Here is a 55145-nt window from a genome sequence, read left to right as displayed (position 1 = left end):
GGTACGGGCAACGCCGAAGGCCAAACGAGCAGCCCGCGAACAGGGCCGGTCGCTCGAGGACATCCCGGGCACCGGTCCGAAAGGCGCCGTGACGGCCGACGACGTCGACCGAGCGGTGTCGGGAGCCTCGCCAGCGGCTCGAGCCGCCCCACGTGTCGACGCCGCTCCCACCGGTGAGCCGGACCTCGTGACGCCGCGGGCGAGAAAACGGGCGGCGGAACTCGACGTGGCGCTCGGCTCGGTTTCCGGAAGCGGTCCGCACGGCTCCGTTAGAGAAGCGGACGTCGAGACGGCTGCCGAGCGCGAAACCGAACCGACGACCGCCTCGAGTGAACCCGCGGCATCACCCGATACCCTGACGGTACACGAGGAGCGCCCGCTCTCCGGCATGCGATCGACCATCGCTCGCCGTCTGAGCGGCAGCTGGGAGGCACCCCACGTCACCGTCGACCGCTGGGTCGACGCCGAGTCAATGCTCGAAGCCGCGGCGGACGCCGGTGACGTGGTTTCGCTCACCGACGTCCTTCTGACGGCCGTGAGCGAGACGCTCGCAGTCCACCCCGAATTCAACGGCACGTTCGACGGTGAAACCCATACGCTGTACGAGGAACACAACATCGGATTCGCCGTCGACATCGAGGATGGGCTGGTGACCCCCGTCTTACGCGATGTCGAGCCGATGTCCGTGACCGAACTCGCCCACCAGCGCGGGGCGCTGACCGACCGGGTACTGAACCAGCGCTATACCTCGAGCGATCTCCAGGAAGGGACGTTTACGGTCTCTAACCTCGGTGTCTTCGGCGTCGACTCGTTCACGCCGATCATCAATCCGCCACAGGTCGCTATCCTCGGCGTCAACCGGATCAAAGAGGAATCGAAGCGGACCGAGACCGGTATCGAGTTCCGCAAGCAGATGGGGTTCAGTCTCTCGTTCGACCATCGAGTGATCGACGGTGCAGACGCCGCACGATTCCTCCAGACGCTCGCGGAGACGCTCGAGGACGCGCCGGCCTTGCTCGAGAACTGATCGATTCGTAGAGTCCACTCGAGTCGTCTCGACTGATCTCCGTGATGTTGTCTCTGCGGAGAACGAAACCCTCCCCATCCAGAACGAATATGTATCCGTAGCTGCTCTGTCCGAACAGTCGCGAATGACTTTCCTGAACATCGATAGCCCAGAGGGGAGGACGGAGGCACTCGAGAAGATGCTGCTCGCACGCGCCTTCGAAGATACCGTACAGGACCAGTTCGCAGACGGTGAGATACCCGGCTTTGTTCACCTTTCGCAGGGACAGGAGGCGGTCGCCGTCGGCGCGTGCGGGGCGTTGCACGACGGCGATTACATCACGAGCACCCACCGCGCACACGGCCACAGTATCGCGAAGGGGCTCGAGCCGGATCGCTTGCTCGCCGAACTGTACGGCAAGGAGCCGGGACAGTGTCGGGGGAAGGGCGGTTCGATGCACGTCGCCGACCTCGACCGCGGGATGCTCGGCGCCCAGCCGATCGTCGGTGCCAGCGCACCGCTGGCGATGGGCGCTGCGATCACCGCGCAATACGGCGACGAAGATTGGATCTCGCTCGCGTTCGTCGGCGACGGCGCCGTCGCCGAGGGGCAGGTCCACGAATCGTTCAACCTCGCGGCGACGTGGGGGCTTCCGGTCGTCTTCGTCATCGAGAACAATCTCTACTCGGAGGGAATGACCTACGACGAGCAACACAACATCGACGACCTCGCGGACATGGCCGCGGCGTACGGCGTTCCGGGTGTCATCGTCGACGGTCAGGACGTCGAGGCCGTCCACGAGGCCGTCTCCGAGGCTCGAGACCGCGCGCTCGAGGGCGACGGCCCGACGATCATCGAAGCAAAAACGTACCGCTACAGAGGCCACTTCGAGGGCGACCAGCAGCCCTACCGGACGAAAGACGAAATCGAGAAGTGGCGCAGCGAGCGCGATCCGATCTCGAACTTCGCCGAGCGGCTGATCGAAGCTGAGGAGCTAACCGAAGAAGAGTTCGAGAGCCTCCGAGAGGCGGCCGACGGGGAGATGGCCGACGCCCTCGCGTTCGCCCGCGAGGCGGATGAGGCGGGCGACGAAGCCGCCTACGAGGACGTCTTCGTCGAATCCGTCCCCGAGATCGAAACCCACCGTGAGCGACTGGCGCGAGAGGAACCAAACTGGGGTGTATACTGATGTCACAGACAGAGTCCGAATCCACCGACAGCACCGAGACGACGACTATCCGGGAGGCTATTCGCGAGGGCCTTCGCGAGGAGATGCAGCGAGACGAGATGGTCATGCTGTACGGCCAGGACGAGGAGGACGGGGAGTCCTTCGAGGTCACGTCCGGGCTTTACGACGAGTTCGGCGGGCGGCGCGTGCGAAACACGCCGATCAGCGAAGCCGCCCAGGTCGGTGGCGCCGTCGGTGCGGCCGCGACGGGCCTTCGGCCGGTCGTCGAGTTGAGCTTCTCCGACTTCATCGGCGTCTGTTTCGACCAGATCATGAACCAGGCTGGCAAGACTCGCTACATGTTCGGTGGCGCCAGTGAGGTTCCGCTGGTGTTGCGGGCGACCGAAGGCGGCGGCGTGAGCGCGGCGGCACAGCACTCCGGAACGGTCCACACGCTCGTTGCCCACCTCCCCGGTATCAAGACCGTCGCTCCATCGACGCCAGCGGCTGCGAAGGGGTTGATCAAATCGAGCATCCGATCGCCGGATCCCGTCATGTTCTTCGAGAACAAGACGATCTACGATCGCCGGGGAGAGGTCCCGACCGGCGATCACACGGTTCCGATCGGGGAGGCCGCCGTCGAGCGGCCCGGCGAGGACGTCACCGTCGTCGCGACCCAGCGACTGTTCGGCGAGGCGATGTCGGTCGCACAGGACCTCGAGGGCGACCTCAGCGTCGAGGTGATCGATCCGCGGACGCTGTATCCACTGGACACCGAGACGATCCTCGAGAGCGTTGCCAAGACGGGTCGACTCGTCATCGCCGACGAGAGTCCGATGTCGTACGGGTTCCACGCCGAAGTCGCCTCGAGAGTCGTCGAAGACGGCTTTTTCACCCTCGACGCGCCGCCACAGCGCGTCGGCGTTCCGGACACGCCGATTCCGTTCGCCCCGGGACTCGAGGGTGAGGTCCTCCCCGACGCGGGGGACATCGAGCGCGCGATCCGGAGAGTTGAGTGAGATGGCGACGAGCGAATCGATGGTACTGCGAGAGCCAGGCCGACTCGAGGCCGTCGAATTCGACGTCCCCGACGTCAGCGAGCGCGGCGCGATCCTCGAGGTCGAGACGACGTCGGTCTGTGGCTCTGATATCGGGCTCTACAAGGGCAAGTCACCGTTCGGATCGTATCCAGTACTGCTCGGCCACGAGGTGGCCGGTCGCATCGTTGACGGGGCCGCGGACACGCTCGAGCGCTGGGGGTTCGAGGTCGGCGACCGCGTCATGCCCGAACCGTACATCCCGTGTTACGCCTGCCTCGACTGCCAGCGCGGCCACTACCACATGTGCGACGAGAACCGCAGTTACGGGGTCACGATTTCGGCCGACGAACCGCCCCACCTCTGGGGTGGCTACGGCGAATACATGTACCTCGATCCGAATTCGCGGCTCCATCCCATCGCCGACGACGTCTCGAGTCGCGCAGCCTGTCTGGGCAGCGTTATCGGTAACGGCGTGCGCTGGGTGCTACGAAAGGGCGAGGTCTCGCCCGGCGACAGCGTCGCGATCGTCGGCCCGGGCGCACAGGGGCTGGCTTCGACCATCGTGGCCGCCGACGCGGGGGCCGATCCGATCGTCGTCCTCGGCCTCGAGAACGACGACCCGAAACTCGCACTCAGCGAGGAGTTCGGGGCGACCGAGACGCTGTATTCGGATCGTGACGATACCGCCCAGCGTGCGCTCGCGGAAACCGACGGGAGCGGGTTCGACGTCGTCGTCATCACCGCACCCGCGCCACCGGCGATCCGGCTCGGCATCGATCTGGTTCGGCCCCGCGGAACGGCGGTCCTCGTCGGTCTCACTGGCGGCGAAACCTCGCTGGACCTGGATCGCATCGTCGTCGACGAGATCGACGTGCGGGGAGGCCGTGGACAGGCCCTCGACGTCGAGCGTGCGATGACGATCCTCGAGCGAAACGCCGACGCGGTCGAGCGGATCAACTCCCACGTATTTCCGGTTTCGGAGGCCGAAACGGCGATCGAGCGCCAGCTTCCCGGTGACGACTTCGACCCGGATATCGTACACGCGGCGCTGACACCGGAGTCGTCCTAAAGAAAATCAGACGTAGACCACGACCGTTTCCGATTCGACTTCGACGTCGTACGTTTCGACCGGCGGCTCGTCGCCGCTCAGCTTCGTTCCGTAGCGCTGACACTCCGAGGAAACCGCGGAATCGGTTTCGACGACTGCGTTCGATTCGACGTCACCCTCCGTATCCTCAACCGCCGTCTCGAACGTTCGGGTTCGCACGCCGTGAGGGTTGAACACCGACTCGCCGGTCGGAATCTCGAACTCCCAGCCGTGCCACGGACACCGGATGATCTCGCCGTCGCACTCCCACTCGTACTCGCCGACGGCCGGTGCGCTCGTCGTCCCCGTCACTTCTCCCTCACACAGCGGTGCGAGCTGGTGCGGACAGACGTTTTGCATCGCGTAGTACTCGCCGTCGATGTTGAAGACGCCGACGGGGATGTTGCCGAGCTGGACGAGTGCTCGCTCGCCAGGGGGTAACTCATCAGTCGGACAGATTTCGAATCGTTCTACCATTGTCTCGGTTTCAGGCCTCCAGTCCGTACAGCTCTTCTGCGGTTTCGTGGAAGATTCGTCTTTCGAGGTCATCCGGGAGGTTCGGTAGCGCGTGTTCGGGCGAGTCCGAGTCCCAGTGTGGGTAGTCGCTCGCGAACATGAGCGTCTCCTCGGCGTGCATCATCTCGAGTATCTGCCGGAACTGCTGGGGCTTTTCCGGTGCGTGGACTGGCTGGGTGGTAAAGCGAACGTTCTCTCGAATGTACTCGCTCGGAGCCTTCTCTAGCCACGGCACCTGCGCTCGCGTCGCCCGCCATTCTTCGTCCATCCGCCACATGAAAAACGGCACCCAGGTGTAGCCACACTCGGTGAACACGAACTTCAGGTCGGGGAACTCCTCGAATACTCCCTCGGCGATGATGCTGCAGAGTTGGCCCATGAACACCGCCGGAAACGTCGTATGCCACTCGAGATAGTAGTTCGGAAACCCGGCACCGGTGGGCGGCCCCGTGTTCGACTCGCCCTCCGAAGAAACGTGCAGTGCAACCGGCAAACCGAGGTCGGCGGCCGCCTCGTAGACGGGCCAGTACTGCGGATCTCCCAGCGGGACCTGCGTGCTCCCTCCCTGGATGAGGATCTGGAGGATATCGGGGTGGGTACCTTGATCGCGGATCATCTCCGCCGTTGCCTCTGGATCCTGCATCGCGACGTGGAGCGACCCTCGGAACCGGTCATCTTTCGGAAGCCAGTCGTTGATCAGCCACTCGTTGTGTGCTCGAGCGAGTTCGACCGCGTAGTCCCTGTTCGGCAGGGCATTGATGTTGAAGTGTGCGTGACCGGTGAGAAGCGCGTAATCGATGCCGTACCTGTCGAGGTGGTTTTCCTTGAACTTCGAGTACTCCGACCCGGCGTACTCGAAATCATCGGTGTCGTCGGGGAGTGCGTCCTCTCGACCGAAACCCGCCGGATTCCCGTAGGTTAGTGTGGGAATGCGAACGCCTCGGTACTCGTATCGCTGTGGTAGGTACTTGGCGATCTCATTGGGGTCGCGGTAACTCTGGTGAAGATCGCAGTCGATGATCTTCAGATCGTCGTCTGCCTGTTCCTGCGTCTGCTCCTGTGACATACGTCGCCTTGTTATCTGTTACCATTGAACTTAACAGTTCGCTCTTTCATCTATGAGATTATGTGATGAATTTCACACCATGTGGGTGAAGAGACCTGGAGCAACTGTGCCACTCCACGACCTGCCGGTATCGGTACGCTCTTTCGTCTTCCATGAAGAGTCAGCAGACACCGACCAGTTATCAGAGATGCAGTGGCAGTACCGACATACGGTCCTCACGCTGTGTACGTTCGCTTTCTTCGCCACGATGGTGGCACGGCTAGCCATCAGCCCGGTCGTCCCGGAGATCGTCGACGATTTCGGTGTCTCGAACGCGGTGCTCGGACTCTCGCTGACGCTGCTGTGGTTGTCCTACTCGCTCGCGCAGTTTCCGAGCGGCCTCCTCGCCGACCGCTTCGGGGAGCGTCCGATCATCCTGATCGCCGTCGGCGGTACGGGAGTCGCGACGCTCCTGATCGCTCTCTCACCCGTGTTCGGCCTCTTCGTTCTCAGCACGCTCCTCCTCGGACTCGTCGCCGGGTTACACTACAGCGTCGCGACCACGCTGTTGACCAGAACCTACGACGACATCGGAACCGCGGTCGGGTTGCACAACACCGGGAGTCCTGTTGCGGGGTTGCTCACGCCAATCGTAGTTGCGTGGGTGGCCGTTCACTACGGCTGGCGACCCGCGGTCGCTCTCGGGGCGCTCGTCGCGTTCCCGATTTTCGTGCTGTTTGCCTGGCGGATTCGACCGACCGAACCGCGGCGCCCCCGCCAGCGGATTCGAGATCGTATCGACCTCGAGTCGATCGCCGATCTTCTCTCGCGTCCATCGATCGCGTTCACTGTCTGTGTCGCCGTCGTCTGTGAGTTCGTCTGGCAGGCGACGGCCTCGTTTCTCCCTGCGTTCCTCGTTGCTCACCACGGGTTGTCGACGACGCTCGCGGGCGTGGCCTTCGGCGCGTACTTCGTGATACAGGGGGTCGTCCAGATCATCGTCGGTAACGTCTCGGACCGGGTCGGGCGGGATCCGACGATTATCGGCTGTCTCGTGGCTGCTATCGCCGGCTACGCCGTCCTCGTCGTCGGATCACACCCCGTAGCCGTCGCGACGGGGGTGGTCCTCGTCGGAATCGGAATGAGCTTCATGTCCGCCCTGCTTCCTCGGTTTCTGGATCACCTTTCTCACGACGAACAGGGGATGGGATTCGGGCTCGTTCGCACGGTGTACGGCGTTCTCGGATCGAGCGGATCGGTAGCCGTCGGCCTCTTCGCCGACGCCTTCGGTTGGGGTGTAGCGTTCGGTGTGCTGGTCGTCCCACTCTCGCTCGCGCTCTGTGCACTCGCGGGCAACGCGATCAGAAACTGGGGATACTGAGCGATCGTGCGACGTCGCCAGCTACGCCGTGTGAATTGCCTCGCCCAGGGCGGCGGCACAGGCTTCCATCACGCTCTCGGACAACGTCGGGTGGGCGTGGACGGTTTCTGCAACCGTCTCGGCGGTGAGTTCGGTACTGACCGCGAGCGTCAGTTCACCCACGAGTTCGGACGCGTGTTCACCGACGACCTGGGCGCCGAGTAGCGTCCCAGACGGCTCGTCGACGACGACCCGAACGAACCCCTCCGGGCTCGACGTCGTGAGTGCTCGGCCGCTCGCACTGAACGGCATTTTTCCGACTATCGGCTCGAAACCGGCTTCAGTGGCCTCCGTTTCCGAGAGACCGACCGTTGCTACTTCAGGGTCAGTAAAGACGACTGCCGGAACGACCATGTCGTCGACGCTCACGTCGTGTCCAGCGATGGTTTCTGCAGCAACGACTCCCTCGGCGCTCGCCTTGTGTGCGAGCATCGGCTCGCCAGCGACGTCACCGACCGCGAACACGTGGTCCAGATTCGTCCGACAGGCTCCGTCGGTCGAAACGAAGCCGGATTCGTTCACCTCGAGGTCGACGGTCTCCGGATCGACTGTCTCACTGACCGGTCGACGGCCGACGGCGACGATCACTCGATCCGCCTCGTGGTGATGCTCGGTGTCGTTCTCGGCTTCGGTCGTCACCGTCACGCGCTCACCCTCGACCGTACAACCCGCTGCGAGTTCGCCGAAGGCGAACGTGACGCCGAGGGATTCGACGTGCGAGCGAATCGTCTCCCGGAGGTCGTCGTCCCAGCCGGGCAGGGCATCGTCTTCGAACTCGAGGACGGTGACGTCGACGCCGAGTTTCTGAAACAGCGTCGCCAACTCCAACCCGATGTAGCCGGCCCCGACGATGAGCAACTCCCGCGGCAGTTCCTCGAGCGAGAAGACGTCTCGAGACGTCATTACGCGATCGTGGTCGAACGGAAACCCGGGAAGTTCGATCGCTCGGCTGCCAGTCGCGACGATGGCGTTTTCGAACGACAGCGACTGTTGATCACCGTTTCTCGTCTCGATCCTGAGTTCGTTGTCGCCCACGAACGAGGCGTGTCCCTCGAGCAACTCGACTCCGGCGGACTCACAGAGGTGCTCGACGCCACCGGTGAGCTGCCCGACGACACCTGATTTCCAGTCGAGAAGTTCGCTCCATTCGACGTACGGGTCCGCGTAGATTCCGGCGTCCTCCCGATGGGCGACGTCGTGAACCGATCCGGCGGCAGACAACAGCGCTTTCGAGGGGATACAGCCGTAGTTGAGACAGGTTCCACCGAGCGCGTCTGCGTCGACGAGCGTCACGTCCGTCTCGAGTTGTGCGGCCCGGATCGCCGCAACGTAGCCACCGGGGCCCCCGCCGATTACGACAAGATCCGTTTGACTGGATGAAGTCATCTCTCACCCTGAGTTCGAAAGTCGTCGGAATAATCGTGACCGTACCGGCGAATTACGCCGAGAGAAAGTAATCTATCCCTTACACGAAGCCCCACTCTTATTACCCAGACACGCAAAATAGAGCTATGTATTCGATACTGATGCCCGTCGGCACGGCCGACGCCGGCGTTTCCAGGGCTGTCGAGACAGTCGCGTCGTTTCCTGGACAGGACGAACTCTCCGTCGTCGTCGTCCACGTGAGTTCTGACATCGATTTCGTCGGCTCGGATGGGGGTTACGTTTCGATCGATCACGAGGAGTTGACAGTTCCCGGCACCGTCGAGGACGCGGTGTCGGCGCTCGCTGGTCGAGGGATTCCGACGGAGTTGATCGTCCGCGAAGGCGAGCCAGTCGATACGATTCTCGACGTTATCGGCGACGAAGAGATCGATCACGTCATCATACCGGACAAACGGCGCTCACCCGTTGGAAAGGTGTTCTTCGGGAGTACGACGCTCTCGTTGATCCGGGACTCTCCCGCCCCCGTTACAGTCGTCCCGGCCATAGATACGGAGTGAAATCGAGACCGATGACGCGAGAAACCCCACAGGTCGATCCGAGCGATGGCTAGACGCCGTATGAGTGATTCTCGACCGATTCTCCGGACAGAGAAACCCTCGAACACTGCTCCTCGACGGCTCCCCGTACCAAGATGAGCAGTCGAGCAGACTTCCTCGACGGAATGCGGGCGTGTGCGCCGCTGATGGTTGGGATGATTCCCTTTTCGATCATCACGGGGGTGGCCGCAGTGAACGTCGGGATCTCTCCCCTGTTAGCGATCGCGATGTCGCTGATCATGTTCGCGGGAGCCGCACAGCTGGCGGCGATCGATCTGATCGGACAGTCCGCACCGATCGCAGTTGTCGTGTTCACTGCAATCGTCGTCAACCTTCGCTTTATGATGTACAGTGCCTCTCTCGCCCCCTATCTCGACCGCTATTCACAACTTTCGAAGTGGTTCAGTGCGTACGTGCTCACCGATCTCGCCTACGCCCTCTCAGTGGCCGAATTCTCCGAAACGTCTCCCGAGGAGCGAAGCCGAAAGTGGTTCTATCTCGGTACCGCGATGATGCTCTGGATCACCTGGCAACTCGGCACCATCGTCGGCGTTCTCCTCGGAGCAAATGTCCCCGACGGGCTTTCGCTCGAGTTCGCAATCCCACTCACGTTCATCGCGCTGCTGTTCCCGGTACTGAAAGGACGTCCGACGGCAACAGCCGCTCTCGTCGCTGGCTTTTTCGCAGTTATCACTGATCCGTTTCCGTTCAACCTTGGACTCGTGACCGCGGCCGTTCTCGGTATCGCCGCCGGGGTCATCGTCGAACAGCGCCTCGGTCGTTTCCCGTCCGGGGGGTCCGAAGACGCCAATAGCGGCGGTGATTCGACGTGACGACCGGCTATGGACCGCAGACGATCCTGTTGATAATTCTGGCCGCAGGCGCCGGCACGCTCGCGCTTCGACTCTCATTTATCCTCCTGTTCGGCCGCCTCGATACGGTGCCGCCGCGAGTAATCGGAGTTCTCCGGTTCGTCCCGGCAGCAGTGCTCGCCGCGCTGATCGTTCCTGCGATCATCGTTCTCTCGGTCGAGCCGTCGATTAGCCTCGATTTCGAGTGGCCGATGGTGTTTGCTGGCGTCCTGGCAGCGCTGATCGCATGGCGAACGGAGAACGTTCTGGCGACGATCAGCGTGGGGATGCTTGCACTCTGGGCGTTCCAGTTCGTGCTCTGAAGATCTCGCTTCACCTACCGCTCGATTCCATCTTCCGAATCGTCCCTCGTTCCGTCTTCGCCCGCCGTGTGGCTCACCTCTTCCGTTGTTTGAAGGTCGATGAATCGGTCGCGACGGGGCCAAGACCGCCCGAACGGTACTTGGTGCGTTTTTCGCCGGGTCACGGGGATTTTTCACAGGTGTACTCGAATGATGGCCATGGAGTATACGACACTTGGTAACACGGGAATGACGGTCAGTCGTCTCTGCCTCGGCTGTATGAGCTTCGGCTCGAGCGACTGGCGCGAGTGGGTCCTTGAGGAGGAGGAAAGCCACGAAATACTCGAACGCGCAATCGATCTCGGAATCAACTTCTTCGATACGGCAAACATGTACTCCCACGGGGAGTCCGAACGGATACTCGGCGACGCGCTCGAGGGACACCGCGAGGAATCCGTCGTCGCGACGAAGGCGTATTTCCAGATGCGCGACGACGACCCTAACTCGGGCGGCCTTTCACGAAAGGCGATTGAACAGGAACTCGAGGCGTCCCGCGACCGGCTGGGGATGGACACGATCGACCTCTATCAGATCCACCGGTGGGACGAGGAGACGCCGATCGACGTGACGCTCTCCGCACTCAGCGATGCGGTCCGTCGCGGAAACGTCCGCTACATCGGGGCGTCTTCGATGTGGGCCCACCAGTTTGCCGAGGCGTTACACACGAGCGATCGACTCGGCCTCGACCGATTCGTCACGATGCAGAACCACTACAACCTCGCCTACCGCGAGGAAGAGCGGGAGATGCTGCCGCTCTGTCAGCGTGAGGGGGTCGGTGTCCTTCCGTGGTCGCCACTGGCTCGAGGCTATCTCACACGCCCGCACGACGAGACCGACGCCACGAAACGCGGGTCGACCGAGCAGTACCTCTACGAACACCCGTACCGAGAGGGCGGCGGTCCATCGGTCAACGCACGAGTCGAGGAACTTGCAGCCGATAAGGGTGTTACCATGGCACAGATCGCACTCGCATGGTTGCTGCACAAGGAGTGGGTCGATGCGCCGATCATCGGTACTACGAGCGTCGATCATCTCGAAGACGCCGTCGAGGCCCTCGAGATCTCGCTCTCCTCGTCGGACCTCGAGTACCTCGAGGAACCGTACGAACCCGTTCGCGTCTCGAGCCACGAGTAGACTACGGTCTGGCCGATACCTCAAATATTATTTCTTTCGTGCTCGAGTACAGCCTCCGTCTCGATGCATTTCCGAATTATTACTACGGACTGACTAATACTATATCTGTGTGCCGAGTAATGCTGATGATTGGAAATATTATTACTGGTCTCGCAGTATCATGTGTAATTAATCGGAGTCCATCCTGGGCCAACGGGATCACAATTCGACCGATTTCGACTACCATATGCGAATCAGGGAGAAATCGTGATTGAGGTGCGTTTCCGGACCAATATCTCAGACATGCGATTATCAGATACACAAATGACGGAATTCATTTTACAGTCTAGAAAACTCATTCAAACAGGCACACAATGGAATATCACAATGTTATTTGCGAGTTTCGAACACACTTCTCTTGCATAATATATACAATTCTAGGTGCTAATAGAGCTAACGTATAATTGTCATATTAGTACACATTTCTGTGATACTGGAACATTTCTCGTACCTCCGTTCACCGTCTTATCGAAAATTTTATGGGTAGTAGCGGGTTTTCGAACTGCCTGTCTGCCCTGGCAATCGACCTGTGCTGTCCTCACCGTGAAAGAAACAGAACGCATTTCAGGCCGCTAGGTGACCCTCGAATATGCGCATCCTCGTTACAGGCGGTGCTGGCTTTATCGGTGGCCACCTCGCCGAATCATTTGCACGCACGGGACACGACGTCACCGTTCTCGACAATCTGGAGCCATTCTACGATCTCGGGATTAAAGAACACAACATCCAGGCCGGCCGTGACGCCGCAGAGGGAGGCGAGGGCAGCTACGAGTTCGTCGACGGTAGTACGACCAACGCCGCGCTCGTCGACGAACTCGTCGAGGGTACCGACGTTATCTACCATCAGGCTGCCCAGGCGGGCGTCCGCACCAGCGTCGAGGAGCCACAGAAGGTCAACCGCTACAACGTCGACGGGACGATGAACGTTCTCGAGGCTGCCCGTGACGCCGACGTCAGCCGCGTCGTCAACGCTTCCTCCTCGTCGGTGTACGGCAAACCCGAGTACCTGCCCTACGATGAGGACCACCCGAACGAGCCGGTATCGCCCTATGGCGTCTCCAAACTCGCCGGCGAACACTACGTCCGCGTCTACAACGAGATCTACGGCCTCCCGACCGTCTCGTTGCGTTACTTCACCGTTTACGGGCCGCGGATGCGCCCGAACATGGCGATCTCGAACTTCGTCTCGCGGTGTCTCCGCGGCGAACCGCCAGTCGTCTACGGTGACGGTAAACAGACGCGCGATTTCACCTATATCGACGACGCCGTCCGCGCGAACGAGACGCTGCTAACCGACGACAGCGCCGACGGCGAGATCATGAACATCGGTTCGACCGACAATATCGACATCCTCACGCTCGCCGAAACCGTCCGCGACGCGACCGATCCCGACCTCGAGGTCGAGTTCGCCGACCGTCACGACAGCGACGCCCAGCACACCCACGCCGATATCTCGAAGGCAAACCACCTGATCGACTACGAGCCGACTCGAGACATCCGCGAGGGCGTCGCGGAGTTCATCGACTGGTACCGCGCGAACCGCGACTGGTACGAACCGCTCGTCGTGAAGTCCTGAACTACAAGCCAAATGGGTTCTGTTGAACCCCCTAGATGAACATCCCTCGGAGGCTCCCTTCGTGCCGGCAAGACTGAACCCGTCAGGTACTCTCCGTCTTAGATGGCGCGTCTTGTGCGAAAACATCAACAGCGGTGCATTCGAACCGGGCGCCACCGGAATCGCTTTCCGTGATAGCGAACTCCCAATCGTACGCATTAGCGATTTGGACGACGAACGAGAGGCCGAATCCGATTCCATCGTCAGCGGTAGTATAGCCAGTATCGACGACCGAATCACGCTCTTCGACCGGAATTCCTGAGCCGTCGTCTGCGACGAAAAACCCGGTTTCGAGATCGCCGACACGAACGGTCACATCACTCCCGCCGTGTTCGATGGCGTTTTTGAGCAGGTTCTCGAGTAAATGGTGGAAATGAACCGGATCGGCGCGAATCGACTGCTCCGTCTCGAGTACGAGCGTTGCCGAGGCCGAGTCTATATCCTTCCAGACGTCCGTCGCCACATCTGCAATTGCTACCTCCTCTCCCTCGATAGTTGCGTCACTCGTCTGTGCGGTTAGCAAGAGAACGCTGATGATCTCGTCGATCCGCTCGTGAGCCCGCTCAACCTGATCACGTGCCTCGTCATCACCCTCTGCAGCAGGGTCGAGGCGTAGTTGCGCAATTGATAATGGATTTCGCAGTTCGTGTGCGAGCATTTTCGAGAACGCCTCCAGGCGGCCGTTCTGTTGTTCGAGCTGGTGTTTGTGCTGTTCCGCCTCGCGAGCGCGGGTGATGGCTTGCGCTTCGCTGACGCCGATCGCGAGGCCGATGAGGCCACCGAGCGCCGTTGCAAGTGCGACCGACCAGAGTGGCCCCTCGATGGTCGCACCCGGGTCGACGATCCGCAGAGAGATGGCGAGAGCCATCACGACGACTGCCCCGAGACACCAACCGACGACTCGTGGGTACGTCGCTGGATCGAGTCCAATCCGGGGGAGTCGATACCCACCGTACAGGAGTGCAAGCCCGAGGAGACCGATCTGGAAGAAGTCGATTAGGGCTGTCGTGATCGTGGTTCCTGCAAGAACGCTAAAGATCACCCGCCACGCCGCAATCGCGACGAACAGCCCTCCAATAGCGGAGATGAGACGCGACCACTGAACCATGATCCTTGCTCACCCCCTTATCTTACCGGGTAATAAATCTATATTTGAAGAGGAAGTTACTTGGTGCGGATGAGTAGCCTGTTTCCGCTGATTTGCACGTGATACGCATCAACCTCGAACGAAATTGTCGACCCATCTAGATTTTATAATCACTGCGGACTCTAGGGGGTTCAACAGAGCCAGCGAAAGTGTAAACTACCTCACTCGTTCGCTGCAGCGGCTGCTTCCGCGTCACCCTCGTTACGCAGTCGTCTTTCAGCTTCGTCTCGGTCTTCGGGGTAGCCGACGTCGATGCGCCAGCCGTCGAGGCCGATCGCGTCGATCGTTCGACCGGAACGGATCAGCAGGTCGATCGCCTCGCTGATCTCGTATTCGCCGCGATTGGAGGGCTGGACGAGATGGCAGGCGTGGAAGATGGCGGGCGTGAACGTGTAGAAGCCGGTCATCACCAGGTTCGACGGCGGCTCTTCGGGTTTCTCGACGACGTCGGTGATCTCGCCGTACTGGTTCGTATCACAGACGCCGTAGCGCGAGGCTTCCTCCCACGGGACTTCCTCGACGAGGAACGCAGCATCTGCGCGGTCTTCCTGCTGACGGCGCACGACGTCGGTGAGATTGGCCTGGAAGATGTTGTCGCCCAGGATGAGCATGAAGTCGTCGTCGATGTGCTCTTCGACACAGAGCAGCGCGTGTGCCAGTCCCTTCTGTTCGCGCTGGTGGCAGTACGTGATCGGCACCCCCTTGTACTCGTCGCCGTAGTGGTCGATGATCCGCTCTTTCAGGTAGCCGACGACCACAACGAACTCCTCGGCACCGAGTTCGAGCAACTGATCGAAACAGTGGGTCAGAATCGGTTTGCCGTCGACCTCGACCATCCCCTTTGGTTTGTCCTCAGTGAGTGGTCGAAGTCGCGTTCCCTCCCCGCCAGCAAGCACGACAGCGTTCATAACCACACTGTGCCACTCCTATTGGCATATATATGTTGGTTGTCACAGCGGGTGCGTACCGTTCACATTCGAACGCCGCCCACGGATCACGACAGTTTTCCCCCTCGGCTGAAACAGGTCCAAACGAATGCTCGAGTCACCGTCCAGTCGCGCCCTCGCGATCGGTGTCTGTCTCGTTCTCCTGGGGGGATTGTTCGTCTGGTTCGGCGCGCTCGAGCCCGCACCGGACCGTCACCACTACCCGGGAGGAGACGAGCTCGCCGCGGATGGGGAGCGGTACGTCGGCCAGGCCGTCGACGTTAGCGGCGAGGTGATCTCGACCGACCCGGTACGCATCGAGGCTGGCCCCGACCAGGAGCCGATCGAGTTACGAATCACCGACGCTCCGCCCGTCGAGGAGGGACAAAACCTCAGAGTGTTCGGCACGCTCACCGACGAATCGACCGTCGAGGTCGAGGAGTCACTCGTCAGAGACAGCTGGGAACTCGAGTACATGTACGTCGTGTCGGTGATCGCTGGGCTGTGGGTTCTCTATCGAGCGGTCCGTCACTGGCGAATCGAGCCGACTGCGGGGGTCGTTCCTCGCGACCGACCGCTGTGGAAACGCGCACCGACTCCGGGGCGAAACGACTCGAACGGCGGTGAGAGCGATGGCTGAACTGCTCACCCACGTCCTCGCAGCCTACGCCTGTGCGACTGCCCTCTCGTGGCAGTACGAGTGGCTCACGCCACGGTATGTCACAGTTGTGATGGCTGGTGCGATGATTCCCGATCTCAGTCGAATCGAACTCATCGTCCCCGCTGTGCTGATCGAGACGACCCTCGGGATTCCGTTCGACTGGGGAGCGTTTCACACTCTCGGTGGATCGATCGTCGTCGTCTGCATCGGTGCTCTCCTGGTTCCTGTCCGGTACCGCAGGCAGGTGTTCCTGGCCGCACTGCTGGGAACGCTCTCTCATCACGCCCTCGATCTGTTCCTCGTTGGGTTATCGGGACACTCCTACCCCGTGTTCTTTCCCCTCACGCAGTACAACCCGCCGACGCCAAGTCTGTATCTGAGCAGCGATCGTTGGCCGGCAGCCGTCTCTCTTCTCGTCGCCGGCGGCGTCTGGCTGGTCGACCGACGAGTCGCCGGTTCCTCCCGGCAGTAGGGAGCCACCGAGCGCGTTCGACGGTTGTGACTCGTCAACCAGAGCAGTTATCGGCCTTGATACAAGTCTCGAGCTATGAACGTCGAGCAGCGGGTCCACATCGTACCGCTGGGCCACGAGTACGACCGGGTTCTCAAACCACTCGAGAACCAGCACGCGGATGTCGTCTATCTGCTCGTTCCGGAACGGAACGAGAATCCACCGGAGTTTCGCGACGAGTTGATCGACGAAATCGAGAGTCTCGTTCGCGACCTCTCGCTCGTCACGTGCGATCTATCGGACGTGTACGCGGTCCTCGGCGAGGTAACCTCGCTCGCTGCGACCCATCGCGAGGACAACGTCTACGTCAACGTCTCCGGTAGCGGCACTATCGCCGCGATCGGGGCGACGATCGCCTGTATGGACGTCGAGACGAACGCCACGGCCTACTACGTCGAACCTGAGGAGTACACCCACGACGGGACGGTCGAACCGCTCTCGAGCGGCCTCGAGACGACCTCTCGACTTCCAACGTATCCGATCGACTCGCCGACGCGCGATCAGATCGCGATCATGGCCTTTCTCGCAGACCCGACTGAGTACGACTCCCGATTCGAGACGACCGATCCGAAGAAGAAAGACCTCATCGAGTACGCCCGGGATCACGAACTCTCGTTCATCGCCGACCGTGAACCCGCTCACGATAAGGGGGCGTTCCGGCTGTTGGATACACACGTCGTGACGCCGCTCGAGCGCGACGAGTACGTCACGGTGACGAAGGTCGGTCGCCGACGCATCGTCGAGTTAACCGAACAGGGCGAGAACGCCTACCGGGCGTTCAAACACAAACTCGAGGAGCCGGCCGACTGAGCCCCTTTCGATCAGAAGGGGCCGATTGCGTCGCGGGAATAGAGGGGAGAGTCGATTGCGTCAGAGGACCGATTGGGATGCCAATTCTCAGCTACCCCCGCGGGACGAATTGCGGAAGCGTTGGACACCGGGGGGCCGTAGCAGGGCGAGTTGAGACACGGACGAACGCGATTCCTCCCCGTGGTAAAGCACGGGGTTTCCTCGCTACCGCAAGATGACGGAGAGTTCGACGCCCAGCTGCGCCATCTCGAGGTCGGCTTCCAGCCGCCGAAGGTGCGTTCGCAGTTCTGCCTCGTTCAGGCGGTCCGGGTGCCGTTCGGCCAGCGCCATGACCGACGGGTCGACGGTATCGCGCGCTGCCCGCGACAACCGGGGCGCATTCGAGCGGCCGGCTTCGAGGCACGCCAGGAGTTCGTGAAGCGCGACGATACTCCGGCGCAGCGCCCGGATCTCATCCGGCGCCGCTGGCGGAGTCAGCTCCCGCTCGAGCGTCTCCATCGCGTCCGTAACGGCGGCCGGATCGACACCGGCGCGTGCCGCCAGCGTCTCCGGATTGACCGTCTGTCGGTCGCGCCGTTCACTGGCGACACACAGCGCGGCGACACTCGTCGCCTCGCTGCCGTAGCGACTGACGGCTAGTTCCACTGCCTCGAGGTCCACACTGGCAACACCGGTCGTTTCGGACAGTTCGAGGTGGGCGGCTAGCTGCTCGATCGTCACGTCACCGGTCGTCGCCGAGTGTGAACCTCGAGACATACTCGAAGGATTCTCGCCCACCGACTTATTGTATTCTCAGAAAGTATGGATACAGGTGATACTATCGACAGTATCGATACTACTGATCGTACTGGTAGTACGTCCGTAGCGCACGGTACCGAGAAAGGGGCGAGCCACACCAGCCCAGGCCGAAGTGGGGCGGATTCAGAGTCAGGCGGAAGTCTGTCGTCGTACTGGTACAGTCCGAGCGAAACGGCGACGCTTCGGGTGACGGCGTATCCGACGAGCGCGTGATCACTGCAGGCGTTCTGAGGCGAGTGCCGCACCCTCGGCTAGCGCCTCGAGTTTCTTCCAGACGAAGTCGGGATAGACGAGGTTCGCGGTCATCACAGTCTCGAACCCGCAGTCACAGCCGGCGATGATTCGCGACGGATCGCCGACGGCGTTGGCGAAGCGCTCGAGGCGGTCCGCGACGACTTCGGGGTGCTCGACGATGTTGGTTTTCACGTCGATGACGCCGGGGATGAGCGTCCACTCTTCGGGAAGCGGGTGGTCGGTGATCGTCAGGTGTTCGTGGTTGTGTCGCGGGTTCGCCCCTTCGACGACCAGCCCGCCAACGTCCGCCTCGTAGAACTCCTCGATGACGTCGCCGAGTTCGACGTCGTGGTGGTGCGGACCCGGATAGTTCCCCCAGCAGGCGTGCAGGCGGACGCGGTCGCTCTGGACGGACTCGAGGGCGACGTTTATCGCCTCGACGTAGGTCCGGACGTGTTCGCGGAACTCCTCGACGGAGGCGTCCCTGTAGGTGATCGTGAACGCGGCCAGCAGTTCCGGGGCGTCGATCTGAAGCATCGCACCGCTGTCGACGATCGTTTCGTACTCGGTTTGCAGCGCCGCGGCGAGGTCGAAGAGGTATGCCTCGTTCGAGTCGTGGTACTCGGATTCGGTAAACCTGAGAACGGCTCCCGGCGAGGGTGCGGTGTGAAAGCGATCCGTGAACGTGACGCCCTCCACGCCGGCTGCCTCCTCGAAGCGCGCCAGATCCCGCCTGAGTTCGTTCGCGCCGGTGTACTCGAGCGGGCCGGTCGCGATCGGGCCGCCGATGTTTTCGATATCGCCCAACGCCTGCTCTGCGAACTCGGGATACTCCGCCAGGTCAGCGGGGAGGTCGCGCTCGGCGAACCGGTCCGAATAACCCGACAGGCGGTTCGTGACGTCGACGGAGTACGCGAGACGGCTCTGCTCGCCGTCGTTTGCGATATCGATGCCGGCCGCGGCCTGCTTTCGAACGACGTCCCGAACGGCTTCGGAGACGGCTTCGTCGAACGCTGTCGACCGCGGGTCGGCGTCGCCTCGCAGCAGATCCCGTACCGTCTCGGAGCGGGGGAGGCTTCCGACATGCGTGGTCTTGATGAGAGGGTCACTGGTCATGTGGGGTTTCGTCGTTTCCGTTCGTATCCTCGCTATGGTAATAGAGTTACTCCCGTCGAGATCATCGGTGAGTACTACACCCGGAAATTTGATACCATTTGTACTGGCGTGAAAGCCGGTGTTGATCGTTGTATGCGATTAATCAGTCAACTCATTGCCGGAATCAGTAATCGCGCCCCGGTGTCACTCGCAGAGATCGCCCTCGACGCCTGGGAGGACCTCGACACTCGGAACGCGACACTCCGGGCAGACCTCGAACTCGTGATTCGGTCCGATGACACAATACTAGCGGAAGCCCACGACTTTAGTCGTGGGTCCAAGCGGTAGGCACGACGACACAATCCACGTAACCCACTAAACCCGTGATTCCCACGGGATTTGAACCATGAACAACACTCAGTGTACCATTCTTGATTCAACACTCCGCGGAATATTCATAACGAGTCACAACATACGTGGAACTAATGACGCGTTGCGATACGTTCGAGGTGAGACCACGCTCACACCGCGACGAGCTACTTCTCCTCGAACTCCTCGACGCGTCAGCCGCCTGCAACAACCAAGTCAACTACGACCGCAGACAAACCCTCTTCGAGACCATCGACAACGCGGACACTCGAATCTCAGTCAGCGAGTTGAAATCCACGGTGAAACAAGCGGTCACCCAAGAAGAATACCGGCAACAGTATATCCAGACCCTCAGTTCCAGCACACCCCAACAACTCGTGCAGAAGAACTGGGAGCCGTGGAAATCATACTTTGGTCTCCTCTCGAAATACCGAAACCCAAACAACTCGAAAGTCACTGACAGGCCATCCCCACCCGGATACTGGAAGGAAGACGGAAAGCGTACACCACGCACCATCATCCGCAACGAGCAATACACCCTCGAACTCGGTGAGCGAAGCCGACTCGAAATCCCCGTCGGAATGGACCTCAAAGAGAAGTACGGACTCGGATACCACGAGCGGTTACGGTTAGAAGTTGCAGGCGATCCCCGTTGGATAGGCAAGCAAGGTCGCTTGGAAGTCAAGTACGACAGAGACACCGAAACGTTCACTGCACATCGAACCGTCGGCGACGAGGACAATCCCCCCAGTCGACGCGACTCTTATCAACCACCACTGGCCACTACCGTAGCGGCGAAGAGGTAGTGGCAGCGGTGGACATCGGTGCGAACAATCTCGCCGCCGTCACGACAACCCAAGGAGACCACCGCCTGTACCACGGGAGACCCGCATTCCATACATTCCACACTCACACGAAGCGAATCGCCGAGTTGCAATCCATGCTCGGCGACGACGAGTGGTCGAGCAAGCAAATCCGAGTCGCCTACCACACGCGTGGTGAGCAACGCAACCACGCGATGGACGCGTTGGTTCGCGACCTTGGAGAGTGGCTCGCCGAGAGAGGCGTTACGGAACTCCTCGTCGGCGCGTTGGGCGACGTGCGGAGGAAACACTGGTCCGCTACGGTGAACGAGAAGACGCACCTGTTCTGGGCACACGGACGCTTCCGACGACGACTCCGAGACGTGTTGGAGTTCGAGTATGGAATAACCGTCACTGAAAAATCAGAGGCTGGAACGTCGTCTGAGTGTCCTGCGTGTGAGAGCGAGGACGTGCATCGGAATGGTGATTTGCTTCAGTGTCATGCGTGTGAACGCGAGGGGCACGCTGATGTAGCAGGATCGGCGAATTTCCTGCGTAAGCAAGCTGTGGATAGTATAGAGTTTCGAACAAGTGGGTCGATGGCGCGACCTGCGGCCGCCCGAGAGAACACGACGGCGGATGGACGCCAAATTCAGGTGCCATGCTTCGAGTGGGACGACCATGCGTGGACGATTCAACACTCTGGTCACCCGGTAGAGACCAAAGAAGCACCCGTAAACCAGAGTACCAGTCACGAGACTGGGAACGTTGCCCCCGGTGTTTCAGACGACTGAATCACGCGTCAGCGGAGGGGAAGCCCACGAGTTCACTCGTGGGAGGACGTCACCGAAGGCGTCGACGGCGGTGCACGTTTCGAGTTCTCGAACGTCGACGTCGTCGACAGGCAGCCGTGATCAGTCGGCCCGCGGGTCCTTGACGAACTCGTAGCAGCCGTCCGCAATTTCCCGAACCCAGCCAGCACGCTGGAGGTTCTCGAGTGCTGCCTGGGCGTCTCGCTTCCCCAGACCGGTTTCCTCGCACAACAACTGCCTGTTCGCTCGGCCCCAGGGGGCCCCGGTCTCGCGTCCGTTCTGGATGGCCTCGAGCACGGCCTCGTCGTGGTCGGTCGGTTCGTAGTCGGCGTCGATCTCCGACATTGCGCCCGATTCGGAGCCGTAGTAGACCATCATGTCCCGTTCCCACCACCGGATTACGGGGTAGCCGACGCCGATGAACACGCTGTAGAGCATGACGCCTGTCAGACTCCCGTAGTGGAGGTATGGGAAGGGGCGCTGCTGGCCGCTCACGCTCTCGATGACGATCGGGGCGCCGAGTGCAACGACGAACAGCCAGAGCACCGCGCCGAAGGACATCCCGATGAGCATCCCCGCGAGAGGATTGTACACCAGATCCCTCGTGCGTCCCGTTCGCACGACGAGTTCCGAGACGAGATTGAGACCAACGATGAAGATGGCCCCGGCGACGGTGCCGAGAAAGAGCACGACCAGCCAGCCGTTGATGGGATCGTTCGAACCGAGAAACGTCGCTATCGACAGGATCGAATTGTTGAGATAGAGAACCACACCGAGAGCCGCACTGGCGGTTCCCAGGAGGGCGAGCGTCGCTACCGCTATCCAGAGTTCTTTCAGTACCGCAGACCGCGACGTCTCGTATGCCACGTTCAGATGTTCCGTGGCGGCCGGGCAAATACTTAATTGGCGTCTGCTGTAGAGTTTGCCCGAACAACAGGACGAATCCGCAGTGACCGAACAACCGTCGATTCGAGCCAGACACACTCGGTTGCCGCTCGAGCCGTGGGCTCGGAACTACGTCGAGTCCGTGTTTCGATCCGAACTGGCGGCCTCGTACACCGTCTGTCGATCCGGGAAGTACGCCGGTGCCTCGTGTTCGGCCTCGAAACGAACGACCCGATCCATCGCCTCACGTCCGTCCGCTGCTTCCGACGGCAGTGACTCCGCTAACTCGGTGTACTCTGCAGCCAGTTCCTGATAGGTGCGCATCCGCGCCTGCTTGGCCTCGACGAGCGCCTGTTTCGTTTCGATCGCCGCTTCGAGCTCTTCGATCGTCTCCACATCTACCGCTTCGGTATCGGGACCGACCCCGGCTACCGGCGTTGCCGGCCCCGAAGGTTCCTCCGACCGTTCATCGAGCAGCGAACGGATCGCCGCCGTCTCCTCGTCGAGTTCGTCGAGCAGGTCGGCGACCTCCGTCCCCATCCGTTCGACCGAACCCGAGAGAAGTCCCGCCTGTGTCCGGCAGTACTCGACGAACTCGTCGATCGACAGTGAGTCATCGCCGTCCGGGGTCATACGAGTGTGTTAGAGCGATCAGTCAAGATAGTTCGGACTCGAGGGCGCCGGCCACGATCGTCCGCGGCCACCGATCAGAACAGTTCGACACGGATCCCGTCATCCTCGAGTTCCGCCGCGAACGCCTCGGCGTCGGTTTCGATCGCCTCGAACGTGTCGTAGTGGATCGGCAACACGAGATTCGGTTCGATGCTCCGGGCGAAGTCGGCGGCCTCGTGGCGGTCCATCGTGTAGTGGCCGCCGATCGGCGGCAGGAAGACATCGGCCGAGATTCCCTCGTGGTGTGCGAGGAAGTCCGTATCCGAGGGGACGAACACGTCCGTTCCGTCGATCGAGAGCACGAGTCCGATCACCTCGCCGTCGGCGTGGAACGGGTCGCCCTCGTCGGTGACGTGGTCGCCAGCGGGATCGTTGTAGGCGGGGATGGTTCGCACGTCGATGCCGTCGACGGTTTCCTCGCCGTCGTACGCCAGCGCGATCGTCTCCCGCTCGAGGTCACCCGTTTCGACCCCTTCGTACACCGCGATCGTTGCGTCCGGTCCGGCTACGTCGTCGATCCCCTCGGGATCGTAGTGATCGAAGTCGTCGTGGGTGACGAAGACGACGTCGCCGTCTCTGGGCTTGTCCTCGAGAACGTCGCTCCAGGGATCGACGTAGACGACCGTTCCGTCCGTGGTCTCGAGTCGGACGCTCGCGTGACCCAGCCGTTCGAACGTGATTCCCGCGTAGTCGACGGACATTGGCGGCTCTTCGCTCTCCAGAAGGATAACTACCGGTGCCACGAGAGTGGTCTCGCTCGATCGGGCGACCGGGACGCAAAATGCCGAAAGATTAGGAGCCGGGTTTTCGACCTTCGATCGTCGCCGAAACGATGAACTCGCTCAGATCGTGCTCGTCGTCCCACTCCCGGATGAACTCGTCACTGTCCTCTTTCGGCTCGAGTGAGACGTCGACGAACCCAGCGTCGGCAAGCATCGTCTCGAGATCCGGAATCGACGACGCACCTCCGACGCAACCGGCTATCGACCCCAGGTCCGTACGCAGTTCCGGGGGTAACGGAGCCGTCAGCACCACGTCCGAAATCGCGAGCCTGCCGCCGGGTCGAAGGACCCGATAGGCCTCGCGAAACACCTGCGGTTTGTCCGGTGAGAGGTTGATCACGCAGTTCGAGATGATCACGTCGATTGGTCCGTCGGCGACGGGAAGGTGTTCGATCTCGCCGAGGCGAAACTCGACGGTTTCGGCGTCGTTCTTCGCGACGTTCTCGCGTGCGGTCTCGATCATTTCTGGGGTCATATCGACACCGATGACCCGTCCGGCATCGCCCACCTCTTGGGCCGCGAGGAAGCAGTCGAAGCCGCCCCCGGAGCCCAGATCGAGGACGGTGTCGCCTGGTTCGAGGCTCGCGATCGCGGTCGGATTCCCACAGCCAAGCCCCAGGTTCGCGCCGTCGGCAACCGCCTCGAGGTCCGCTGTCGAGTACCCCATCCGGTTCGACAGTTCTGCACTGTCTACGTCGTCTGCTGCGGATTCATCACAGGACGGCGTCGGTTCCGAGTCGTCACAACAGGCCGTAGAATCCGTTGCGATATCCGCATATCGGTCGCGAACCGCAGCCCGGCGGCTCGCCGCGTCGGGTTTTGTGTCGCCCGTGGCCGACGTGTCGTTCGGGGCCGATGGTGTGATGTCGTCGCTCCCTGTCGGTGTGTCTGATCTATCGTCAGTCATGGTCGGTCTGTCTGATTTCGTCGAGGCTCTCGAGTAACCGTTCGGCCCGCGGTGTCGCGGCGTAGTACCGCCATCGCCCCTCCTTCCGGCGCGTCACCAACTCTGCGGCGTACAGCCGCGAGAGCGCTTGACTGACCGCGCTCTGGCTCACGCCGAGTGCTGGCTCGAGTTCGCAGACGCAGGCCCCGTTCTCGGTCGCCGCAATGAGCCGGAGCGCCTCGTACCGGGTGTCGTTGCTGATCGCCTCGAGGGTGCGAACGTCGGCCGCCAACTCCGCCTCCGTTAGCGAGTGGGACGCTCCACAGCAGCTTCCCGCCGTGGTCATCGCGTTCGATCGTGAGCCACTGGTTTCCTCCTCTCCGTACATCTTAGTGATTGCTAATATTAGCGTAAACTAATATAGCTGTTGCGGTCGGTGTGACTGCGGAACCTGTCTCGGCGGTCGATCTCGAGGCGATGAGCGCACGCCCGGCCGACGACGGGGTGGATCGGGTGGACCGACGTTCGAACCGGACCACCGGGACGAGTACTCGAGAGAGTGAAACGACGATCATGGTTGCAACGTGGCAATCGATGTAGCAGTGACTTTGTACTGCGGTCCCGTAGTGGCCGACATGTCGCGTGGTATCGACGAGTTCGAACCGATTCAGCATCTCATTCCGGAGTGGGTTGCCGTTATCATCGCGTTGCTCACTCAGCTAGCTGACATATGGTTTCTGACCGTTCTTCTCGCCGCACTCTACTGGTTTGACGTTCCGGATCAGGACGATGTCGCCGCGCTCGCTGGTCTGTGGCTGGCCGGGATGGGCCTGTACAAGGGGCTCAAGGAAGTGTTCGGGTTTCCCCGACCGGAGCAGCCGTTGCTCGATCCCGAACTGCTTCCGTGGCTCGTCCAGCCTCTGTACGAGGCGACCGCGCTGGCCACCGGGTACGGCTTTCCCAGCGGCCACGCCGTCAACGCGACGATCGTCTACTTCGGACTGGCAGCCGTTCTTACCAGGAGCACGCGCCGCAGACGGTTCGGCGTGGCCAGCGCAATCGTTGTCACGGTCTGTTTTACCCGCGTCGCGCTCGGTGTCCACTACGTGGTCGACGTCGTCGTCGGCGTTGCCGTCGGCCTGGCCGTACTCGGGGGTGCATGGGCCATAATGTCCCGCCGACCGGCCGACCACCCGACCATCTCGTTGGGGCTGGCGGTCCTCTTCGGCGCCTTCTTCCTCGGTACCAGCAACCTCGATCCCGACGCGATCTTCGTGCTGGGCGCCTCGCTCGGTGCGTTCGCCGGCTGGCAGCTCATCATGCTCGGCCGACAGCTCGTGATGGTGACTCGCCCGTCGCTCGCCGTTCGGCCGATCCTCGCTCGCGGCGGCCTCGCCTCACTCGCGCTCGCACCGCTCGTCGCGGCGCTCGAGTACTTCCCGCTGCTCTCGGTGTACACCGCGGGCGGGGTCGTCGGGCTCGTCGCCGCGGGGATCGTCATCCTCCCGGTGATGCGCTACTCCGAGCGCGCTCGTCGCGTGAGCGTCGCAGTAGCGTTCTGGTTTCGGGCGGCCGGCGCCGGCGTTCGCTACCTGCTCACACCCGCGACGTGGCGGCGTGCGATCGCCGTCGGGCGCACCTACGCTGTAAGCGCCGGGCGGTGGCTCCGAGTCAGATGGCGAACGCAGCGATCCAACGACCGATAACCACCGCGCAGCTGGAACCCCTGATCCGTTTCCATCGTTATTCGCCGTCGTCCGCTTCCGATCCGGTATCCTCGCTGTCGCCTGTCTCGTCGCCAGAGTCGGTCGAGTCGTCCGCGGATCCCGATTCGGGTTCGTCCGCGGGGCTCGATTCGGACTCGGTTTCACCGTCGGCTGCATCGTCGGGTTCACCGGTGTCCTCGGATTCCTCGGCGTCCGTTTCGGCCGGCGACTCGTCCGGTTCCGTCTCGAGGTCCTCGCCCGGCGGCTCGTCGTCTCCCTCGGACTCCATCCCTCGAACCGCTACGGTACGGTCGTCAGTGTCGGCTGTGCTCTCGACGGTGACGGGGAACTCGACGTCCTGGGCGACCGTCGCGGTTTGATATCCCAGTGAGACCGTTTCCGTCGCGCCGCCGGCGACCGTCACCGACGCGCTGTCGACTTCCTCACTGCCGACGACGAGACGCACGGCTTCCGTCGTCTCGGTGTTCCCGTCGTTCGTCACCTCCACTGTGACTTCGAGGACCTCCCCTGCATCAACCGGATCGGTCGCGTCGACGATACTGACCGTGAGATCGGCCGCCGTCTCGTACTCTTCGGCGGGCGGCGTCTCCGCCCGGATCGGCTCGTCGTACTCGAAGCGGGAGAAGTCGACCTCCCAGGCCAGCCGTTCGTCGCCGGAGTCGGGTGTCCACTCGACGACGGCCGTGGTCGACCCTGGTTCGAGTTCCACGGGCGGGTCGTCGTCGGTCGCGCCGACGAACGCACTCTCGATAGGAATCGCGACGTCGGTCGGGTTCTCCGCTTCGAACGTCACCTCGAGCGCGCCGGTCTCGAGGGAGGTTACCTCGAGGACGGACAGCGACGGCCGCTCCGGACGGATTTCCTCGAGACAGTCGTGGGGGTTCTCGTAGTTGAACGACTCACCCGGTGACGCGTCGGGTGTCCGGACACCGCTGATCGCGGTGCCGAATTCCCCGCGCTCGTCGACGTCGACGATCGCCTCTTCGCCGTCGCTCGAGACGCCGGACTCCGCGCCGACCTCGAAGACGACGGTGCCGTCGAACGGGGCCTCGACGTGCTCACCGACCGTGAGCCAGTCCTCGCGGATGGTGTTGCCGAAGCCGGCGGTGTCGTAGAACCCGGTGCTCGCCGAGAGCGTCTCGCCGTCCGCGAACTCGCCGGTGACAGTCGCGCGCTGGCAGCTGTCGAACTCGACGCCGGTGTCGGGAGTATCGTCATCGTCTTCGACCACAACCTCGACCGGCAGGTCGGCGTCATCGGCGTCGGTTTCGACGCCGACGGAAAACTCGACGTCCCGTCGAACGGGATAGGTATCGTAGCCGAGCGTGACGTCTCGGCTATCCCCGCCGGCGATCGTGGGGGATGCCGAATCGACGATCTCGCCGCCGACGACCAGGCGAACCTCGTCCGTTCGTTCCGCCTCTCCGGTGTTCTCGAGGGTTGCACTGACCTCGAGGAACTCCCCAGCTTCGACCGGATCGTTCGCCTCGAGGCTCGCGACGCGAAACGAGGGGGTACCGTCAGCGAAGACGCGGACGGTTCGCTGATCGCGATAGCCCGCCGTCTCGACGACGAGCGGGAACTCGACGTCCCGGCCGACGGGGTAGGTGTCGTAACCGAGCGTGACCGTCGTCGTCTCGCCCGGATCGAGCGTCACCTCCTGGCTGTCGGCGCGGTCGCCGGCGACGAGGTGGACCGCCTGCGTGACCGGTTCCTCGCCCGTGTGTTCGACCTCGACTGTGGCCTCGAGGAACTCGCTGGCACCGACGGGAGCGTTCGTCTCGAGCATCTGGAGACGAACGGAGCCGACGCCGTCGGCGAAGACGTCGACGGTTTCGGTGGCCGAATCGTCCTCGGAGATGACTCGAATCGGAAACCGGACGTCCTGGCGGACGGGATAGGTTTCGTAGCCGAGCGAAAGCTCGGTTGACTCGCCGCCCTCGAGTGTGATTTCCTCGGCGTCGACGACCTCTTCGCCGACCTCGAGACGGAGCTCCTGGCTCGCGGTCCCGATCCCGCGGTTCTCGACCTCGACTGTGGTCTCGAGGAACTCGTCGGCGCCGACGGGGGCGTTCGTCTCGAGGATCGAGACGTCGAACTCCCCGTCGAACTGGCGGGTGGCCGTCCAGACGCGTTCGCTCGTGACGAGCCCGGATTCGGAGATCACCCAGGGAACGACGGCACAGCCGTGACACAGCGAGCCGCCGTCGACCGACAGCGTCGCGGTGTCCTCGCTCCCGCCGACGTCGGTGACGCCGAGGACCGTATCGGCCTGCTCGAGCCACCAGACCACTCGATCCAGCCCGGCAGTCGGGTCGGAGACGTCCAGTTCCAGTTCGATTGGTTCCGACTCGGTGACGTCGAGCGGCCCGGAACTCGGGTTCGCGGCGTCGATCGATGGCTGTGCGTGGCCGCCCTCGGCAACAGTCACCGACCACCGCGCGGTAGCGTTGTTGTCGCCGACGAAGACCGCACTCACCGTCGTTTCGCCGGCCGACTCGAACGTGTGTTGCCAGTACTCCGCCCCCTCCGTAGCCGCGTACGCCGCGTACCAGGGGCCGCTCGAGTGGCCGGTATACTCCCCGTCGAGATACCAGTGCGTTGCCCCGCCGAACTCGCCGAGATCATCGGGGAGGACCTCGAAAAGAACCGTCGTCCCCGGCTGGACGGTGAGTTCTCGGGCGGGGCGGACTGCATCCACACCCAGTTCATCGACCCCAGATACGCTCACGTTTCTGACGTCTTCGACGCCGTGTCCCGCGATTCCCACCGGAAACGTACTGTCCCTCCTGACCGGGTAGGTGCGGTGGTGGAACTCGACGGTTCGCGTCTCGCCGGGTTCGATTTCGGCGAATCCGCGTCTCGAGACGGTGTCGTCGCTGACGCGGAACTCGAGGTCCACCTGGGTCGCCGCTGAACCGGTGTGTTCGATTTCGCCAACGACCTCGAGGATCTCACCCGCCTCGACCGGGTCGTTCGTCTCGACGATGCTCACGGAGATCGGGTCGGCACCTGCCGTCGCCAGTCGCTCACGCCCCATCAGGAGGCCACCAACCCCCGCGCCCATACCGAGCAGGTATCGACGTCGACGCATGATCCGTGCTACGATGTGACAGTGCATTATGCTTTACAAAAATAAAAGGCGGTATCAGACTGAGCGAACGAGTGTCTCTATCGGTGGTACTGTCTATAGTAGTCACTGAAGGTCAGTGCATACCCGGTCACGATCATCGGCGGCCAGACTCATCGTGGCCGCGTTCACGCCCTGATCGAGCGCCCGACCCGCTCTCTACGCCCCGGCGGTCGACAGCCCGGCGATCCCGCGGACGCCCTTTTTCTGGCCCTGCGACGTACGACCCGTATGCACGAGAGTGACCGCTGGCACCAGTTACTGGAGGAGTGCGACCGACTCGAGGAGGGGGCGACGCTCCTCACACCCGTCTCGGAGCGACCGTTCGCGCTCGAGGCAACGCACGAGGATCGAATCGACGTCCGGTTCCGGGACAGCGGCGAGGAGCGGGAGCTGCACAGAGAGCAGTTCGACGTTCTCGCCGACCGCCTCGAGGACGGTCCGATTCCGCTCGAGGGCCTCCCGCCGGGCGTCGAACCGTACGCGGCCGTCCTGAGCCTCTCGCCCGCGCACGTCTCCGAGGTCGGGACGCTCTCGCTTGCGCCCGACGAAGCAGTCGGCGGGAAGAGTCCACACCTCGTTTCCCCTGAAGAGAGTCGCACTCGACCCGAGCGCGTCCACGACGACGCCGTGTTGCTCGCCGACTTGCTCGAACGACTGGATGCGGACGAACCGACGTCGCTCGACACCGAGACGCTGACCGACCTCTACGTGCTGCTGTCGGACGTCCAGCGCGGTGCCGATCGACTCAGACGGGCCGTCCGGGAGCCGCTACTCGAGCGCCTCGGCCCCGATCAGGAACTGCACGGCCGGTTCGGAACGGTCCGGCGAACCACGCGCGACCGGCGCCACCCGAAGGCCGACGAGGTCGTGCTGGACGCGCTCGACGAGCGCGGCATCCCCCGCGAGTGGGTGCTCGGCGTCGACCCCGACAAGCTAGACGTCGTCCTCGCAGTCACGGACCTCCCCGAGGACGCTGTGTATGACGCCGACGAGCAGGTGTACGTCCAGAAGACGGGCGTGGACGAACCCGAGAAGTTCTCGCGGCTCCAGGGACTGGCCGACCGTCTCGCGGAGGGCGAGATCGACGACAGTCTCCACGACGAACTCGTGGACCTCGAGCGCCGCCTCGACGAGGCGCTTTCGGCCGGCTGAAGGGGCGCACCGCCTCGACCGGCTCGCCCGGGGGAGTACTCGGCGTCCATTGATCCTCGCGGTCGGAGCTGGCATCGGGGACCCGGCTCTCGTCCCCGGTCTCGATCCTCAGACTTTTCGCCGGGAACTCCGCCTCGAGCCGGGTCGCATCCTCGGTGATCCGATCGACCGCCGCGTTCTTGGCGGTCTTTTCGCTCTCGTCGGTGATGGCGCTCTTGGCGGTCTTTTCGCTCTCGTCGGTGATGGAGTGGACTCATGCGCGCGGCTCCTGTCGGCCGCGACAAAGCGGTCCTGCCTGCGCTCCCCAGAAACGGACCGCGCGGCCGTTCTAGACGTGACGGAGGAGCGAGCAGCTTCCTGCAGGAGGTTTACTTCCACCGGCGGTCAACTGTCGGTATGAACGTCCCATCCGAGCTCCGAGACGCCGCGGGGAACGAAGACACCATCCAGATCACCACGCGTACGTACGACGAGGAGACCGTTATCGCCGTGGACTTCGCGTCCGCGGCCGGCGATCTGGCGCTCGATATCGTCGGCGATCGGGCCATCCTCGTCACCGACGGACGACAGTTCGAGTTCGAGATTCCGGACACCGCCGACGAGGTGACGGTGAACGACGGGATTCTAACCATTCGCGGCGAGTCCACGAGCGAGTAGCGGCCGGGCGAGCGCGTCGGCGGGGATCGGGCCACCTGCGGCCGCCGGCGGGTTCCCGTCTTTGCGACCGTTCGGACCTACGATTCGATTTTTTCGACGATCTCGCGGGCCTGCTCTCTCGCCGTCTCCTCGCCGACGTGCTTGTCGATCAGGACGCTGGTGACCTCCCACTCGTCTTCGCCCTCGAGCTTGCCGGTTCGAACCTCGCTCCCCTCCGAGACGGACTCGGCCGGCCGTTTCGCCCAGTCGGGCGTCCTGATCTCGTCGTAGCGATCCGGATCGCGAAACCGGACGTGGATGTACTCGTCTTCCGTTTCGACCAGTTCTATCTCCGGTATCTCGGCCATGTTCAGGGCCACTCCGACGACCTGCCTAAACGTAGGCCATGAATACGCCCGCTCCAATCGGTCACCCCGATTCGCCCTCCTCGAGGGGTTCACCACCGAAATCTCCGAACACACTGCTCGAGAAACCGCTGCGAACCAATGGGGTTTCGAGGTGGATCGAGAGCGAAGCTAGTATCGCCCTCAGCCATCGTCGAGCGGGATTGCCCGCGCTGCAGTGGCCTTGAACGAGGCGACGACCCGTCGGCCGGGTTCCAGGCCCAGTCGCTCCGCGCTCGTCTTCGTGACGACCGTTTCGAGGTCGACTCCGCCCTCGAGTTCGATCCGCACGCTGACGATGGCCGTAGCCGGATCGACCGCCGAAACGGTACCGGTGAATCGGTTGCGAAAGCTGGTCCGATTGCCGTCGGTCGCTTCCTCGGGCATCGCGAGAACGACGGCGTCGGATCGAACGCTAATCTGGACCGCGGTCACGCCCTCGGGAACCAGCGCGACGACGGGACCTGCGGCCGTCTCGACCGTTCCCAACTCGCCGGTTCGCTCCCGGACCGTTCCCGTGAAGACGGAGTCGGCGACGCGAGCGACGCCCTCGAGTTCGGTTCGGTGGCGCTCGTACCGCCGGAGTAACGCCGTCGCCGTCCCCGTGAGATCGGTGCCGCCGCCGCCCGCCCCGCCGCGTCGCCGTACCGTGAGGTCGCCGAGGGCGTCCTCGAGTTCGACGATTCGCCCCTGGAGTCGGGCGTAGGATCGGCCGAGGGCGTCGGCGGCGGCGTGGATCGATCCGTGTTCGTCGATCGCCTCGAGCATCTCGATGTCTCGCTTGTCGATCGTTACGTCGTCGACTGACAACTCGGTTCGGTACCCCTTCTCGACGGTCATTGTCTCTCACCCGGCGGATTCGTCGCCATCTGCTCCGAACGCCCCGAGTACATTAGTATATCAGCTCCCCGTCGATAAACTTCCGTGTTCGACGGTCGTTCGGCTCCTCGAACACCGTTTCCGTCTCGCCAATTTCGATGATGCCGTCGCCGAGAAGGACCGCGACGCGGTCGGCGATCCGTCGTGCCTGGTGCATGTCGTGGGTCGCGACGACGACGCCGAGCCGTCGACGGCGCGCCTCGAGCACCGCCTCCTCGATCACAGCCGTGTTTCGCGGGTCGAGGTCGGACGTGGGCTCGTCGAGCAGCAGGTAGTCGGGATCGTAGGCGAGCGCCCGGGCGAACGCGACTCGCTGGGCCTCCCCGCCGGAGAGCGAACTCGCGGGTTGCTCGAGTTTGTCGGTCAGGCCGACGACCTCGAGGGCCTCCATCGCGCTGCTCGTTCCGTTTCGCAACCCGAGGGCGTCCGTAAACCCCCGTCGCAGGCGGTCGGTCCACGACTGGCGGACGTGCAAGCCGTACTCGGCGTTGCGCCTGACGCTCGCGTCGAAGAGGTTCGCCTCCTGGAACACCATTCCGACCCGACGACGGTAGTCGAGACGCGTTCGCTCGGAGGCCCGCCAGACGTCGGTGCCGTCGTACTCGAGAGTGCCGCCGTCGGGCCGGTCGAACAGCGCGAGCACGCGCAGCAGCGTCGTCTTGCCGACCCCGGAGGGGCCGATTATCGCGACGACCTCACCCTGCTCGACCGACAGCGAGACACCCTCGAGGACAGACTCACCACCGAAACCGTGCTCGAGCGCGGTGGCGCGAAGGCTCATCGATAACCGCCCCCGTCGCCGAGTCGAACCACGATGGCGTTGACGAGCAAGACGAGCGCGACCAGAATCGCCCCGAGGATCATTGCCGTCTCGAAGCGGCCCTGGCGGGCCTCGAGCTGGATCGCTGTCGTCAGGGTCCGGGTGTAGGATTCCCCGTCCGACCCGGCGATGTTGCCGCCGACGATGAGGACACCGCCGACCTCGCTGATCGCCCGCCCGAAGCCGGCCAGGATCGCCGTCGCGATGCCGTACTTCGCCTCCTTGATCGTTACGAGAGCGACGTCGAGGCGGGTGCCGCCCATCGCGAACGCCGCGTCCCGCACCCCCCGTTCGACGCTCGAGACAGCCGCGAGGCTCACGCCCGTGATAACCGGTGCGGCGAGGATGATCTGGGAGAGGATCATCGCCTCCGGGGTGAAGACGAGCTCGAGCGAGCCCAGCGGCCCCTCGTTGGAGACGGTAAACAGGACGACGAGGCCGACGACGACGCTGGGAAACCCCATTCCGGTAGTGATGATCGACGTTAGCAGCCCTTTCCCGGGGAACTCGTTGAATCCGACGACGATCGCGACCGGGACGCTCAGGATCGTGCTTATCGTGACAGCGGTGAGGCTCACGTAGAGGGAGACCTCGATAATGCTTCGGATGTACGTCCACTCGAACGGAAACTCGGCCGGAAGCGCGGCCAGCGTCGGGGGGATCATTGTAGGCTGTTTCTCATCCGTGTAGTTTGCATAGTCACCTTCTGAGAGGACTACGCATTCTCGTCGCTACTCCATCCTTCGGGAACGTACTGCTGGAAGTTGGGGTCCTCCGAGAGCGACTCGGGGAAGAACAGCTGTTCACCCTCCACGGTGAACGCTTCGATGCGGTCCTGGCCCTCGTGGCTCGTGAGGTAGCCGATGTACGCCATCGCGAGATCGTACTCGACGTTGTCGTGGACGGCCGGGTTAACGGCGACGATTCCGTAGGGGTTCGCGAGCAGTTCGGGTCCACCCTCGATCGGCCCCTCGACGTGGATCTCGAGGTCGATCTCGTTCTGCATCGACAGATACGTCCCCCGGTCGGCGAGCGTGTACCCGCCCTGCTGGTCGGCCTGCGTGAGTACCTCGCCCATTCCCTGCCCGGCTTCCTGATACCATTCTCCGCTGGGGTCGGCCGCGGATTCCTCCCAAATCCCCAGCTCTTTCGTGTGCGTGCCGGATTCGTCGCCGCGGGAGACGAACGTCCATTCCGCCTCAGCGATCGTCTCGAACGCTCCGGCAGCGTCGTCACCGCCCGCGATTCCCGCGGGGTCGTCGCTGTCGCCGACGATGATGAAATCGTTGAACATGAGATCGCGCCGGTTGACACCGTAGCCGTCCTGAAGGAACTCGTCCTCGAGCGACCGGGCGTGGACCATCACGAGGTCGGAGTCGCCCGCTTGACCCCGCTCGAGGGCGGCCCCCGTTCCAAGCGAGACGGTGTTGACGGTGACGCCGTAACGGTCCTCGAACGGCGCGTTGAGTTCGTCGAGCAGGCCCGTGTCGTACGTACTCGTCGTCGTCGTAAGCGTAAGCGTCGTTCCCGCGATTTCTGGGGCGTCGCCCTTATCGTCGCCACCGCCCCCAAGGCAGCCTGCGAGTCCGGTGACAGCGCCACCTGCGGCGGCAGTAAGAAATGCCCGTCGTTGTATCGCCATGGATACCACGATGGACGGGGCCGTAAAATAGGTACTGGATTGGACGTAAGCAGTTCCAGTTACGGCGGACTGGGGAAAACTGATTGTAGTCGGTACGGTTGAACGCATTCCCACTGTCTCAACGAGGGCAGTAACCACATTCGGTTTCTATCGTCCGATATCGAAATGGTTCGCAGAACCACACGCCAAGACGTTTTATCATGCTGGTGGAATCGTCGGTATGACGACGACACGCCAACTGGCGCAGTTCGTCCAGCAAACCGATTACGACGACCTCTCCGACGAGGTGCGAGACGCGTTGAAACGGCGCGTCCTCGACTCCGTTGGGATCGCGCTGGCGGCAACTGCCGCCGGTCCGACGCGAGCCGTCGCCGACACCGTACACGACCTCGAGGAAAACGGATCCTGTACGCTCTGGGGTCGAAACGCCGCTGCGTCGCCGGTGGGGGCGACGATGCACAACACCGCGCTTACCCGGTATCTCGACTATATGGACTCGTATCTCGCGCCGGGCGAGACGCCCCATCCCAGCGACAACCTCGCGGCCGTCGTCGCCTGCGGCGAGTACGCCGGCCAAACGGGACAGGAGTTGCTCGCCGGGCTGGCAGTTGCGTACGAGATTCAGGGCGAACTCGCCTGGAACGCCCCCGTCCGAGCGAAGGGGTTCGACCACGTCACTCACACCGTCGTTTCGGCGGCCGCGGGTGCGGCGAAGATTTTGGATCTCGACCTCGAGGCGACCCGTAACGCCATCGCCATCGCGGGAACCGGCCACAACGCCCTTCGGGTGACCCGGACCGGCGAAATCAACGAGTGGAAAGGACTCGCTTCCGCGAACGCGGCTCGAAACGGTGTGTACGCCGCTATGCTCGCGAAACACGGAGTCGCGGGGCCGCGAAACCTCTTCGAGGGTCAGAGCGGCTGGCAAGAAGTGATCTCGGGGCCGTTCGAAGTCGATCTGACCCCGGGCGAACGAGTTCACGACGTAATGACGAAGCGCTACGTCGCGGAGACGTACGCCCAGTCAGCCGTCGAGGGCGTTATCGAGTTAGCCGAAACCGAGGCGCTCGATCCCGACGCGGTCGCAGGGATCACCCTCGAGACCTTCGCCGGTGCGAAACACATTATCGGCGGTGGCGAGGGCAACCGTTACGAGGTCGAAACTCGTGCACAGGCGGATCACTCGCTACCGTATATGCTCGCAGTGGCGCTGCTCGACCGCGACCTCTCGCTCGCCCAGTACGACCCCGAGCGAATCCGAGCGCCCGATGTCCAAGAACTATTACGAATCGTCGACGTTCGCGAGGATCCGGCGCTCACCGATCGTTTCGAGGCGGGCGAGATGCCCGCAGTCATCGACGTCGCGATGGCCGACGGCACCACCTACCGCGTCGAGAAGTCGACGTTTCAGGGCCACCCCCGCGAGCCGATCGGCTGGGACGACCTCGAGGCGAAGTTCGACGCGGTCACCGCAGGGCAGCTCGAAGAGGAGCGGCGCGAGCAACTCGTCGCAACGATCGCGCGACTCGAGGACCACGACGTTTCAGCGCTAACGACGTTGCTCGGCTGAGCGACCGGGCCAGAGTTCCGAGTCCACAGACCGGGTAGGTAGCGTTTTTCGAGGTCGTCCGGAAAACTCCGATCTCGAAATGCGGGTGACTTTTCGGTCTCCCCGGTTTGCCGGGTGCCGTATTACCGACGAAGAGGGCGGCAAGGTGAACCACCCTGATGTCCGTGTTCGGAGGGAATGTATAACATTTATCTTATATTTACGTATGGCAAATAGTATTGTAATTTCTATGGATTACTATATGTCTCGAGTGGTAGCTCTGTGAGTAGGATTCAGGAACAACATTATAGCGTATCAAACGCCAAAATAGGTCTTACCAGGCCTCCTAAGTCGTCTTTTGGTAAATAGATCTACCAGACTATCTTCTGAACGCGGACTATCGTATTTCGTCCACGAGCAGGTTAGTAATCATTCTGATGGTACTACGGAGTAATGAGCCATTCGACGAGTCATACACTATGATGTCCCACGAACATGTTCGTGGTTTAATACTTGAGCAGGACTCAGTAAATATTGCGCCTTTTACACAATATGATGAATGTCCTCAATCAGAAATAGCAGTAAAAATAGCATTCGGATGTGGTCGTTTGGATGAAGTGGGTGGAAACTGTGTCGTACCACTTCTCCCGCTAGCCATTACAAGCATATGTTTGTAAATCACTTCGATAATCGGAGTCTCTTGGTGCTGTGCACCCGTTCACTATTATGAAACGGCGTGTGGGGGGACTGATTCCCCTGTATTTACGAATATGTGAGGTTTAGCTCGATTTCGTTCACAAAACTTAACAATATCTCGGTGATCTGATCGATGTTTTCTCCACCCCGCATCCGGTGTGATGGGCCGGAGATCGCACACGCTCCGATGAGGTTGTTGTTCGATGTCTGGATTGGTGCTGCGATGGCGAACAACCCTTTCGTGCTCTCTGCGTCGTTGGTTGCGTAGTTCTGTTTCCTGATCGTTTCCAGTTCCTCGAACAGCTCCTCCTCGTCGGTAATCGTGTTCTCGGTCGCTGCATCGAGACCGTGCGCGTCGATAATCTCCCGGACGCGAGCCTCGGGCATATGAGCGAGCATCGCCTTCCCAGAAGCGACCTGGTGCAGAGGAAGATGTCGGCCGACCCGGGTTCGGGTCGAAACCCCCTGCTGGCCGGACTCCCGGTAGACGATGACCGAATTCCCTTGACTCGGGACGGCGAACTGGGCCACCTCGCCGGTTTCTTTGGCCAGTTCGAGCACTTTCGGCTTGATGACTCGAGATTCGGGTAAGTTGTCCCGGACGAATCCCCCGAGATCGAGGTAGCGAAGTCCCAGCTGGTAGCCGTTGTCGGTTTTGGTCACGAAATTGTGCTTCGCCAACGTGTTGAGGTGTTTGCTCACGTTTCCTTTCGAACTTCCTGTCGCAGCCGCGATGTCGCTCACCTGTGCAGTTTTTTGCTGTTTGAGCGATTCGATAATCGTAATCGACGTCTCCACGGACTTGATTACGTTCGAAGAGCCCGAAGCCGGTGTGTCGTTCTTCCCCATGGTCGTTTCGAGGGATGAGATCGAGTGACTTAGTGTTTTCCATCAGTGTCTCTTTGGGGAATTAGTTTCGCAATGCGACACAGCGTTCCGTATCGTGAAACTCAATCTGTCGTGAACGTTTACGACGATTCTCTGGTCACTTTCACCCGTTCATCGCTCCGACCGACGCGTGCTCGACGAATGTGTTCCAGTAAATGCGTTTGCCCCTATAATGACGGGATGTTCCACTCACCGGAAGGATTATGCTGAGATGGGGTAACTCTTGGAACGAAGAGATGAGCCCTACGACACCGAACAGTCCGTCAGATGATTCGCCTATCGACCGACACCATGGCTGAGAACGAACCGCGGGAACGCGAGAAACGAACGAAGGTAACGGATATGGCTACCGCGGTCCGAGACGCTTTAGAGGACGGCGATTCACTGTACTTGGCTGGTTTTACGCATCTCATTCCGTTCGCAGCGGGACACGAGATAATCCGTCAGGGATACACGGATTTACATCTCATACGTGCGACCCCGGACCTCATTTACGACCAGATGATCGCAGCGGGGTGTGCATCGTCGATCACGTTTTCGTGGGCCGGTAATCCCGGCGTCGGCAGCCTTCGTGCGTTCCGTCGAGCCGTCGAAGACGCCGTCCCGAACGGTGTCGAAACCGACGAGTACACCCACTTCGGATTGACCTCCAGGCTGGCGGCCGGAGCACGGGGGTTACCGTTCATGCCCGTTCGGACGTTCGAGGGATCAGACCTGCCCGCCCACAACGACAATATCCGGCACGTAGCAAACCCGTTCGGGGACGACGAGATCTGTGTCGTTCCGCCGCTCACTCCCGACGTCGCCGTCGTCAGAGCCCAGCGGGCCGATACCGACGGAAACGCCCACGTGTGGGGCATTCAGGGAGAGATTCCCGAGGTCGCGTACGCAGCCGATACGGTCATCCTCAGCGTCGAAGAGATCGTCAGCGAGGACGTCATTCGAAGTGATCCGAACCGAACCGCCGTGACCGGGTCGGCGGTCGATTTTGTCGTCGAGGAACCGTATGGCTCTCACCCTTCCTACGCACAGGGTCATTACGACCGCGACAACGACGTGTATCTCGAGTGGAACGAGGTCTCGGAGACTCACGACCGGACCATCGAGTGGCTCGACGAGTGGGTGTTCGGCGTCGCTGACCGAACGGAGTACATGGAAAAACTCGGAAGCGAACGGCTGCTCGAGCTAGGGATTCAGACGGCGTATGCAACCCCGATCAACATGGGTGACTATTGATGACCAGCGATCTCACCGAGAGCGAAGACGATACTCGAGACGCAGCGTATACGGCAACCGAACTGATGGTTACGACGGCAGCGCGAGAACTCCGCGACGACGAATCTGTTCTCGTCGGTGTCGGCGTACCGAACCTCGCCTGCAACCTGGCGAAACGAACGCACGCGCCGGAGCTGCGGATGTTCTACGAGTCGGGAACGGTGGATTCGGATCCCTCCTCGTTGCCGCTTTCGATCGGTGATCCCGTGCTCGCCACCGGCGCGGTCGGTGTGGTCCCGATGTTTCAGGGTTTCAGTCAGTTTCTCCAGGGTGGACGGATAGACGTCGGGTTCCTCGGAGGCGCTCAGATCGACAGATGGGGGAACATCAACTCGACCGTAATCGGGGAGTACGACGAACCGACAGTCCGGTTACCCGGAAGCGGGGGCGCCTGTGAAATCGCGAGCAACGCCCACCGAACGCTGGTGATCACGGAACATCAAAAGCGGCGGTTCCCCGAAGAGGTTGACTTCGTCACCAGTCCGGGCTACGTCGGTGGCCGCGACGGCCGCGAACGACGTGGACTCAGAGGCGGCCCCGAAGCCATCATCACGGATCTCGCCGTCATGCGGTTCGACGATGCGGGAGAGCTGTACGTAGAAACGCTCCACCCCGGCGTAACTCGAGCGGAGGTACAGGAGGCGACCGGATGGGAACTTTCGTTCTCGGGCGAACTCGGAACGACGCCGACGCCGGACCCCGAAGAGATCCGGCTACTTCGTGAGGTACTCGATCCGAAGGGGTTGTACATCTAACTCGTCCACCGAGGCGGCCTATTGGATCGGAATCACCGTCTGCTTCTACCGGGCCACCCGGCCTGTCGGCCCTGACCGACCGAAAACGCTGATAGTCGAACGGTACACGAGCCCGGTTTCTCGCCGGTGGAGACAAAGCGTTTATTAGCAACTCTCGCTACCGTCAGCACATGACTACCCGGACCGTGGGTCTCATCGTAAACCCGATCGCCGGCATGGGGGGACGCGTCGGACTCAAAGGCACGGACAGCGCGGCCGTCGTGGAACGAGCCAGGGAACTGGGTGCCGAACCGCGGTCGCCCGAGCGAGCCCTCGAGGCGCTGTCGGCCGCCGGACTGTCGTCTGAGGATCTCGCGCTCGTGACCGGGCCCGGTCCGATGGGCGAAGCGGTGGCCCGGAAAGCCGGTCTCGACCCGACGGTCGTCGGCGAGATCGATCCGACCGAAACGACGCCGGAAGACACGAGAGCGATCGCGACAGCGATGCTCGAGGAGGGCGTCGACCTGCTGGTCTTCGCAGGCGGTGACGGAACGGCTCGCGACGTCTGTGATGCGATTGGTGATGCGGTCCCAGTACTCGGCGTTCCAGCGGGCGTCAAAATCTACTCGGGCGTCTTTTCTCCGACGCCGCGGTCGGCCGGCGAACTGCTCTCGCTGTTCGTTCGCGGCGAAGCGGACGACGTTCTCCCGCGTGAGGTGATGGATATCGACGAGGAGGCCTACCGAGAGAACCGGCTCTCCGCGACGTTACACGGCTACCTTACGGTTCCGGAGGCACGGCGGTTGGTTCAGGATCCGAAAGGCGGACCGTCACGCGACGAGCGCGCGGCGAAGCGGTCGATCGCGACCGAAATTGTGGACTCGATGAACGACGACGCGGTGTACCTCGTCGGACCGGGGACGACGACGGCGGCGATCCTCGAGCGTCTCGGCCTCGAACCGACGGTACTCGGTGTCGATGCGGTACGCAATGACGAACTGATCGGATCCGACCTCCGGGAATCGGAACTACTCGAGATCACCGCAAACGTGCCCGCAAAGATCGTTGTCGGCGTCATCGGCACCCAGGGGTTCGTCTTCGGCCGCGGCAATCAGCAATTGAGTTCGCGGGTAATCGATCAGGTCGGCGTCGACAACGTCCTGATCGTCGCGACGAGCGGGAAGATCCACTCGTTACGCGGGGATCCGCTGTTGGTCGACACGGGTGACGAAGCGGTTGATGCACGTCTCACGGGCTACACGCGGGTGATAACGGGCGTCGGTGAACGAAGCGTAGTTGCAATCTCGGACTCGAAACGGTGACGGAAAAGCTGCTACCCGCCGGTTACAACTCGGCGTCGAGGTGGTGGAGGTAGTACTGTTCTGGGAACCAGGCGTGATCGAGAAAGGTGTCGACCCCTGAGACGTGATTTTTGTGCGCGTAGACGCGATTGGTCGTCATTATCGGGACATGAAGCGCCTCCTCGATGGCGAACTCCTGGACCTCGGTTAACAGATCTTCGCGAATCTCGTCGTCAGGTTCGGAGTTGAGCGTCTCGATCATCTCGTCGAGGTCGTCGTCCTGGATCATCGAGTAGTTGGTTCCTCCCGCCGTCGCGACGCTGTCGGAGTGGAGCAGCCGCTGGACGTGCGTGTTGGCGAACTCGGCACCGACGCCTGCGGTAACGCTGTGATACTCCTGGTTCTCCGCTCGGTCGTAGAACGTCCCACCCTCGACGGTAGCCAGGCTCACGTCGATGCCGACCTCCGCCAGCAGCGCCTGGGCGACTTCACCCTGCGGCGCCCACTGGGGAAGGTCGAAGGCGAGCATCTCGATCTCCAGGGAGGTCCCGTCTCGCTCCCGGATCTCGCCCTCGCTGCTGTTGGTCCATCCGGCCTCGTCGAGGAGTTCTCTCGCCCGCTCAAGATCGTACTCGTAGCCGATTTCTCGAGCCCGCTCTTCGGGAAGACCGCCGACGGAGTTCGGCGGTGCGAGCCCCCAGATCGCGGTAGCGTGACCGCCGAGGGCGGCTTCAATGATCGCATCCCGGTCGATCGCGTGGTTTATCGCCTGTCTGACGAGGATGTCGTCTGTCGGTTCTCGCTCCGTATTGAGGGGGAACCAAGCGGCGTACGGATACTCGTTTTCGTGGAACTCGACGTCCTCGTGGTCGATGACCTGCTGGGAGTTCGCGAGTTCGATGTACTTCGTGCCGTCGATAAATCCGCCCAGGAGTTCCTGGGTGAGCGTCGTCGACTCCGGGATGATGTTGAACTCGATCGCCTCGAGGGCTGCCGGACCCTGGTTGTCGGCGAAGTCGGGGCCCCACTCGTAGTCGTCGTACCGTGTGACGCGGATGTGGTCGCCGTCGACCCACTCCTCGAACTCGAACGGGCCGGTGCCGACGACGGTTTCGACGCCGTACTCGTCACCCGCCTCCTCGACCGCGTCCCGTGAGACGAAACCCATTCCCCAGGTCGTGAGGTTCGTGACGAGGAACGGTTGTGCGGTGTCGAACGTCATCGTTACTTCGTGGTCACCCGTCGCCTCGATATCCGGTTCCCCCAGTCGATACGTAAACCGGCCTCCCGCATCGATGAATCGTTCGAAGTTCCACGCTGCGACTTCGCCGTCTAACTCGGTACCGTCGTGGAACGTGACGTCGTCTCGAAGCTGAAACGTGAACTCGGTCGCGTCCGCGGACTCCTCGTAGTCGGTTGCGATCTGTGGAACCGGGTTCGTGTCCTTGTCCATTCGGAACAGCGGATCGTGGATGGCATCCAGGACCACCATTTCGGGGACTCTCCCGGCGCTGTGGAGGTCGAGTGTGTCCGGGCCGGTTCCGAGGCCGAAGTTGAAGACCGCATCGTCGGTATCACTCCCGTTACCCGATCCGCTCGCGTCGTCATCGCCATTGTCGCCATCGTCGCCGAGACATCCCGCTACCCCGACGGCGCCTGCGGCGCCGACTAGTGACAGGAACGTTCTTCGTTTCTGCGATGCTAATCTCTGTCCACTCTGGGAACCGTTGCTATGGCTCATGTGCTATACTCTATCAGAGGAGGCGCTCTATATAAATTTTTGCACGGTAGCGGCGCTCTCGACAGGTTCGGCCGGAGAGCCATCCCGTCGTGTCGGTCACGTATGATATCCACGATACAATGACACACATTCGCAAATTTAATATAGGGAAACCACGCAACCGGATAAGTGAATGAGTGCCGATGACAAGGGTCGTCTACCGACGACTCTCTACAGACGTTCGATCGGCGATCCATCGACAGCTGCTCGAACGGCCGTTTCGACGTTCCGGTGTTCGAAGTCGCCGGCTCGACGAACTGCTACGATACACTCGGCGACACTCGAGGAGTGATTCGGCGTGCTTCGATATATTGTCCGTCGCCTCCTCGTCATGATCCCCGTCCTCTTCGGTGTAACGGTGGTCATCTCGAGTCTCATTTACATGACACCGGGAAATCCGGCTCGAATCGCCCTCGGACAGGGAGCCGACCCGGAATCGGTTCGTGAACTCGAGCGACAGATGGGGTTAGACCAGCCAGCACACATCCGCTACCTGGACTGGGTCCAGAGCTCGTTGCAGGGCGATTTCGGGTATTCGCTTCAGACGGGGCGCTCCGTAACGGTCCTCATGATAGACCGTCTCCCCGCAACGCTCGAATTGGTCGTCGCGTCGATGGTCATCATGCTGGTAATCGCGCTTCCACTCGGAGTAATCAGTGCCGTCCGCCAGCACGAGTGGGCTGACAACGCCTCGATGTTGTTCGCGATCGCGTGGATCTCGATGCCCTCGTTCTGGCTCGGGTTGATGTTGATCATGCTCTTTTCGGTCCGGTGGGACATATTCCCCATCTCGGGCCGGGGTGGCGCGATCGTCTCGCTGACCGCCGTTTCCTATCTGGTGTTGCCGGCGGTCGCGAACGGCGCGCGGCGAGCGGGGCTACTGACGAGAATGACGCGGTCGTCGATGCTCGAGATTCTGAACGAAGATTACATTCGGACGGCCAGAGGAAAAGGGATCGGCGAGAAGTCAGTGATCTACACCCACGCGATGAAGAACGCGATGATCCCGATCATCACCCTCATCGGGCTCCAGATCCCGATGCTGTTCTCGGCGTCGGTCATTATCGAGATCGTGTTCGCCTGGCCGGGGATGGGACGATTGCTCGTCGACGCTGTGTTTCAGCGCGATTACCCGGTGGTCCAGGGAACCGTCTTCATGTACGCGATCATCGTCATGTTCGCGAACCTGTTCGTTGACCTCATGTACGGCTATTTCGATCCGAGGATCTCCTATGAGTAAGGTACAACTCGCGGCCCGACGACTGACGGAGTCGTCCGATCTCACGGACGCACACCCGGTGTACCGGCTCGAGCGAGCGGTTCATCGGCGAAAGACGGCGATGGACCGAACGGGAGGGGCGCCGTTATGAGCACCGACCAACCGGGTGCTACAGGTGCGGCCGACGAACCAAGAGGGGACTCCGACGCTACGATAGGGCCAGTGACGTCGAAGCGGAGAAAAATCCTTCGGCGACTCCTCTCGAACAAGATGGCGGTTCTCGGACTGATCATCATCGTTCTCCTGCTGGCGACTGCGGTCCTTGCGCCGTTTCTCGCACCCCACGACCCGGCCGCCCAGGATTACAGCCAGATCGAAGAATCGCCCAGCCTCGAGCACCCCTTCGGGACGGACTCGTTCGGCAGGGACGTGTTCTCCCGCGTGCTCCACGGCGCCCAGTACGCGGTCCTGTTCGGCGTCGTGATCGTCGGAATACAGATGTTGATCGGCGTCACCCTCGGCTTGATCGCGGGCTACTACGGCGGCCTGACGGAGTCGGTAATCATGCGGATCGTGGATATCGCCCTCTCGATACCCGGCGTCGTCCTCGCGCTTGCAATCGCCGGCATGCTGGGTGGGGGTCTCGTTCCGCTAATAATTGCGATCAGCCTCGTCGGCTGGCGCGGCTTCGCGAGGCTGGTTCGTGGCGACGTCAAGAGCGTCATGGAGGAGGAGTACATTCAGGCAGCGAAGGCGTCCGGAGCGAACGACTTCTACATCATCAGCCGGTACGTTCTCCCCAATGCCTCCTCCAGTATCATCGTCTACGCGACGTTGACGATACCGACCGTCGTGCTGTGGAGCGCCGGCCTCTCCTTCCTCGGAATGGGTGCCCAGCCACCGACACCGGAGTGGGGGGCCCTCATCGCCGACGGTCGCGACCGAATCGACACGGCGTGGTGGATCGCGACGTTCCCCGGCTTTGCAATCATGATCACTGTGATCGGATTCAACGTACTCGGAGACGCGCTCCGCGACGCGCTCGACCCAAAACAATCCTGAAACCATGTCTCAACCACTACTCGAAATCGACGACCTGCACATTCACTTCCACACCGAGGATGGTACCGTCGAAGCGATCAACGGCGTCTCCCTTACGGTCGACAGGAATGAAGTAGTCGGGATCATCGGCGAAAGCGGCTGTGGGAAGTCCGTGACCGTGCTCTCGATCATGCGTCTGCTCCAGTCACCACCGGCCGAGATCGTTCAGGGCGAGATCCGGTTCGACGGGAGAAACCTCCTCGAACTCAGCAAAGCCGAGATCAACGGTATCCGTGGTGCGGATATTTCCATGATCTACCAGGATCCGATGACGTCGCTCAACCCGGTGTTGAAGATCGGTTTTCAACTGACGGAACCCCTTCACGCCCACAACGACATCAGCAAAGCTGCGGCCGACGAACGCGCAAGAGAGATGCTGGCGGACTGCCAGATACCCGATCCGGAGCGGATCATGAAGTCGTATCCTCACGAGCTGAGCGGCGGGATGCGCCAACGGGTCGTAATCGCGATGGCGCTGATCAACGAACCGAAGTTACTGATCGCCGACGAGCCGACGACCGCCCTCGACGTCACGGTTCAGGCACAGATCATGGACGTACTAAAGGATCTCTGTGCGGAACACCGGATGAGCATGATCTTCATCACGCACGATCTTCCCGTCGTGAGCGAGATTGCCGACAGGATTGCCGTCATGTACGCCGGAAACGTCGTCGAAACCTGTTCGGTCGAGGATCTCTTCTACAATCCATTGCATCCGTACACGCGGAAGCTGACCGAGAGCATTCCCGAAATCGATCGGACCGTCGAGTTTCTCCCCTCGATCGGAGGGTCGGTGCCGGGGTTGATCGATCCACCGACGGGCTGTCGGTTCGCCTCACGCTGTCCGCAGTACATCGGCGACGAGTGTGACCGGATTCAGCCCGCACTCGAACAACCCGCCGCCGTCGACGATCACTTGGTCGCGTGTCATCTGTACACCGACGTCGCAAGCGAGTCACCAGCGTGGGACGTGGCCCCCACGGAGGGCGATTCGTGAGCGACTTGGAGCGGGTTTCGGAGAGCGCCGATCCGTCGGAAACGCTGGTCGACGTCGAACATCTCGAGAAGTACTACTCGATTACAGGGGGCGTCCTTAACCGCACGACCGGCTACGTCAAAGCGGTCGACGACGTCTCGTTCTCGATCCGCAACGGCGAGACGCTCGGTCTCGTCGGGGAATCCGGCTGTGGGAAATCGACGCTTGGTCACACGCTTGTTCGACTGCACGAACCGACGGGGGGATCGATCCGGTTCGACGGTAACGACCTTTCGGAGGTCTCGAAGCGGTCGATGCGGGCCCTCCGCCGTCACATTCAGATCATCTTCCAGGATCCTGCCTCGAGTCTCAACCCGCGACTCTCGGTCAGGCGGATCATCATGGAGCCGATGAACTTCCTGACGGACTGGTCCAAAGAGCGGAAAGAGGAGCGACTGTACGAACTGATCGAGGAGGTGGGGTTGAGTCGGGACCACCTCTCGCGGGCACCACACGAGTTCAGCGGCGGCCAACAACAGCGGATCGCCATCGCGAGAGCGCTGAGCGTCAATCCGACGTTCGTAGTGGCCGACGAGCCGACGAGCGCCCTGGACGTCAGCGTTCAGGCCGACATCCTCAACCTCATGAAACGGCTCCAGTCGAAGTACGATCTCACGTACCTCTTCATCAGCCACGACCTGAGCGTCGTCCGTCACATCTCCGATCGGATCGCGGTGATGTATCTGGGAAAGATGGCGGAGATCGCACCTACCGAGGAGCTATTCGCCGATCCAAAACATCCCTACACAAAGGCCCTCCTCTCGTCGGTCCCGCGAGCGTCGCCAGCCGAGATGGAAGACAGAATCGTCCTCGAGGGATCGGTTCCCAGTCCGGAAAATCCACCGCAGGGCTGTCGGTATCACACCCGATGCCAGGAGTACATCGGCGAGATATGTGAATCGGAGCAGCCGCCGATGATCGACGTTGGTACGGGACACACCTGCGCGTGCTACCACTACGACGACAGCGTCGATTCGTAGACGGCGACGGCCTTTCGACCATGTCGGAACTTCGTTCGAGTCGGCTGGTTCTTGCGCTGCGCACACATGAGCCAAGTTATAAATACTCACCACAGAGAGTAGAGAGCGTATGCCAGATGATTATCCGACTCCGGGAGAGATGCTCTTTCTCTCGCGAGGGGATGTTGCGGACGTAATCAATGCCGAAGACTGCATTGAGAGAGTCGAGGATACGTTTCGATGGGTCGGTGACGGAAAAGTCGAACAGGTCAACCCCGTCGAGCTGTGGCTTTCGCGACCGGAAGACGAGTACGGCTACGGAAACGTCTCGAGCTATCCCGCACACATCGAACCGCTCGGTGTTGCAGGGAACAAGTGGCTCGGCGTCTTCCACCGGAACGCCCAGCGGAACCTCCCGACGTTGAGCGCGGTCAATATTCTCAACGACGCAAACACCGCGATGCCGTTTGCGATGCTCGACGGCCAGATCGTCACCGCCCTCCGGACGGCGGGTCACGCTGGGGTCGGAGCGAAGTACCTCGCTCGACCGGAGTCCTCGGCCGTGACGATCATCGGCTGCGGTGACGAGGGGCGAACCCACCTGCGGGTGATGGACGATCTGTTCGATCTGGACGCGGTCAGGGCCTGCGACATCGACGACACCGCTCGCGACGCGTTCGTCGAGGAGATGGGACAACAGGTCGACGCTGAGATCGCCGGCTTCGAGGACGCCCGCGAGGCGGTCAAGGGGGCCGACATCATCTGTATGGTGACGACCGCGGACTCGCCGATCGTGATGGAGGAGTGGATCGAACCGGGCACCCACGTCGCCGCGACGAACGGGTTCCTCGATCTCGACCCCGAATTTACCCGAACCGCCGACAAGTGGGTTCTCGGCCTCAAAGAACGCGACTTGCTCTGGATCGACGGCGATCAGGTGGGAATCACCGGCCCGGAGGGGCTCTCCAGAGACGACGTTCACGGCGATCTGACGGAACTGCTCGCGGGCGACTGTCCGGGCAGAGAGTCCGACGACGAGCGGACGGTCATGTCCCACATGGGGATGCCGGCGCTAGACGTCGCCGCCTCCCATCTGGTCTATGAAAAAGCTCAAGAGGCTGGGATCGGAAGTACATTCAGGTTACACGAGTAATACCATGGTAGAATTTGACAGAAAACCGTTAGAGGGAGTTCTCGCGCTGTCACCGCTCTGTCTGAACGAGGACTACAGTATCGATTACGACGCGATTCGGTCGAACATCGAGTGGCTCGAGGACCAGGGCGTCCACGGCTTCATCCAGTTTGCGACGATGGGGCAGTCGATGGCACCGTCCGAAGAGGAGTTCGACAAAGTTGCCGACCTCTGTGTCGACGCTGCCGACGGTATCACCTGTGTGATCGGCAGTTCGGCGTCGAACCAGCAGGAGGCAGTTCGTCGGGCCGTGTACGCCGAGGAAGCGGGTGCCGACGGTACTCTGCTCGAGTTGCCGTACATGATCCCGCTGCAAGAGGAGTGGGTCGGCGATTTCTACAGCGACGTTGACGAGGAACTCGACGAACTGGGGATCATCGCCTACAACTACCCGCCAGCAACCGGCGTCAACATCACGCCGGAGACGTGGCACGACGAACTTCTGGATATCGAACTGGTCAAGGCGGTGAAGGACTCGAACTACGCGACTGACCACTACGACCGGATGCTCAACCTCTCCGAGGAGATCAACATTATCTCGCCGTACGACTGCCATTTCTGGCACGACTCACAGCTCGGCGGGGCCGGATTTATTGGCATCCTCACATGGGCTGCGCCACAGACGATGCTACGATTCTACGAGGAGTGTGCTGCAGGCAACCACCATGACGAGTGGACGAGAACCCTGAACAGTACGCTCGCGGAAGTGTGGGGCGACGTCTGTTCGCTCCCGAACCGGCCGATCGTCTCGAACTCCCCGGCGATTCTCAACGAACTCGCGGAGATGAGCGGCTGTGCGGGCGGGCCGGTCCGCAAGCCGTATCGTCGACTCGACGACGACGCCAGTGCCGCTCTCGAGGAAGCGGTCCAACCCCTCATCGACATCGAACGCGAACTGTAGGCGTTCAGGTTCGACCACACCTGCACCGGCTGGTCCGAAACGTCAGCCCAGCTTCGTCAACGCAAAAAACCGATTCTATCCCCGCTCGTTCAGACGACGATGACGTCGTGAGTGTAGTCGAGGAGATTCTCACAGCCGTCCTCGGTCACGAGAACCGGGTCTTCGACGTGAATCGGGACGTCCAGATCCTGGCCGTCGACGAAGAATCCAGGATCGATAACGAACACCATCCCCGGCTCGAGTACCGTCTCGTCTCCCTCCTGAACCATCGGAGCTTCATGTCCCTGCATGAGACCGATTCCGTGCCCGATCTTCCAGGATTGTTCGAACCCTTCGTCGACCATGTACTCCTCGGCGAACGTGTGGACCTCGTGGGCCGTGACCCCGGGTTCGACCATGTCTATCGTCGCGTGGATGCACTCCGAACAGACTTCGTAGGCGCGTCGATCCTCGTCGGAGGGCTCTCCGACGAAGACGTTTCTCGCGCAGTCGGTCACGTAATGGTTGTACTGTGGGAGCATGTCGACGTCGACGATGTCGCCGTCCTCGAACGGCCGGTCCATCAACTCCGAGAACATCCCGATCAGTCCCATCGTCTCCGACCCCGCCTCAAGCATTCCGTTCGTGATCTCCTGGGCGACTTCGTACTGCGGGCGACCGACCTCCACCGCCTCGGCGGCGGCGGCGAACGTCTCCGCGGCGATCTCGTTTGCCCGGCGAATGTTCTCAATCTCCCGGTCGTCCTTGATGATTCGAAGCCGATCGAAGATCTCCCGTGCGCTTACAAGTTCGGCATCGGGGGCGACGTCAGAAAGCAATCGGCTGTCGTCGAACCAGGCGTCGGACTCCAGACCGATCGTCCCGTCCTCGAGTCCCCGCTCTTCGAGTGCGGCCCGCAGCTTCGGACTGGGGTCCTCGCCGTCACGATACTCGGTCACCGCGTCGACGGGGATCGACGTTTCGGCGTGTTTCATGATGTCGCGGTGCATCTCGGTCAGGATGAACTCCGGTTCCCCCTCGAGGGGAAGGATGTACGCCGACAGCCAGATCGGCCACCCACCCTCGAGTGCGCTGAACCCGGTAAAGTAAAACTGGTTCGCTCCCGCGCTGACGTACAGTGCGTCGATCTCCGCCTCTTTCATCAGGGTTCGCGCTCGGTCGATCCGCGACTCCCAATCGTATCGCACGGCTGATTTTGACATCGATTGCTACCTCTCGTAAATGTGGGGAACACACGCTCTTATAGGTTTGTTGTGAGGCGAATTCGGACGACTGCGTCGGGAACTTGTGTCCGTCTTCGGCACCGGCAGCTACTAAATGAGCGACGGGAGCGGCCGTTGGTGGCCGCACTCGAGAGAAATCGACGACAACCGATTGCGACGGCCGGCCCCCTCAGACCGTTACGACGTCGTGAGTGTAATCGAACAGGTTCTCACAGCCGTTCTCGGTGACGAGCACCGGGTCCTCGATGTGAATCGGGACGTCCAGATCGTGACCGTCGACGAAGATGCCCGGGTCGATGACTATGACCATCCCGGGTTCCATCTCGCGCTGGTTGTTCTCCTGGACCTGCGGAGCCTCGTGGCCGCTCATCAGCCCGATCCCGTGGCCGATTTTCCACGGCTGGTCGTAGCCCTCGTCAGCCATGTACTTCTCGGCAAACGTGTGGATTTCGTGGGCCGTGACTCCGGGTTCGACAATATCCATCGTCGCGTGGATGCACTCCGAACAGACCTCGTAGGCGCGTCGATCCTCGTCGGAGGGTTCCCCGACGAAGACGTTTCTCGCGCAGTCTGTCGCGTAATGGTTGAACTGTGGTCCCATATCCACGTCGACGATGTCACCCTCTCGGAACGGACGGTCGGTGAGCTCCCGGAAGACACCGCCGAGCCCCATCGTCTGTGAGCCGGCCTCGAGCATCGCATTCGTAATCTCCTGGGCGACTTCGTACTGCGGGCGACCGACTTCGATCGCCTCGGCCGACGCCGCGTGTGCCTCCGCGGCGATTTCGTTCGCTCGGCGGATGTGCTCGATCTCCGTGTCGTCTTTGACCATCCTGAGGTAGTCGAAAATCTCCTGGGCGCTCACCAGCTCAGCGTCGGGAGCGACCTCCCCCAGCAGTCGGGCGTCGCCGAACCAGGCATCGTCCTCGAGACCGATTGTCCCCTCGGCGACATTCAGCTCTTCGAGGATGGACTCGAGAAGTTGTGCCGAGTCCTCACCGTCGCGGTAGGTGGTCACGGCGTCGGCCGGGATCGCCGTTTCGGCGTGTTTCATAATATCGCGGTGCATCTCGGAGAGAACGAACTCGGGGTCGCCCTCGAGGGGGAGGACGTACGCCGACAGCCAGATCGGCCACCCGCCGTCGTAGGCGCTGAACCCGGTAAAGTAGAACTGGTTCGCACCAGCGCCGACGTAGAGGGCGTCGATCCCCTCCTCTTTCATGAATTCGCGGGCCCGCTCGGTTCGTGACTCCCAGTCGTATCTAACCGCTGCTTTCGACATTCGTTTCGTACACCGTGTGAACGAGACCCACGAGAGATCTTAAAGATATGTGTTCTCCGGAAACGTCGATGAGACGGCTCGTAGAAAGGTCACAACGTTTATACTCGGTCTCGTCAGTCTTTCAGCCATGCCCGTACTCGAGCAGTTCGAACTCGACGGAGAGGTAGCTATCGTGACCGGCGGCAGCGCCGGAATCGGGAACGCGATCGCGACCGCCCTGGCCGACGCAGGCGCGACTGTAGTGATCGCGAACCGGTCCGAATCGGCAGGGAAAGCAGCCGCAGCGGAAATAGCCGACGAAACCGGCGCAACGGCGCTCGCCATCCCGACTGACGTCTGCCAGGAATCGTCGGTCGAACGGCTGGTCGATCACACCGTCGAGGAGTTCGATGGCGTCGACATCCTGGTCAACAACGCCGGCATCGCGATCTCCGAACCGGCCGAGGAGAAGGAACTCGAGAACTGGGAACGTACCCTCGAGACGAATCTGACGGGCGTTTTTCTATGCTCGAAACACGTCGGCCGAGCGATGATCGACGACGGGGGCGGCTCGATACTTAACATCTCCTCGATCAACGCGTTCGTCGCCGAGGATGACGTTCCACACGTCGACTACCACGCGACGAAGGGGGGCGTCGAAGCGCTTACTCGACAGCTCGCCTCCGAGTGGGGTAAACACGGTATCCGAGTCAACACGCTAGCTCCAGGGTTCGTCCGCACGGAGCTCTCCTCAGACGATACGGCCATCAACGACAAACGACGGTCCCGTATCCCACTGGGAGAGATCGCCCGTCCGGACGATCTCGTCGGGGCGGCCGTCTTTCTCTGTTCCGACGCCGCGAGCTACGTCAGTGGGACCACGCTGCTCGTCGATGGCGGGTACGTTGCCCGATAACGCTCGTCAGATCCTCCCGAGGAGCCGATCCATGACCGCGCGACGACGCTCGTGGAGTGCGTCCATTCGAGCCAACGCGACAGTGAGAACCGGATAGCGGCATCGATCATTTCGATAGAGATACTCGCAAATGCGCGGCCCCGTCGTTATCGTCAACCGCGCGTCTAGCCCGTGCATGTGGTCCTGTCTCTGTTCGATGAGGTACTCACAGTGCTGGAGTTCACAGCCGAGTCGTCGATAGGTCTCGCCGAGTTCGAGGTAGGACTGATCCGTGAGGCACTCGTCCCCGGCCGCCTCGAGGCTCTGGTCGACGTGTCGTATCCCCTGGGCCGCGTTCTCCAGGGCCTCGCATTCGTCCGCGAGATACCCGAGATACAGCGCCCGCCGTCGACTCGCTGCGAGGCTCTCTTCGATCAGGACTCGTTTCAACGGCTGCGAGAACTGCCGCCCGTCGGTGATCGCGGTCTGGATATCCTCGTTGAGTTCTTCGGCCAGACTGCCTTCGAGATCGGTCCCGTACTCCTCCTCGTAGTGGGGGAGCCCCATAACCGTCTGTCGGTAGAGAGAACGAACTCTCTGGAGAGAGGAGTTGCTACTGCCAGCACTGGCCATTGTGGCGGTCATCGCGCCGGAAGAGGTCGGCGCGCCGGTCGATACCGGGACGTCTCGAACCTCCTTCGCGAACGACTTGAAGGCGTGTCGCTCCGCGGTGGCACGCCGGCGCTCCGTCCTGACCGACTGGTGCGCTCGCTCGAACTCGTCGTCGGACCTGCAGACTCCCGCCGCCGCGACGACCCCGACCGAACCGGTGAGTACGCTCTCCAGGAACAGCACGGACGGCTGGACGATCAACACCGCGAGAAGCACGCTATAGACGATCAGGAGGTCGGTCGTGGTCGCCCTCGCTGTCCCGACTGCACGGAACGGTACTGGTTGCTCGACGGAGACCCCTCTCATGTAATAGCTCCCACTTCGATTCGAAGCACCATGATAGTTTCTAACACGGCGAAATTCGATCGTTGTCGACCGGATCGTCGAACTGAGCGACCAACGGTGGGTGCTCAAAGCCGGTGTGTGAATCGCCGTTCGGTCCGCAGCGAGTCGATCTTCCAGCCACCGCTCTCGAGGCAGTACCCCTCGTGATAGACGCCCTGTCCGAACTCCGTCCCACCCTGGCCCGAGAGCAAAACGAGGTAGTACCACGTTCCGGTCGCCTGCCGGCCGTCGATCCGGATGATCGGATTGGTGACGGTGTGTGCCATGCGCGCTACTTCCGAGACGTGGGTTTCGATGAATCGGCGGATGTCCGCGCGGCCGTCGTACGGTTCTCTGGTCGCGAAGTCGACTGTCGCGTCATCGGTGAACAGCGAGACGAACTCGTCGGTCTGCTTCTCGTCGATGCAGTAGCAATAGCGGTGTTTGAGCCGGACAATTCGTTCTCGCTCGAGTAACTCCCTCACCGCCTGGTCAGCGTCCATGGCGAGAACAGTTCCCGGAGTGACTTAGCTGTGGTCGAATCGGCTCTCGCGGAGCCGACGGGCGGTGCTTCGGGGCGTCGGTTTTCAGTCCCGGATGCTGCGTTCGTACTGGGGCGGCCAGTACACCGCATCGCGCTGGTCGAGTTCTCGAGCCGCGTTGAGGCCGAGATACGGTTCGCGAAGGAATTGGCGGGCGACGGCGACGAAATCCGCCCGGCCGTTTCGTACCAGAGCATCGGCCTGGGAGGGACTCTTGATACCGCCGACCGCACAGACCGGGATATCAGCCTCCTCGCGAATGGCTTCGGCGAGGAGGACCTGATTGTTCGCCCCGGTGTGGGGTTGTTCTTGATCAAGGTGGATTCCGCCGGAACTCACGTCGATCACGTCGACGCCGAGGGGACCGACGTCCTGGGCGAGCCTGATCGAATCCTCGAGCGTCCAGGAGTCGCGGTCCTCGAGCCAGTCGCTCGCCGATATTCGGAGAAACAGCGGCTTCTCCCAGACCTCACGGACTGCGGTTACGATTTCGCGGACGATCCGCGTGCGGTTCTCGAAGCTGCCACCGTACTCGTCCTCGCGAGTGT

Annotated in this window: 57 protein-coding genes (2 of these 57 cut by a window edge); 32 read left to right on the top strand and 25 right to left on the bottom strand. The window is 61.9% G+C overall.

Translation table 11 applies throughout. The features are described from left to right. The 4 genes from AC6I6S_RS17595 to AC6I6S_RS17580 all read left to right on the top strand — a co-directional run. Window positions 1-1027, top strand: the 3' portion of a protein-coding gene (locus AC6I6S_RS17595) for a dihydrolipoamide acetyltransferase family protein (RefSeq protein ID WP_497951956.1). The gene continues 395 nt to the left of window position 1, outside the view; 1027 of the gene's 1422 nt are visible here — the last part of the coding sequence; the start codon falls outside the window, past its left edge; its stop codon occupies window positions 1025-1027. A 124-nt stretch (window positions 1028-1151) separates the two neighbouring features. Further along, entirely contained in the window at window positions 1152-2195 is a 1044-nt protein-coding gene (locus AC6I6S_RS17590; protein ID WP_497951955.1) for a thiamine pyrophosphate-dependent dehydrogenase E1 component subunit alpha, read from the top strand. Continuing rightward, window positions 2195-3193, top strand: a complete 999-nt coding sequence (locus AC6I6S_RS17585; RefSeq protein WP_497951953.1) for an alpha-ketoacid dehydrogenase subunit beta — start codon at window positions 2195-2197, stop codon at window positions 3191-3193. The genes AC6I6S_RS17590 and AC6I6S_RS17585 overlap by 1 nt, the downstream gene beginning before the upstream one ends. A 19-nt stretch (window positions 3194-3212) precedes the next feature. Next, window positions 3213-4283 (top strand): zinc-dependent alcohol dehydrogenase, encoded by a 1071-nt coding sequence (locus tag AC6I6S_RS17580; protein ID WP_497951952.1) that lies wholly within the window; start codon window positions 3213-3215, stop codon window positions 4281-4283. 6 nt (window positions 4284-4289) lie between these two features. On the opposite strand, the gene AC6I6S_RS17575 is transcribed toward AC6I6S_RS17580, so the two are convergent. Beyond that, window positions 4290-4778, bottom strand: coding sequence for a Rieske (2Fe-2S) protein (locus AC6I6S_RS17575; protein WP_497951951.1), 489 nt, complete (start codon window positions 4776-4778; stop codon window positions 4290-4292). A 10-nt stretch (window positions 4779-4788) separates the two neighbouring features. After that, window positions 4789-5883 (bottom strand): amidohydrolase family protein, encoded by a 1095-nt coding sequence (locus tag AC6I6S_RS17570; protein ID WP_497951949.1) that lies wholly within the window; start codon window positions 5881-5883, stop codon window positions 4789-4791. Between the two features lie 187 nt (window positions 5884-6070). On the opposite strand from AC6I6S_RS17570, the gene AC6I6S_RS17565 reads away from it, so the two are divergent. Next, a complete protein-coding gene (locus AC6I6S_RS17565; RefSeq protein WP_497951948.1) occupies window positions 6071-7243 on the top strand; it encodes an MFS transporter in 1173 nt (390 codons plus the stop codon). 21 nt (window positions 7244-7264) lie between these two features. Here AC6I6S_RS17565 and lpdA read toward each other — a convergent pair whose 3' ends face one another. Then, window positions 7265-8668, bottom strand: coding sequence for a dihydrolipoyl dehydrogenase (gene lpdA, locus AC6I6S_RS17560; RefSeq protein WP_497951947.1), 1404 nt, complete (start codon window positions 8666-8668; stop codon window positions 7265-7267). Between the two features lie 125 nt (window positions 8669-8793). On the opposite strand from lpdA, the gene AC6I6S_RS17555 reads away from it, so the two are divergent. From AC6I6S_RS17555 to AC6I6S_RS17535, 5 genes are all read left to right on the top strand, one after another. Further along, window positions 8794-9225, top strand: a complete 432-nt coding sequence (locus tag AC6I6S_RS17555) for a universal stress protein (protein ID WP_497951946.1) — start codon at window positions 8794-8796, stop codon at window positions 9223-9225. A 134-nt stretch (window positions 9226-9359) separates the two neighbouring features. Beyond that, on the top strand, window positions 9360-10097 hold the full coding sequence (locus tag AC6I6S_RS17550; RefSeq protein ID WP_497951945.1) for an AzlC family ABC transporter permease: 738 nt from the start codon (window positions 9360-9362) through the stop codon (window positions 10095-10097). Further along, window positions 10094-10438 carry an AzlD domain-containing protein gene (locus AC6I6S_RS17545; protein ID WP_497951943.1) on the top strand — a complete coding sequence of 115 codons (345 nt, stop codon included), beginning with the start codon at window positions 10094-10096 and terminating at the stop codon, window positions 10436-10438. Before AC6I6S_RS17550 ends, AC6I6S_RS17545 begins: the two co-directional genes overlap by 4 nt. A 198-nt stretch (window positions 10439-10636) precedes the next feature. Further along, window positions 10637-11611: an aldo/keto reductase gene (locus AC6I6S_RS17540; RefSeq protein ID WP_497951942.1), complete on the top strand. Its 975-nt coding sequence runs from the start codon at window positions 10637-10639 to the stop codon at window positions 11609-11611. Between the two features lie 628 nt (window positions 11612-12239). Next, on the top strand, window positions 12240-13226 hold the full coding sequence (locus AC6I6S_RS17535; RefSeq protein ID WP_497951941.1) for an NAD-dependent epimerase/dehydratase family protein: 987 nt from the start codon (window positions 12240-12242) through the stop codon (window positions 13224-13226). 82 nt (window positions 13227-13308) lie between these two features. Here AC6I6S_RS17535 and AC6I6S_RS17530 read toward each other — a convergent pair whose 3' ends face one another. Both AC6I6S_RS17530 and aglF read right to left on the bottom strand, forming a co-directional pair. Continuing rightward, window positions 13309-14373: a sensor histidine kinase gene (locus AC6I6S_RS17530; RefSeq protein ID WP_497951939.1), complete on the bottom strand. Its 1065-nt coding sequence runs from the start codon at window positions 14371-14373 to the stop codon at window positions 13309-13311. Window positions 14374-14573: 200 nt separating this feature from the next. Beyond that, the gene (aglF, locus tag AC6I6S_RS17525) at window positions 14574-15320 is read right to left on the bottom strand and encodes a UTP--glucose-1-phosphate uridylyltransferase AglF (RefSeq protein ID WP_497951938.1); all 747 of its coding nucleotides are present in this window, start codon (window positions 15318-15320) and stop codon (window positions 14574-14576) included. 127 nt (window positions 15321-15447) lie between these two features. On the opposite strand from aglF, the gene AC6I6S_RS17520 reads away from it, so the two are divergent. The 3 genes from AC6I6S_RS17520 to AC6I6S_RS17510 all read left to right on the top strand — a co-directional run bounded on the left by AC6I6S_RS17520 (window position 15448) and on the right by AC6I6S_RS17510 (window position 17320). After that, window positions 15448-15978, top strand: coding sequence for an OB-like fold-containing membrane protein (locus AC6I6S_RS17520; RefSeq protein WP_497951937.1), 531 nt, complete (start codon window positions 15448-15450; stop codon window positions 15976-15978). Then, complete coding sequence (locus AC6I6S_RS17515; RefSeq protein ID WP_497951936.1) at window positions 15971-16471, top strand: metal-dependent hydrolase; 501 nt, start codon at window positions 15971-15973, stop codon at window positions 16469-16471. The genes AC6I6S_RS17520 and AC6I6S_RS17515 overlap by 8 nt, the downstream gene beginning before the upstream one ends. 75 nt (window positions 16472-16546) lie before the next feature. Beyond that, window positions 16547-17320 carry an HFX_2341 family transcriptional regulator domain-containing protein gene (locus AC6I6S_RS17510; RefSeq protein ID WP_497951934.1) on the top strand — a complete coding sequence of 258 codons (774 nt, stop codon included), beginning with the start codon at window positions 16547-16549 and terminating at the stop codon, window positions 17318-17320. A 204-nt stretch (window positions 17321-17524) separates the two neighbouring features. On the opposite strand, the gene AC6I6S_RS17505 is transcribed toward AC6I6S_RS17510, so the two are convergent. Together AC6I6S_RS17505 and AC6I6S_RS17500 are read right to left on the bottom strand one after the other, a co-directional pair. Further along, window positions 17525-18076 (bottom strand): hypothetical protein, encoded by a 552-nt coding sequence (locus AC6I6S_RS17505; RefSeq protein WP_497951933.1) that lies wholly within the window; start codon window positions 18074-18076, stop codon window positions 17525-17527. Window positions 18077-18331: 255 nt separating this feature from the next. Then, window positions 18332-19468 (bottom strand): uroporphyrinogen decarboxylase/cobalamine-independent methonine synthase family protein, encoded by a 1137-nt coding sequence (locus AC6I6S_RS17500; RefSeq protein ID WP_497951932.1) that lies wholly within the window; start codon window positions 19466-19468, stop codon window positions 18332-18334. 464 nt (window positions 19469-19932) lie between these two features. Between AC6I6S_RS17500 and AC6I6S_RS17495 the strand changes: the two genes are divergently transcribed. Together AC6I6S_RS17495 and AC6I6S_RS17490 are read left to right on the top strand one after the other, a co-directional pair. Next, a complete protein-coding gene (locus AC6I6S_RS17495) occupies window positions 19933-20622 on the top strand; it encodes a hypothetical protein (RefSeq protein WP_497951931.1) in 690 nt (229 codons plus the stop codon). Further along, a complete protein-coding gene (locus tag AC6I6S_RS17490) occupies window positions 20622-21413 on the top strand; it encodes a transposase (protein WP_497951929.1) in 792 nt (263 codons plus the stop codon). The genes AC6I6S_RS17495 and AC6I6S_RS17490 overlap by 1 nt, the downstream gene beginning before the upstream one ends. A 120-nt stretch (window positions 21414-21533) precedes the next feature. Here the strand turns inward: AC6I6S_RS17490 and AC6I6S_RS17485 are convergent, their stop codons facing one another. The 5 genes from AC6I6S_RS17485 to AC6I6S_RS17465 form a co-directional block, all read right to left on the bottom strand. Next, window positions 21534-22298 (bottom strand): hypothetical protein, encoded by a 765-nt coding sequence (locus tag AC6I6S_RS17485; RefSeq protein ID WP_497951927.1) that lies wholly within the window; start codon window positions 22296-22298, stop codon window positions 21534-21536. 147 nt (window positions 22299-22445) lie between these two features. Next, window positions 22446-22949 (bottom strand): hypothetical protein, encoded by a 504-nt coding sequence (locus AC6I6S_RS17480; RefSeq protein ID WP_497951926.1) that lies wholly within the window; start codon window positions 22947-22949, stop codon window positions 22446-22448. 74 nt (window positions 22950-23023) lie between these two features. Then, the gene (locus AC6I6S_RS17475) at window positions 23024-23689 is read right to left on the bottom strand and encodes an MBL fold metallo-hydrolase (RefSeq protein WP_497951924.1); all 666 of its coding nucleotides are present in this window, start codon (window positions 23687-23689) and stop codon (window positions 23024-23026) included. Between the two features lie 91 nt (window positions 23690-23780). Beyond that, window positions 23781-24677, bottom strand: a complete 897-nt coding sequence (locus AC6I6S_RS17470) for an arsenite methyltransferase (protein ID WP_497951922.1) — start codon at window positions 24675-24677, stop codon at window positions 23781-23783. Then, a complete protein-coding gene (locus tag AC6I6S_RS17465) occupies window positions 24670-25044 on the bottom strand; it encodes an ArsR/SmtB family transcription factor (protein ID WP_497951921.1) in 375 nt (124 codons plus the stop codon). Before AC6I6S_RS17465 ends, AC6I6S_RS17470 begins: the two co-directional genes overlap by 8 nt. A 50-nt stretch (window positions 25045-25094) precedes the next feature. On the opposite strand from AC6I6S_RS17465, the gene AC6I6S_RS17460 reads away from it, so the two are divergent. Next, window positions 25095-25256: a hypothetical protein gene (locus AC6I6S_RS17460; protein WP_497951920.1), complete on the top strand. Its 162-nt coding sequence runs from the start codon at window positions 25095-25097 to the stop codon at window positions 25254-25256. Window positions 25257-25291: 35 nt separating this feature from the next. Next, a complete protein-coding gene (locus tag AC6I6S_RS17455) occupies window positions 25292-26362 on the top strand; it encodes a phosphatase PAP2 family protein (protein ID WP_497951918.1) in 1071 nt (356 codons plus the stop codon). Window positions 26363-26399: 37 nt separating this feature from the next. Here the strand turns inward: AC6I6S_RS17455 and AC6I6S_RS17450 are convergent, their stop codons facing one another. Then, window positions 26400-29477, bottom strand: coding sequence for a hypothetical protein (locus AC6I6S_RS17450; RefSeq protein WP_497951917.1), 3078 nt, complete (start codon window positions 29475-29477; stop codon window positions 26400-26402). Window positions 29478-29744: 267 nt separating this feature from the next. Between AC6I6S_RS17450 and AC6I6S_RS17445 the strand changes: the two genes are divergently transcribed. Both AC6I6S_RS17445 and AC6I6S_RS17440 read left to right on the top strand, forming a co-directional pair. Further along, on the top strand, window positions 29745-30668 hold the full coding sequence (locus tag AC6I6S_RS17445; protein WP_497951916.1) for a DUF7983 family protein: 924 nt from the start codon (window positions 29745-29747) through the stop codon (window positions 30666-30668). A gap of 396 nt (window positions 30669-31064) precedes the next feature. Next, window positions 31065-31325: a DUF7127 family protein gene (locus tag AC6I6S_RS17440; RefSeq protein ID WP_497951915.1), complete on the top strand. Its 261-nt coding sequence runs from the start codon at window positions 31065-31067 to the stop codon at window positions 31323-31325. A 77-nt stretch (window positions 31326-31402) separates the two neighbouring features. On the opposite strand, the gene AC6I6S_RS17435 is transcribed toward AC6I6S_RS17440, so the two are convergent. The 5 genes from AC6I6S_RS17435 to AC6I6S_RS17415 all read right to left on the bottom strand — a co-directional run bounded on the left by AC6I6S_RS17435 (window position 31403) and on the right by AC6I6S_RS17415 (window position 35049). Next, window positions 31403-31672 (bottom strand): hypothetical protein, encoded by a 270-nt coding sequence (locus tag AC6I6S_RS17435; protein WP_497951913.1) that lies wholly within the window; start codon window positions 31670-31672, stop codon window positions 31403-31405. Window positions 31673-31852: 180 nt separating this feature from the next. Continuing rightward, entirely contained in the window at window positions 31853-32548 is a 696-nt protein-coding gene (locus tag AC6I6S_RS17430; protein WP_497951912.1) for a TOBE domain-containing protein, read from the bottom strand. A gap of 52 nt (window positions 32549-32600) precedes the next feature. Then, window positions 32601-33368 carry an amino acid ABC transporter ATP-binding protein gene (locus AC6I6S_RS17425; protein ID WP_497951911.1) on the bottom strand — a complete coding sequence of 256 codons (768 nt, stop codon included), beginning with the start codon at window positions 33366-33368 and terminating at the stop codon, window positions 32601-32603. Beyond that, complete coding sequence (locus AC6I6S_RS17420) at window positions 33365-34072, bottom strand: ABC transporter permease (RefSeq protein WP_497951910.1); 708 nt, start codon at window positions 34070-34072, stop codon at window positions 33365-33367. Before AC6I6S_RS17420 ends, AC6I6S_RS17425 begins: the two co-directional genes overlap by 4 nt. 50 nt (window positions 34073-34122) lie before the next feature. Continuing rightward, a complete protein-coding gene (locus AC6I6S_RS17415) occupies window positions 34123-35049 on the bottom strand; it encodes an ABC transporter substrate-binding protein (protein ID WP_497951908.1) in 927 nt (308 codons plus the stop codon). 220 nt (window positions 35050-35269) lie between these two features. Here AC6I6S_RS17415 and AC6I6S_RS17410 point away from each other — a divergent pair, with 220 nt between their 5' ends. Further along, the gene (locus tag AC6I6S_RS17410; RefSeq protein ID WP_497951906.1) at window positions 35270-36619 is read left to right on the top strand and encodes an MmgE/PrpD family protein; all 1350 of its coding nucleotides are present in this window, start codon (window positions 35270-35272) and stop codon (window positions 36617-36619) included. Window positions 36620-37360: 741 nt separating this feature from the next. On the opposite strand, the gene AC6I6S_RS17405 is transcribed toward AC6I6S_RS17410, so the two are convergent. Further along, complete coding sequence (locus tag AC6I6S_RS17405) at window positions 37361-38143, bottom strand: IclR family transcriptional regulator (RefSeq protein ID WP_497951904.1); 783 nt, start codon at window positions 38141-38143, stop codon at window positions 37361-37363. A gap of 306 nt (window positions 38144-38449) precedes the next feature. On the opposite strand from AC6I6S_RS17405, the gene AC6I6S_RS17400 reads away from it, so the two are divergent. The 3 genes from AC6I6S_RS17400 to AC6I6S_RS17390 all read left to right on the top strand — a co-directional run bounded on the left by AC6I6S_RS17400 (window position 38450) and on the right by AC6I6S_RS17390 (window position 41513). Next, window positions 38450-39418, top strand: coding sequence for a CoA transferase subunit A (locus AC6I6S_RS17400; RefSeq protein ID WP_497951903.1), 969 nt, complete (start codon window positions 38450-38452; stop codon window positions 39416-39418). Beyond that, window positions 39418-40212 carry a CoA-transferase subunit beta gene (locus AC6I6S_RS17395; protein ID WP_497951902.1) on the top strand — a complete coding sequence of 265 codons (795 nt, stop codon included), beginning with the start codon at window positions 39418-39420 and terminating at the stop codon, window positions 40210-40212. Before AC6I6S_RS17400 ends, AC6I6S_RS17395 begins: the two co-directional genes overlap by 1 nt. Window positions 40213-40382: 170 nt before the next feature. Further along, complete coding sequence (locus tag AC6I6S_RS17390; protein ID WP_497951900.1) at window positions 40383-41513, top strand: ATP-NAD kinase family protein; 1131 nt, start codon at window positions 40383-40385, stop codon at window positions 41511-41513. A gap of 22 nt (window positions 41514-41535) precedes the next feature. Here the strand turns inward: AC6I6S_RS17390 and AC6I6S_RS17385 are convergent, their stop codons facing one another. Continuing rightward, complete coding sequence (locus AC6I6S_RS17385) at window positions 41536-42984, bottom strand: ABC transporter substrate-binding protein (RefSeq protein WP_497951899.1); 1449 nt, start codon at window positions 42982-42984, stop codon at window positions 41536-41538. A 21-nt stretch (window positions 42985-43005) separates the two neighbouring features. On the opposite strand from AC6I6S_RS17385, the gene AC6I6S_RS17380 reads away from it, so the two are divergent. The 8 genes from AC6I6S_RS17380 to AC6I6S_RS17345 all read left to right on the top strand — a co-directional run bounded on the left by AC6I6S_RS17380 (window position 43006) and on the right by AC6I6S_RS17345 (window position 49680). Further along, a complete protein-coding gene (locus tag AC6I6S_RS17380; protein ID WP_497951898.1) occupies window positions 43006-43164 on the top strand; it encodes a hypothetical protein in 159 nt (52 codons plus the stop codon). Window positions 43165-43570: 406 nt separating this feature from the next. Beyond that, window positions 43571-44512: an ABC transporter permease gene (locus tag AC6I6S_RS17375; protein WP_497951897.1), complete on the top strand. Its 942-nt coding sequence runs from the start codon at window positions 43571-43573 to the stop codon at window positions 44510-44512. Continuing rightward, window positions 44505-44642 (top strand): hypothetical protein, encoded by a 138-nt coding sequence (locus tag AC6I6S_RS17370; protein WP_497951895.1) that lies wholly within the window; start codon window positions 44505-44507, stop codon window positions 44640-44642. The genes AC6I6S_RS17375 and AC6I6S_RS17370 overlap by 8 nt, the downstream gene beginning before the upstream one ends. Next, a complete protein-coding gene (locus AC6I6S_RS17365) occupies window positions 44639-45553 on the top strand; it encodes an ABC transporter permease (RefSeq protein ID WP_497951894.1) in 915 nt (304 codons plus the stop codon). The genes AC6I6S_RS17370 and AC6I6S_RS17365 overlap by 4 nt, the downstream gene beginning before the upstream one ends. A 4-nt stretch (window positions 45554-45557) precedes the next feature. Then, complete coding sequence (locus AC6I6S_RS17360) at window positions 45558-46589, top strand: ABC transporter ATP-binding protein (protein ID WP_497951892.1); 1032 nt, start codon at window positions 45558-45560, stop codon at window positions 46587-46589. Next, window positions 46586-47608, top strand: a complete 1023-nt coding sequence (locus AC6I6S_RS17355; protein WP_497951891.1) for an ABC transporter ATP-binding protein — start codon at window positions 46586-46588, stop codon at window positions 47606-47608. Before AC6I6S_RS17360 ends, AC6I6S_RS17355 begins: the two co-directional genes overlap by 4 nt. A gap of 109 nt (window positions 47609-47717) precedes the next feature. Then, on the top strand, window positions 47718-48740 hold the full coding sequence (locus AC6I6S_RS17350) for an ornithine cyclodeaminase family protein (protein WP_497951890.1): 1023 nt from the start codon (window positions 47718-47720) through the stop codon (window positions 48738-48740). A 4-nt stretch (window positions 48741-48744) separates the two neighbouring features. Beyond that, on the top strand, window positions 48745-49680 hold the full coding sequence (locus AC6I6S_RS17345; RefSeq protein ID WP_497951889.1) for a dihydrodipicolinate synthase family protein: 936 nt from the start codon (window positions 48745-48747) through the stop codon (window positions 49678-49680). 89 nt (window positions 49681-49769) lie between these two features. Here the strand turns inward: AC6I6S_RS17345 and AC6I6S_RS17340 are convergent, their stop codons facing one another. Further along, window positions 49770-50882: a M24 family metallopeptidase gene (locus AC6I6S_RS17340; RefSeq protein ID WP_497951887.1), complete on the bottom strand. Its 1113-nt coding sequence runs from the start codon at window positions 50880-50882 to the stop codon at window positions 49770-49772. 190 nt (window positions 50883-51072) lie between these two features. Beyond that, entirely contained in the window at window positions 51073-52185 is a 1113-nt protein-coding gene (locus tag AC6I6S_RS17335) for a M24 family metallopeptidase (RefSeq protein ID WP_497951886.1), read from the bottom strand. A 127-nt stretch (window positions 52186-52312) separates the two neighbouring features. Between AC6I6S_RS17335 and AC6I6S_RS17330 the strand changes: the two genes are divergently transcribed. Next, window positions 52313-53080 (top strand): SDR family NAD(P)-dependent oxidoreductase, encoded by a 768-nt coding sequence (locus AC6I6S_RS17330; RefSeq protein WP_497951885.1) that lies wholly within the window; start codon window positions 52313-52315, stop codon window positions 53078-53080. 6 nt (window positions 53081-53086) lie between these two features. On the opposite strand, the gene AC6I6S_RS17325 is transcribed toward AC6I6S_RS17330, so the two are convergent. The 3 genes from AC6I6S_RS17325 to AC6I6S_RS17315 all read right to left on the bottom strand — a co-directional run. After that, window positions 53087-54037: a DUF7260 family protein gene (locus tag AC6I6S_RS17325; protein WP_497951883.1), complete on the bottom strand. Its 951-nt coding sequence runs from the start codon at window positions 54035-54037 to the stop codon at window positions 53087-53089. Window positions 54038-54141: 104 nt separating this feature from the next. Continuing rightward, complete coding sequence (locus tag AC6I6S_RS17320; protein ID WP_497951882.1) at window positions 54142-54558, bottom strand: nuclear transport factor 2 family protein; 417 nt, start codon at window positions 54556-54558, stop codon at window positions 54142-54144. Between the two features lie 84 nt (window positions 54559-54642). Next, a protein-coding gene (locus AC6I6S_RS17315) for an NADH:flavin oxidoreductase/NADH oxidase (RefSeq protein WP_497951881.1) crosses the window boundary here: on the bottom strand, window positions 54643-55145 show its 3' end. 595 nt of this gene lie beyond the right edge of the window; 503 of the gene's 1098 nt are visible here — the last part of the coding sequence; its start codon lies beyond the right edge, outside the window — the gene reads right to left on this strand; the stop codon is at window positions 54643-54645.

The organism is Natrononativus sp. DTA114 (genome assembly GCF_059736515.1).
Note: the sequence above shows the minus strand (reverse complement) of the source record. Positions and strands in the feature narration are given on the sequence as shown.

Excerpts from the sequence above, each read along its gene's own strand:
- AC6I6S_RS17590 (WP_497951955.1), top strand. The coding sequence starts at position 1,152 with ATGACTTTCCTGAACATCGATAGCCCAGAGGGGAGGACGGAGGCACTC.
- AC6I6S_RS17585 (WP_497951953.1), top strand. The coding sequence starts at position 2,195 with ATGTCACAGACAGAGTCCGAATCCACCGACAGCACCGAGACGACGACT.
- AC6I6S_RS17580 (WP_497951952.1), top strand. The coding sequence starts at position 3,213 with ATGGTACTGCGAGAGCCAGGCCGACTCGAGGCCGTCGAATTCGACGTC.
- AC6I6S_RS17575 (WP_497951951.1), bottom strand. The coding sequence starts at position 4,778 with ATGGTAGAACGATTCGAAATCTGTCCGACTGATGAGTTACCCCCTGGC.
- AC6I6S_RS17570 (WP_497951949.1), bottom strand. The coding sequence starts at position 5,883 with ATGTCACAGGAGCAGACGCAGGAACAGGCAGACGACGATCTGAAGATC.
- AC6I6S_RS17565 (WP_497951948.1), top strand. The coding sequence starts at position 6,071 with ATGCAGTGGCAGTACCGACATACGGTCCTCACGCTGTGTACGTTCGCT.
- lpdA (WP_497951947.1), bottom strand. The coding sequence starts at position 8,668 with ATGACTTCATCCAGTCAAACGGATCTTGTCGTAATCGGCGGGGGCCCC.
- AC6I6S_RS17555 (WP_497951946.1), top strand. The coding sequence starts at position 8,794 with ATGTATTCGATACTGATGCCCGTCGGCACGGCCGACGCCGGCGTTTCC.
- AC6I6S_RS17550 (WP_497951945.1), top strand. The coding sequence starts at position 9,360 with ATGAGCAGTCGAGCAGACTTCCTCGACGGAATGCGGGCGTGTGCGCCG.
- AC6I6S_RS17540 (WP_497951942.1), top strand. The coding sequence starts at position 10,637 with ATGGAGTATACGACACTTGGTAACACGGGAATGACGGTCAGTCGTCTC.
- AC6I6S_RS17535 (WP_497951941.1), top strand. The coding sequence starts at position 12,240 with ATGCGCATCCTCGTTACAGGCGGTGCTGGCTTTATCGGTGGCCACCTC.
- AC6I6S_RS17530 (WP_497951939.1), bottom strand. The coding sequence starts at position 14,373 with ATGGTTCAGTGGTCGCGTCTCATCTCCGCTATTGGAGGGCTGTTCGTC.
- aglF (WP_497951938.1), bottom strand. The coding sequence starts at position 15,320 with ATGAACGCTGTCGTGCTTGCTGGCGGGGAGGGAACGCGACTTCGACCA.
- AC6I6S_RS17520 (WP_497951937.1), top strand. The coding sequence starts at position 15,448 with ATGCTCGAGTCACCGTCCAGTCGCGCCCTCGCGATCGGTGTCTGTCTC.
- AC6I6S_RS17515 (WP_497951936.1), top strand. The coding sequence starts at position 15,971 with ATGGCTGAACTGCTCACCCACGTCCTCGCAGCCTACGCCTGTGCGACT.
- AC6I6S_RS17510 (WP_497951934.1), top strand. The coding sequence starts at position 16,547 with ATGAACGTCGAGCAGCGGGTCCACATCGTACCGCTGGGCCACGAGTAC.
- AC6I6S_RS17505 (WP_497951933.1), bottom strand. The coding sequence starts at position 18,076 with ATGTCTCGAGGTTCACACTCGGCGACGACCGGTGACGTGACGATCGAG.
- AC6I6S_RS17500 (WP_497951932.1), bottom strand. The coding sequence starts at position 19,468 with ATGACCAGTGACCCTCTCATCAAGACCACGCATGTCGGAAGCCTCCCC.
- AC6I6S_RS17495 (WP_497951931.1), top strand. The coding sequence starts at position 19,933 with ATGACGCGTTGCGATACGTTCGAGGTGAGACCACGCTCACACCGCGAC.
- AC6I6S_RS17480 (WP_497951926.1), bottom strand. The coding sequence starts at position 22,949 with ATGACCCCGGACGGCGATGACTCACTGTCGATCGACGAGTTCGTCGAG.
- AC6I6S_RS17475 (WP_497951924.1), bottom strand. The coding sequence starts at position 23,689 with ATGTCCGTCGACTACGCGGGAATCACGTTCGAACGGCTGGGTCACGCG.
- AC6I6S_RS17470 (WP_497951922.1), bottom strand. The coding sequence starts at position 24,677 with ATGACTGACGATAGATCAGACACACCGACAGGGAGCGACGACATCACA.
- AC6I6S_RS17465 (WP_497951921.1), bottom strand. The coding sequence starts at position 25,044 with ATGTACGGAGAGGAGGAAACCAGTGGCTCACGATCGAACGCGATGACC.
- AC6I6S_RS17455 (WP_497951918.1), top strand. The coding sequence starts at position 25,292 with ATGTCGCGTGGTATCGACGAGTTCGAACCGATTCAGCATCTCATTCCG.
- AC6I6S_RS17450 (WP_497951917.1), bottom strand. The coding sequence starts at position 29,477 with ATGCGTCGACGTCGATACCTGCTCGGTATGGGCGCGGGGGTTGGTGGC.
- AC6I6S_RS17445 (WP_497951916.1), top strand. The coding sequence starts at position 29,745 with ATGCACGAGAGTGACCGCTGGCACCAGTTACTGGAGGAGTGCGACCGA.
- AC6I6S_RS17440 (WP_497951915.1), top strand. The coding sequence starts at position 31,065 with ATGAACGTCCCATCCGAGCTCCGAGACGCCGCGGGGAACGAAGACACC.
- AC6I6S_RS17435 (WP_497951913.1), bottom strand. The coding sequence starts at position 31,672 with ATGGCCGAGATACCGGAGATAGAACTGGTCGAAACGGAAGACGAGTAC.
- AC6I6S_RS17430 (WP_497951912.1), bottom strand. The coding sequence starts at position 32,548 with ATGACCGTCGAGAAGGGGTACCGAACCGAGTTGTCAGTCGACGACGTA.
- AC6I6S_RS17425 (WP_497951911.1), bottom strand. The coding sequence starts at position 33,368 with ATGAGCCTTCGCGCCACCGCGCTCGAGCACGGTTTCGGTGGTGAGTCT.
- AC6I6S_RS17420 (WP_497951910.1), bottom strand. The coding sequence starts at position 34,072 with ATGATCCCCCCGACGCTGGCCGCGCTTCCGGCCGAGTTTCCGTTCGAG.
- AC6I6S_RS17415 (WP_497951908.1), bottom strand. The coding sequence starts at position 35,049 with ATGGCGATACAACGACGGGCATTTCTTACTGCCGCCGCAGGTGGCGCT.
- AC6I6S_RS17410 (WP_497951906.1), top strand. The coding sequence starts at position 35,270 with ATGACGACGACACGCCAACTGGCGCAGTTCGTCCAGCAAACCGATTAC.
- AC6I6S_RS17405 (WP_497951904.1), bottom strand. The coding sequence starts at position 38,143 with ATGGGGAAGAACGACACACCGGCTTCGGGCTCTTCGAACGTAATCAAG.
- AC6I6S_RS17400 (WP_497951903.1), top strand. The coding sequence starts at position 38,450 with ATGATTCGCCTATCGACCGACACCATGGCTGAGAACGAACCGCGGGAA.
- AC6I6S_RS17395 (WP_497951902.1), top strand. The coding sequence starts at position 39,418 with ATGACCAGCGATCTCACCGAGAGCGAAGACGATACTCGAGACGCAGCG.
- AC6I6S_RS17390 (WP_497951900.1), top strand. The coding sequence starts at position 40,383 with ATGACTACCCGGACCGTGGGTCTCATCGTAAACCCGATCGCCGGCATG.
- AC6I6S_RS17385 (WP_497951899.1), bottom strand. The coding sequence starts at position 42,984 with ATGGTGGTCCTGGATGCCATCCACGATCCGCTGTTCCGAATGGACAAG.
- AC6I6S_RS17370 (WP_497951895.1), top strand. The coding sequence starts at position 44,505 with ATGAGTAAGGTACAACTCGCGGCCCGACGACTGACGGAGTCGTCCGAT.
- AC6I6S_RS17365 (WP_497951894.1), top strand. The coding sequence starts at position 44,639 with ATGAGCACCGACCAACCGGGTGCTACAGGTGCGGCCGACGAACCAAGA.
- AC6I6S_RS17360 (WP_497951892.1), top strand. The coding sequence starts at position 45,558 with ATGTCTCAACCACTACTCGAAATCGACGACCTGCACATTCACTTCCAC.
- AC6I6S_RS17350 (WP_497951890.1), top strand. The coding sequence starts at position 47,718 with ATGCCAGATGATTATCCGACTCCGGGAGAGATGCTCTTTCTCTCGCGA.
- AC6I6S_RS17345 (WP_497951889.1), top strand. The coding sequence starts at position 48,745 with ATGGTAGAATTTGACAGAAAACCGTTAGAGGGAGTTCTCGCGCTGTCA.
- AC6I6S_RS17340 (WP_497951887.1), bottom strand. The coding sequence starts at position 50,882 with ATGTCAAAATCAGCCGTGCGATACGATTGGGAGTCGCGGATCGACCGA.
- AC6I6S_RS17335 (WP_497951886.1), bottom strand. The coding sequence starts at position 52,185 with ATGTCGAAAGCAGCGGTTAGATACGACTGGGAGTCACGAACCGAGCGG.
- AC6I6S_RS17330 (WP_497951885.1), top strand. The coding sequence starts at position 52,313 with ATGCCCGTACTCGAGCAGTTCGAACTCGACGGAGAGGTAGCTATCGTG.
- AC6I6S_RS17325 (WP_497951883.1), bottom strand. The coding sequence starts at position 54,037 with ATGAGAGGGGTCTCCGTCGAGCAACCAGTACCGTTCCGTGCAGTCGGG.
- AC6I6S_RS17320 (WP_497951882.1), bottom strand. The coding sequence starts at position 54,558 with ATGGACGCTGACCAGGCGGTGAGGGAGTTACTCGAGCGAGAACGAATT.